Annotated in this window: 60 protein-coding genes (2 of these 60 running past the window's edge); 20 read left to right on the top strand and 40 right to left on the bottom strand. The window is 68.2% G+C overall.

Annotated elements, in window-relative coordinates:
* The 6 genes from KK131_RS17175 to KK131_RS17150 form a co-directional block, all read right to left on the bottom strand.
* A protein-coding gene (locus tag KK131_RS17175) for a hypothetical protein (protein ID WP_214558065.1) crosses the window boundary here: on the bottom strand, positions 1 to 709 show its 5' portion. The gene continues 38 nt to the left of window position 1, outside the view; 709 of the gene's 747 nt are visible here — the first part of the coding sequence; the start codon lies at positions 707 to 709; its stop codon lies beyond the left edge, outside the window.
* The gene (locus KK131_RS17170) at positions 706 to 1,440 is read right to left on the bottom strand and encodes a hypothetical protein (protein ID WP_214558061.1); all 735 of its coding nucleotides are present in this window, start codon (positions 1,438 to 1,440) and stop codon (positions 706 to 708) included. Before KK131_RS17170 ends, KK131_RS17175 begins: the two co-directional genes overlap by 4 nt.
* A gap of 5 nt (positions 1,441 to 1,445) precedes the next feature.
* Positions 1,446 to 1,973, bottom strand: a complete 528-nt coding sequence (locus tag KK131_RS17165; RefSeq protein WP_214558060.1) for a phage tail protein — start codon at positions 1,971 to 1,973, stop codon at positions 1,446 to 1,448.
* A gap of 10 nt (positions 1,974 to 1,983) precedes the next feature.
* Complete coding sequence (locus KK131_RS17160) at positions 1,984 to 3,585, bottom strand: phage tail sheath C-terminal domain-containing protein (protein WP_214558059.1); 1,602 nt, start codon at positions 3,583 to 3,585, stop codon at positions 1,984 to 1,986.
* 36 nt (positions 3,586 to 3,621) lie between these two features.
* A complete protein-coding gene (locus KK131_RS17155) occupies positions 3,622 to 3,900 on the bottom strand; it encodes a hypothetical protein (protein WP_250887377.1) in 279 nt (92 codons plus the stop codon).
* A gap of 186 nt (positions 3,901 to 4,086) precedes the next feature.
* Entirely contained in the window at positions 4,087 to 5,064 is a 978-nt protein-coding gene (locus KK131_RS17150) for a sigma-54 dependent transcriptional regulator (RefSeq protein WP_250887378.1), read from the bottom strand.
* A 528-nt stretch (positions 5,065 to 5,592) separates the two neighbouring features.
* Here KK131_RS17150 and KK131_RS17145 point away from each other — a divergent pair.
* The gene (locus KK131_RS17145) at positions 5,593 to 6,369 is read left to right on the top strand and encodes a ferredoxin--NADP reductase (RefSeq protein ID WP_214558052.1); all 777 of its coding nucleotides are present in this window, start codon (positions 5,593 to 5,595) and stop codon (positions 6,367 to 6,369) included.
* A 141-nt stretch (positions 6,370 to 6,510) separates the two neighbouring features.
* Positions 6,511 to 6,993, top strand: a complete 483-nt coding sequence (locus tag KK131_RS17140) for a DUF456 domain-containing protein (RefSeq protein WP_214558051.1) — start codon at positions 6,511 to 6,513, stop codon at positions 6,991 to 6,993.
* A 7-nt stretch (positions 6,994 to 7,000) separates the two neighbouring features.
* Here the strand turns inward: KK131_RS17140 and KK131_RS17135 are convergent, their stop codons facing one another.
* The 3 genes from KK131_RS17135 to KK131_RS17125 form a co-directional block, all read right to left on the bottom strand.
* Positions 7,001 to 7,351 (bottom strand): TfoX/Sxy family protein, encoded by a 351-nt coding sequence (locus KK131_RS17135; RefSeq protein ID WP_214558050.1) that lies wholly within the window; start codon positions 7,349 to 7,351, stop codon positions 7,001 to 7,003.
* Positions 7,348 to 8,016, bottom strand: coding sequence for a hemolysin III family protein (locus tag KK131_RS17130; RefSeq protein WP_214558049.1), 669 nt, complete (start codon positions 8,014 to 8,016; stop codon positions 7,348 to 7,350). Before KK131_RS17130 ends, KK131_RS17135 begins: the two co-directional genes overlap by 4 nt.
* Before the next feature lie 99 nt (positions 8,017 to 8,115).
* Entirely contained in the window at positions 8,116 to 8,523 is a 408-nt protein-coding gene (locus KK131_RS17125; RefSeq protein ID WP_214558146.1) for a hypothetical protein, read from the bottom strand.
* A 380-nt stretch (positions 8,524 to 8,903) separates the two neighbouring features.
* Between KK131_RS17125 and KK131_RS17120 the strand changes: the two genes are divergently transcribed.
* From KK131_RS17120 to cls, 4 genes are all read left to right on the top strand, one after another.
* Positions 8,904 to 9,569: an energy transducer TonB gene (locus KK131_RS17120; RefSeq protein WP_214558048.1), complete on the top strand. Its 666-nt coding sequence runs from the start codon at positions 8,904 to 8,906 to the stop codon at positions 9,567 to 9,569.
* Between the two features lie 150 nt (positions 9,570 to 9,719).
* Positions 9,720 to 10,298: a cysteine dioxygenase family protein gene (locus KK131_RS17115; protein ID WP_214558047.1), complete on the top strand. Its 579-nt coding sequence runs from the start codon at positions 9,720 to 9,722 to the stop codon at positions 10,296 to 10,298.
* A 27-nt stretch (positions 10,299 to 10,325) separates the two neighbouring features.
* Complete coding sequence (locus KK131_RS17110; RefSeq protein WP_214558046.1) at positions 10,326 to 11,690, top strand: FAD/NAD(P)-binding protein; 1,365 nt, start codon at positions 10,326 to 10,328, stop codon at positions 11,688 to 11,690.
* 19 nt (positions 11,691 to 11,709) lie between these two features.
* Entirely contained in the window at positions 11,710 to 13,104 is a 1,395-nt protein-coding gene (gene cls / locus KK131_RS17105) for a cardiolipin synthase (protein WP_214558044.1), read from the top strand.
* 17 nt (positions 13,105 to 13,121) lie between these two features.
* Here cls and KK131_RS17100 read toward each other — a convergent pair whose 3' ends face one another.
* Positions 13,122 to 13,508, bottom strand: a complete 387-nt coding sequence (locus tag KK131_RS17100; RefSeq protein ID WP_214558042.1) for a hypothetical protein — start codon at positions 13,506 to 13,508, stop codon at positions 13,122 to 13,124.
* Positions 13,509 to 13,614: 106 nt separating this feature from the next.
* On the opposite strand from KK131_RS17100, the gene pncA reads away from it, so the two are divergent.
* Positions 13,615 to 14,268, top strand: a complete 654-nt coding sequence (gene pncA / locus KK131_RS17095; protein WP_214558040.1) for a bifunctional nicotinamidase/pyrazinamidase — start codon at positions 13,615 to 13,617, stop codon at positions 14,266 to 14,268.
* Between the two features lie 3 nt (positions 14,269 to 14,271).
* On the opposite strand, the gene KK131_RS17090 is transcribed toward pncA, so the two are convergent.
* Positions 14,272 to 14,460, bottom strand: a complete 189-nt coding sequence (locus KK131_RS17090) for a CPXCG motif-containing cysteine-rich protein (RefSeq protein ID WP_214558038.1) — start codon at positions 14,458 to 14,460, stop codon at positions 14,272 to 14,274.
* Between the two features lie 82 nt (positions 14,461 to 14,542).
* Between KK131_RS17090 and KK131_RS17085 the strand changes: the two genes are divergently transcribed.
* The 3 genes from KK131_RS17085 to KK131_RS17075 are packed head-to-tail and all read left to right on the top strand — an operon-like array spanning position 14,543 to position 17,059.
* Positions 14,543 to 15,862, top strand: coding sequence for a histidine kinase (locus tag KK131_RS17085; RefSeq protein ID WP_214558036.1), 1,320 nt, complete (start codon positions 14,543 to 14,545; stop codon positions 15,860 to 15,862).
* On the top strand, positions 15,855 to 16,622 hold the full coding sequence (locus KK131_RS17080; protein WP_214558034.1) for a LytTR family DNA-binding domain-containing protein: 768 nt from the start codon (positions 15,855 to 15,857) through the stop codon (positions 16,620 to 16,622). Before KK131_RS17085 ends, KK131_RS17080 begins: the two co-directional genes overlap by 8 nt.
* Before the next feature lie 41 nt (positions 16,623 to 16,663).
* Positions 16,664 to 17,059: a hypothetical protein gene (locus KK131_RS17075; protein ID WP_214558032.1), complete on the top strand. Its 396-nt coding sequence runs from the start codon at positions 16,664 to 16,666 to the stop codon at positions 17,057 to 17,059.
* Positions 17,060 to 17,091: 32 nt separating this feature from the next.
* On the opposite strand, the gene KK131_RS17070 is transcribed toward KK131_RS17075, so the two are convergent.
* Positions 17,092 to 17,550, bottom strand: coding sequence for a putative toxin-antitoxin system toxin component, PIN family (locus KK131_RS17070; RefSeq protein WP_214558030.1), 459 nt, complete (start codon positions 17,548 to 17,550; stop codon positions 17,092 to 17,094).
* Positions 17,551 to 17,681: 131 nt separating this feature from the next.
* Positions 17,682 to 18,659: a PD40 domain-containing protein gene (locus tag KK131_RS17065; RefSeq protein WP_214558027.1), complete on the bottom strand. Its 978-nt coding sequence runs from the start codon at positions 18,657 to 18,659 to the stop codon at positions 17,682 to 17,684.
* Between the two features lie 302 nt (positions 18,660 to 18,961).
* On the opposite strand from KK131_RS17065, the gene KK131_RS17060 reads away from it, so the two are divergent.
* Both KK131_RS17060 and KK131_RS17055 read left to right on the top strand, forming a co-directional pair.
* Positions 18,962 to 20,899, top strand: a complete 1,938-nt coding sequence (locus KK131_RS17060; RefSeq protein ID WP_214558025.1) for a winged helix-turn-helix domain-containing protein — start codon at positions 18,962 to 18,964, stop codon at positions 20,897 to 20,899.
* A 185-nt stretch (positions 20,900 to 21,084) separates the two neighbouring features.
* On the top strand, positions 21,085 to 21,339 hold the full coding sequence (locus KK131_RS17055; RefSeq protein WP_214558023.1) for a hypothetical protein: 255 nt from the start codon (positions 21,085 to 21,087) through the stop codon (positions 21,337 to 21,339).
* Positions 21,340 to 21,489: 150 nt separating this feature from the next.
* Here KK131_RS17055 and KK131_RS17050 read toward each other — a convergent pair whose 3' ends face one another.
* Genes KK131_RS17050 through KK131_RS17040 form a run of 3 tightly spaced genes read right to left on the bottom strand, consistent with a single transcriptional unit; the run spans position 21,490 to position 23,136 of the window.
* Positions 21,490 to 22,212, bottom strand: a complete 723-nt coding sequence (locus KK131_RS17050) for an HAD family hydrolase (protein ID WP_214558021.1) — start codon at positions 22,210 to 22,212, stop codon at positions 21,490 to 21,492.
* Positions 22,213 to 22,240: 28 nt separating this feature from the next.
* Positions 22,241 to 22,759, bottom strand: coding sequence for a hypothetical protein (locus KK131_RS17045; RefSeq protein ID WP_214558145.1), 519 nt, complete (start codon positions 22,757 to 22,759; stop codon positions 22,241 to 22,243).
* 2 nt (positions 22,760 to 22,761) lie between these two features.
* On the bottom strand, positions 22,762 to 23,136 hold the full coding sequence (locus tag KK131_RS17040; protein WP_214558019.1) for a YciI family protein: 375 nt from the start codon (positions 23,134 to 23,136) through the stop codon (positions 22,762 to 22,764).
* Between the two features lie 67 nt (positions 23,137 to 23,203).
* Here KK131_RS17040 and tsaA point away from each other — a divergent pair, with 67 nt between their 5' ends.
* A complete protein-coding gene (tsaA, locus tag KK131_RS17035) occupies positions 23,204 to 23,776 on the top strand; it encodes a tRNA (N6-threonylcarbamoyladenosine(37)-N6)-methyltransferase TrmO (RefSeq protein ID WP_214558017.1) in 573 nt (190 codons plus the stop codon).
* On the opposite strand, the gene KK131_RS17030 is transcribed toward tsaA, so the two are convergent.
* Positions 23,771 to 24,016, bottom strand: a complete 246-nt coding sequence (locus KK131_RS17030) for a hypothetical protein (RefSeq protein WP_214558015.1) — start codon at positions 24,014 to 24,016, stop codon at positions 23,771 to 23,773. The genes tsaA and KK131_RS17030 overlap by 6 nt on opposite strands.
* Positions 24,017 to 24,242: 226 nt before the next feature.
* Entirely contained in the window at positions 24,243 to 25,871 is a 1,629-nt protein-coding gene (locus tag KK131_RS17025; RefSeq protein WP_250887402.1) for a L,D-transpeptidase family protein, read from the bottom strand.
* A 228-nt stretch (positions 25,872 to 26,099) separates the two neighbouring features.
* On the opposite strand from KK131_RS17025, the gene KK131_RS17020 reads away from it, so the two are divergent.
* Both KK131_RS17020 and KK131_RS17015 read left to right on the top strand, forming a co-directional pair.
* The gene (locus tag KK131_RS17020) at positions 26,100 to 26,768 is read left to right on the top strand and encodes a murein L,D-transpeptidase catalytic domain family protein (RefSeq protein ID WP_250887403.1); all 669 of its coding nucleotides are present in this window, start codon (positions 26,100 to 26,102) and stop codon (positions 26,766 to 26,768) included.
* A 67-nt stretch (positions 26,769 to 26,835) separates the two neighbouring features.
* On the top strand, positions 26,836 to 27,663 hold the full coding sequence (locus tag KK131_RS17015; protein WP_214558006.1) for an META and DUF4377 domain-containing protein: 828 nt from the start codon (positions 26,836 to 26,838) through the stop codon (positions 27,661 to 27,663).
* 6 nt (positions 27,664 to 27,669) lie between these two features.
* Here the strand turns inward: KK131_RS17015 and KK131_RS17010 are convergent, their stop codons facing one another.
* The 4 genes from KK131_RS17010 to KK131_RS16995 form a co-directional block, all read right to left on the bottom strand.
* Positions 27,670 to 28,161 (bottom strand): hypothetical protein, encoded by a 492-nt coding sequence (locus KK131_RS17010; protein WP_214558004.1) that lies wholly within the window; start codon positions 28,159 to 28,161, stop codon positions 27,670 to 27,672.
* A 37-nt stretch (positions 28,162 to 28,198) separates the two neighbouring features.
* A complete protein-coding gene (locus KK131_RS17005) occupies positions 28,199 to 28,579 on the bottom strand; it encodes a hypothetical protein (RefSeq protein ID WP_214558002.1) in 381 nt (126 codons plus the stop codon).
* Positions 28,576 to 28,911 carry a hypothetical protein gene (locus tag KK131_RS17000; protein ID WP_214558000.1) on the bottom strand — a complete coding sequence of 112 codons (336 nt, stop codon included), beginning with the start codon at positions 28,909 to 28,911 and terminating at the stop codon, positions 28,576 to 28,578. Before KK131_RS17000 ends, KK131_RS17005 begins: the two co-directional genes overlap by 4 nt.
* 116 nt (positions 28,912 to 29,027) lie before the next feature.
* Entirely contained in the window at positions 29,028 to 30,662 is a 1,635-nt protein-coding gene (locus KK131_RS16995) for a trehalase family glycosidase (RefSeq protein ID WP_214557999.1), read from the bottom strand.
* A gap of 290 nt (positions 30,663 to 30,952) precedes the next feature.
* On the opposite strand from KK131_RS16995, the gene KK131_RS16990 reads away from it, so the two are divergent.
* Entirely contained in the window at positions 30,953 to 31,525 is a 573-nt protein-coding gene (locus KK131_RS16990; protein ID WP_214557998.1) for a DUF4410 domain-containing protein, read from the top strand.
* 125 nt (positions 31,526 to 31,650) lie between these two features.
* Entirely contained in the window at positions 31,651 to 32,502 is an 852-nt protein-coding gene (locus KK131_RS16985; protein ID WP_214557997.1) for an endonuclease/exonuclease/phosphatase family protein, read from the top strand.
* Between the two features lie 9 nt (positions 32,503 to 32,511).
* On the opposite strand, the gene KK131_RS16980 is transcribed toward KK131_RS16985, so the two are convergent.
* The 13 genes from KK131_RS16980 to KK131_RS16920 form a co-directional block, all read right to left on the bottom strand.
* Positions 32,512 to 33,636: an acyltransferase gene (locus tag KK131_RS16980; RefSeq protein ID WP_214557996.1), complete on the bottom strand. Its 1,125-nt coding sequence runs from the start codon at positions 33,634 to 33,636 to the stop codon at positions 32,512 to 32,514.
* Positions 33,637 to 33,735: 99 nt separating this feature from the next.
* The gene (locus tag KK131_RS16975; protein ID WP_250887379.1) at positions 33,736 to 34,152 is read right to left on the bottom strand and encodes a YbaN family protein; all 417 of its coding nucleotides are present in this window, start codon (positions 34,150 to 34,152) and stop codon (positions 33,736 to 33,738) included.
* 182 nt (positions 34,153 to 34,334) lie between these two features.
* On the bottom strand, positions 34,335 to 35,585 hold the full coding sequence (locus KK131_RS16970; protein WP_214557995.1) for an FtsX-like permease family protein: 1,251 nt from the start codon (positions 35,583 to 35,585) through the stop codon (positions 34,335 to 34,337).
* 10 nt (positions 35,586 to 35,595) lie between these two features.
* Positions 35,596 to 36,855 carry an ABC transporter permease gene (locus KK131_RS16965; RefSeq protein WP_345777273.1) on the bottom strand — a complete coding sequence of 420 codons (1,260 nt, stop codon included), beginning with the start codon at positions 36,853 to 36,855 and terminating at the stop codon, positions 35,596 to 35,598.
* Between the two features lie 625 nt (positions 36,856 to 37,480).
* Positions 37,481 to 39,673 (bottom strand): M3 family metallopeptidase, encoded by a 2,193-nt coding sequence (locus KK131_RS16960; protein ID WP_214557987.1) that lies wholly within the window; start codon positions 39,671 to 39,673, stop codon positions 37,481 to 37,483.
* Between the two features lie 124 nt (positions 39,674 to 39,797).
* Positions 39,798 to 39,956, bottom strand: a complete 159-nt coding sequence (locus tag KK131_RS16955; RefSeq protein WP_214557986.1) for a hypothetical protein — start codon at positions 39,954 to 39,956, stop codon at positions 39,798 to 39,800.
* 208 nt (positions 39,957 to 40,164) lie between these two features.
* Entirely contained in the window at positions 40,165 to 40,866 is a 702-nt protein-coding gene (locus KK131_RS16950; RefSeq protein WP_214557984.1) for an alpha/beta fold hydrolase, read from the bottom strand.
* 103 nt (positions 40,867 to 40,969) lie between these two features.
* Entirely contained in the window at positions 40,970 to 41,191 is a 222-nt protein-coding gene (locus KK131_RS16945; RefSeq protein ID WP_214557983.1) for a TonB-dependent receptor, read from the bottom strand.
* Between the two features lie 99 nt (positions 41,192 to 41,290).
* Positions 41,291 to 41,806: a GNAT family N-acetyltransferase gene (locus KK131_RS16940; RefSeq protein ID WP_214558143.1), complete on the bottom strand. Its 516-nt coding sequence runs from the start codon at positions 41,804 to 41,806 to the stop codon at positions 41,291 to 41,293.
* A gap of 397 nt (positions 41,807 to 42,203) precedes the next feature.
* Positions 42,204 to 42,965, bottom strand: a complete 762-nt coding sequence (locus tag KK131_RS16935) for a TerC family protein (protein ID WP_214557982.1) — start codon at positions 42,963 to 42,965, stop codon at positions 42,204 to 42,206.
* Between the two features lie 100 nt (positions 42,966 to 43,065).
* Positions 43,066 to 43,347: a zf-TFIIB domain-containing protein gene (locus KK131_RS16930; RefSeq protein WP_214557976.1), complete on the bottom strand. Its 282-nt coding sequence runs from the start codon at positions 43,345 to 43,347 to the stop codon at positions 43,066 to 43,068.
* A gap of 434 nt (positions 43,348 to 43,781) precedes the next feature.
* On the bottom strand, positions 43,782 to 44,321 hold the full coding sequence (locus KK131_RS16925) for a DinB family protein (RefSeq protein WP_214557975.1): 540 nt from the start codon (positions 44,319 to 44,321) through the stop codon (positions 43,782 to 43,784).
* A 109-nt stretch (positions 44,322 to 44,430) separates the two neighbouring features.
* Entirely contained in the window at positions 44,431 to 44,961 is a 531-nt protein-coding gene (locus KK131_RS16920; RefSeq protein ID WP_214557974.1) for a PH domain-containing protein, read from the bottom strand.
* Positions 44,962 to 45,102: 141 nt separating this feature from the next.
* Between KK131_RS16920 and KK131_RS16915 the strand changes: the two genes are divergently transcribed.
* Entirely contained in the window at positions 45,103 to 45,963 is an 861-nt protein-coding gene (locus KK131_RS16915; RefSeq protein WP_214557973.1) for a CPBP family intramembrane glutamic endopeptidase, read from the top strand.
* Positions 45,964 to 45,997: 34 nt separating this feature from the next.
* On the opposite strand, the gene KK131_RS16910 is transcribed toward KK131_RS16915, so the two are convergent.
* The 3 genes from KK131_RS16910 to KK131_RS16900 form a co-directional block, all read right to left on the bottom strand.
* Positions 45,998 to 46,936, bottom strand: coding sequence for a M14 family metallocarboxypeptidase (locus KK131_RS16910; protein WP_214557972.1), 939 nt, complete (start codon positions 46,934 to 46,936; stop codon positions 45,998 to 46,000).
* Positions 46,937 to 47,128: 192 nt separating this feature from the next.
* On the bottom strand, positions 47,129 to 48,724 hold the full coding sequence (locus KK131_RS16905) for a glycoside hydrolase family 30 beta sandwich domain-containing protein (protein ID WP_214558142.1): 1,596 nt from the start codon (positions 48,722 to 48,724) through the stop codon (positions 47,129 to 47,131).
* Positions 48,725 to 48,778: 54 nt separating this feature from the next.
* Positions 48,779 to 51,550, bottom strand: coding sequence for a glycoside hydrolase family 3 N-terminal domain-containing protein (locus tag KK131_RS16900; RefSeq protein WP_345777274.1), 2,772 nt, complete (start codon positions 51,548 to 51,550; stop codon positions 48,779 to 48,781).
* 152 nt (positions 51,551 to 51,702) lie between these two features.
* Here KK131_RS16900 and KK131_RS16895 point away from each other — a divergent pair, with 152 nt between their 5' ends.
* Complete coding sequence (locus tag KK131_RS16895; protein WP_214557970.1) at positions 51,703 to 52,110, top strand: OsmC family protein; 408 nt, start codon at positions 51,703 to 51,705, stop codon at positions 52,108 to 52,110.
* A gap of 48 nt (positions 52,111 to 52,158) precedes the next feature.
* On the opposite strand, the gene KK131_RS16890 is transcribed toward KK131_RS16895, so the two are convergent.
* Positions 52,159 to 52,671 (bottom strand): DUF3016 domain-containing protein, encoded by a 513-nt coding sequence (locus KK131_RS16890; protein WP_214557968.1) that lies wholly within the window; start codon positions 52,669 to 52,671, stop codon positions 52,159 to 52,161.
* A gap of 187 nt (positions 52,672 to 52,858) precedes the next feature.
* Between KK131_RS16890 and KK131_RS16885 the strand changes: the two genes are divergently transcribed.
* Entirely contained in the window at positions 52,859 to 53,773 is a 915-nt protein-coding gene (locus KK131_RS16885) for a hypothetical protein (protein ID WP_214557966.1), read from the top strand.
* A gap of 81 nt (positions 53,774 to 53,854) precedes the next feature.
* Here the strand turns inward: KK131_RS16885 and KK131_RS16880 are convergent, their stop codons facing one another.
* Positions 53,855 to 53,982, bottom strand: the 3' portion of a protein-coding gene (locus KK131_RS16880; RefSeq protein WP_250887382.1) for a tetratricopeptide repeat protein. Its footprint extends 817 nt past the window's final position; the window shows 128 of its 945 coding nt (coding positions 818-945); its start codon lies beyond the right edge, outside the window; it ends in the stop codon at positions 53,855 to 53,857.

Raw genomic sequence — 53,982 nt, 5'->3', positions numbered from 1 at the left:
CGTCGAGGCTGCCCGGCTGCGGGCCTTCGCGACGCCGCGGTGGGGTGGCGGCCACCGGCGCGGCGCGCACCTCGAGCCGGCCGATGCTGACGTGCACCACCGGCTCACCCGCTGCGTCGGCCTTGCCTTCGGCTCGTGCAGCCGCGGCCCGCGTGGCGACGGTGCGCCCGAATCGTGCGGGCGCTACGCGTGGCGCGGCAAATACCGGCGCAGGCGCGGGCAACAAGGCGCCGTTCGACGCCGGCGTCCGCGCCGTCTCCAGCCGATCCGGCGCGACGTGCGCCTGCCGTGGCTGCACCGGTTGCGGCGGTGCGGGCATGGCCGGACGCGCCGACACGGATGGCGCTGCGGGGCGGTCGACGGCGGGCGTGAAGGCTCGTTCGCCGACGGTCGACGGTGCCGACGCGTGCGGCGCCGCGCTCGCGGCAGCGCTTGCCGACACCGCCGCCACCACGCGTTCGATGGGCGCGACGGGCGCTGCGGCCGGCTGTGCCGACGCGCTCGCGGGTGCTGCACTTGTCGGCGCCTCGACCGGCACCGCGTGCATGGCGGGCGCTGCCTGGCGCCGGTCGGACGGCGCCTCGTCCGCATCGGCCGGCGGCACGATCGGCGCGCGCTGCAGCGGTTCGAACAGCGACGGCAGCCGTGGCGCCAGCGTGGTTTCGCCGCCGATCGCGCGTGCCGCCAGCCGGTCGAGGAAATCGCTCATGGCGCGCACAGCTCCAGGTAAGCCTGGCGCCGGCGCGGGCTCAGGGCGAGGATGTCGGCCTCGGCCCAGTGATAGGCCTGCGCCAGCGTGTCCACCTCGCGCAGCATGTGCAGCGCCCACGCGTGCAGTTCCTGCCACAGGAAGCGCGCGATATCGAACAGCGGCTGCCATTCGTGATCGCAGTGCGGGCAGCGGAAGGCCAGTTGCAGGTCGGCCTGCGGATCGGCCTGCGCCATCGCCCGCGCGATCTCCGCCTGCAGCTCGTGCGGCAAGCTGCGCGGCTCGTGCGCTTCGTCGCCGGATCGCGCGTCGAGCACGCAACGCTCGAGCAGCAGCGCGCGCGCGGCTTCGGCATCGCCGCAGTTTTCCAATGCCAGCAGGTCGCGGCTGTCCGGCAATCGGAACTGCACGCGAATGCCGCGCGCGGCATGTTCCAGCATGGAGGCGGCGGCGTCCGCATGCGGCAGCCGCAAATCGTCGCAACGGAACGTCGCCTCGACCGTGGCCGCGCAATGCGGGCACGCCGCCACCGCATCGATCGCGGCGCCGAACAGGCGCTCGCGCAACTCCAGCAGCAGCGCATCGCGCCGGCCCAGCGGCAAGGCCGCCTGCGCTTCGGCGGAGTATTCGTCGCAGCTGCAGCCGAGCAGCAACAGCCCGCGTGCCGCGGCGGACGGGTCGCCCCCGCGTTCCCAGACCTGCAGCAGCTGCGCGGGCGTGGGCGTGTGCATGGCGCTCAGCCGGCGGGTACGGTGAAGCTTGGCTCGGCCGGCTCCGGCACGCCGACGTCGCGCTCCCAACCCTCGTTCTCGAGCTTCAGGTGCTGGATCGCCACCGCGTTCGCGTTCGCGTCCAGGTCCGGCATCGCCTGGTACTCCGATACCCAGCAGCGGTACAGCTTGTAGGCGAGCGCGAGCTGGCCGGCCTCGTTGTAGACCTCCAGGATCAGGTCCTTGCGGAAGTCCTTCAGCGAGACTTCCGCACCGAGCCCGGCGCCGAAGTTCCACACCTTGTTCGCCCACTTCTCGAACTCGGTGTCGTGGGTGACGCCGCGCTCGATGGTGATCGCCTCGTACTCGGTGCGCCCGGGCGACTTGCGCGTGCTGCTGGGGTCGCCGCCCTCGCGGTGCTTGACCACCTCGGTGGTGCGCTTCAGGCCCGACACCTTGCTGACGCCGGCCACGTAGCGGCCGTCCCATTTCACCCGGAACTTGAAGTTCTTGTACGGATCGAAGCGCTGCGCATTGACGCTGAACTGAGCCATGGATGTGTCCTCAGGTCTGGATCTGGCCGGCCATCTGCTGCAGCTGGATGACCACGAACTCGGCGGGCTTGAGCGGCGCGAAGCCGACCACGATGTTGACGATGCCGAGGTTGATGTCGTTCTGCGTGGTGGTTTCCTTGTCGCACTTCACGAAGTAGGCGTCGTTCGGCGTCTTGCCCTGGAACGCGCCCTGGCGGAACAGGTTCTGCATGAAGGCGCCCACGTTGAGGCGGATCTGCGACCACAGCGGCTCGTCGTTCGGCTCGAACACCACCCACTGGGTGCCGCGGAACAGGCTCTCCTCGATGAACAGCGCGAGCCGGCGCACCGGCACGTACTTGTATTCGTCGGCGAGCAGGTCGGCGCCGCGCAGCGTGCGCGAACCCCACGCCACCGGGCCGACCAGCGGGAAGCTGCGCAGGCAGTTCACGCCGAGCGGGTTGAGCATGCCGTTCTCGGCGTCGTTGAGCGTGACGGCCAGCCCCTGCACGCCGTTCAGCGCCGCGTCGATGCCGGCCGGCGCCTTCCACACGCCGCGCTGCGTATCGGTGCGCGCCATCACCCCGGCGACGATGCCGCAGGGCACGAAGGTGTCGAGCTGGCCCTGGCGCTTCGGGTCCGATTCGATCACCCGCGGGAAGTACAGCGCGGCGTTGCGCGCGGCCGTGCCGCCGAGGCCCAGCGCCGCCAGCACCGCCGGGGTGACCGCGCCGGCGCTGCCCCAGTCGTTCGGCGCATCGACGATCAGCAGCGCCCGACGTTCCACGCACAGCGCCATCGCGTTCTGGTAGACCGTCTTGGACGTGTTGCCTCCGCGCACGTCCGGCGGAATGCACAGCAGGTTGAACAGGTCGGCCTTCTTCAACGCGTAGATGCCGGTCTTGGCGTCCGCATTGCCCAGGTAAGCGTTGTCGTCCAGCGCCGCGCTGTCGGCGGCCTGGTCGGCCGCGGCGACGCCGGTGGAGGACTTGTCCTGCTCCCACACGGTCTTGCCGGCGTCCGGGTCGAGGTGCGCGGCGGGCACGGCAGTGGCGGGCAAGGTCAGCGACGACGCCACGCGCAGCAGCGAAGAGCCCGCCTTCAGCACGCGGTCCGCGCGGCGCGGGCTCTCCTTCACGCTGAGGTTGAGGAAGCTCTCCTGGGTGCCGCTGGCCATGTCGCGCACGGTCAGGTTGAACAGGTCGCCGACCGCCAGCCCGAAGCTGGCGGCGATGTCGGCCGATACATTGCTGTCGACGCGTACGCGCAACTGGTTGCCCCAGCTGCCGGCCGTGGCCGCCTCCAGCGGCAGGTTGGCGATCGCGATGGCCGCCTTCGCCGGCTTGCCGTCGGTACCCTTGTACAGCCGCACGATCGCCGCCTGCGCGCCGCCGTTGAGGTAGAAGTCGCGCACGGCATAGCCCATCGGATAGGCCGGGTCGAGGGAGCCGAAGTTGCGCTCGAAGTCGCCGTAGCTGTTGATGATGACCGGGCTTTCCGCGTCGGCGTCGATCGGTCCGCGCGCGGCGCGGCCGACGAAGGCGGTGATCGAGGTGGCCACACCGGTGATGGTGCGGACGCCGCTGGGAATCTCCTCGATGTAGACGCCCGGATAGGTGAGCGCAGATGGCATGGGATCGGTCCTCCGTCGTGAAAACCCGTGTCGCGGTCAGTTCGGCTGCGGCGGCCTGGTGTGCCTGTTCAGCGCGTACAGCACCTCGCCATCCGGCAGCTCGTCGCGGTGCAGCAGCCCCTCGGTGACCAACCGGTCCAGCACGTGCTCGATGCGCAGGCAGCCGCTCTCGTAACGCTGCCGCGGCAACCACCAGTTGACGATGCCGCGGAGGGTGTCCGCCGCCTGCGGATGGGAGTGCAGATACGCGAGTACCGAACGTTCGATCTCCATCTCGCTTTCGCCTGCCGTGCTTTGGCCTTGATGTCTGGTCATGACACCCTTCTGCACACATGCGTATGGACCGAGGCAACATGCGTGCCACGGACGGAAACCCATCGAATGGCCCAGCTGCTGGACTTGCGACGCCCGGCGTCGAGGCCGCCGGGTCAGTGATGACCCGCTTCGCCGGCGCAGTGGGAGGGATTGCACCCGGGCCAGGCGACCGGCCCGGCATGGGAGTCAGTGCGGCCGGAACTGCTTGGTCTCGATGCCGTGTTTCAGCAGCAGCTTGCCGAGCTGGCGGCGCTCGGTGCCGGACAGACGGGCGGCGGCGCTGATATTGCCGCAGGCCTGCTGCATCAGCCGGGTGAGATAGTCGTGCTCGAACTTGCGGATGGCGTGCAGCTTGGCCGCGCTGAAACCGAGGTCCGGCTCGTTGGCGCGGCGCCTGGGCATCGCGCCCGCGCCGGCCAAGGCCGGCTCGGCCGCCGCCAGTTCGGCGAGGCCGATGATCGGCCCCTCGCTGCACATGTAGGCACGCAACGCGACGTTGTCCAGCTCGCGCACGTTGCCCGGCCAGGCATACGCCAGCAGCGCCTGCAGGGCATCTTCGCCCCACTGTTTGGCCGGCCCCCGCAGCCGCGCCGCGACGGCGTCGACGAAATGGCCGGCCAGCAGGGCCACGTCGTCGCCGCGTTCGCGCAACGGCGGCAGCCGCAGGTACAAGGCGTTGAGCCGGTAGTGCAGGTCGCGACGGAAGCGTCCGGCCGCCACCTGGCGCTCCAGGCTGGCATTGGTGGCGGCGATGATGCGCGCGTCCGACACCCGCGCCGCGCCACCGCCCACCGGGCGGTATTCGTTGTCCTGCAGGAAGCGCAACAGGGTCACCTGGCCCTTGTCCGAGAGCGTGTCGACCTCGTCGAGGAACAGCGTGCCGCCGCGCGCATGGTCGATCAGGCCGGGCTGGGCGCCCTTGGCGTCGGTGAAGGCGCCGCGGTCGTGCCCAAACAGTTCGTTCTCGATCAGGCTGTCGGGAATCGCGCCGCAGTTGACCGGCACGAACGGATGGTCGCGGCGCGCGCTGGCGTAGTGGATTTCCCGCGCCGCCAGTTCCTTGCCGGTACCGGTCTCGCCTTCGATCAGCACCTGCACATCGCAGCCGGCGTAGCGCTGCAATTGCGCCCGTACCGCCTGGATCGCCTTGGATTGGCCGAGCATCACCGGCATCACGCCCCCGAAGCCACCAGCAAGAACCCCCGCACGCCAGCTATCGGCGTGCCGCGAAAATCCCCCTGGTGCCCATCGCGATCCGGCCCTGAAGCACTGGATCGTCGGCGACGATGAAGTATGCGCAGTTTCGGCGCTGCAGTCCAAGGCTGTTCTTGTCTGTCGTCCCCGGCCGCTGTCGATGTAGTACCAGAGCGCTCACCGGCGTAATACATCGCCTCGCCTGCTCCAGGAACGGTTGCTGGCCGCAAAAACGCCACTTCGCCGCGCCACCCGGCTCCCGACGATGGCCGGTGTCGCGGCACGATGCCGCAGACCGCCTTCACGACCGCGCCCGGGCACGGACTCATTCATGGCCACTCGCGTATCCTAAGCACCTGTCGCCGCGTCCATCCCGGCGCTCGCAAGGCACCGCGGCCACGTCCGCCCTCCCCGCGAGTCCCCGTCTCCGGCCTGCCGGATGGCTTGGCGTGCGACTCCCCGGCACCCCGACAACGCAACAACGCGAGACGACCGACCATGGTGGCAATGGCAACCGAGCACGTGATCGACGTGCGGCACTGGAACGACAACCTGTTCTCCTTCCGCACCACCCGCGACCCGGGTTTCCGCTTCGACAGCGGCCAGTTCGTGATGATCGGGCTGGAAACGGACGGCCGCCCGCTGATGCGCGCGTACTCGATCGCCAGCGCCAGCTGGGAGGAACACCTGGAGTTCTTCTCGATCAAGGTGCCCGACGGCCCGCTCACCTCGCGCCTGCAACACCTGCAGCCCGGCGACCCGCTGATCGTCACGCGCAAGCCCACCGGCACCCTGGTGCTGACCGACCTCAAGCCCGGCAAGCATCTCTACCTTCTCGGCACCGGCACCGGGCTGGCGCCGTTCATGAGCATCATCCGCGACCCGGACACCTACCAGCGCTTCGACAGGATCGTGCTGGCCCACGGCGTGCGCCGGGTCGACGACCTGGCCTACGCCGACTACCTGGAAAACCAGCTGCCGCAGCACGAATACCTGGGCGAGCTGGTGCGCGGGAAACTGATCTATTACCCCACCGTGACGCGCGAGCCGTTCCGCCACCACGGCCGCATCACCGACGCGATCGCCGACGGCGCGATGAGCACGGCAACCGGCCTGCCGCCGCTGAACCCGGCAACCGACCGCGTGATGCTGTGCGGCAGCCCGGCGATGCTGGACGACCTGAGCGCCCTGCTCGACGGCCGCGGCTTCCAGGCCTCGCCGCGCACGCGCGAGCCGGGCGACTACGTGATCGAGCGGGCGTTCGTGGAGAAGTAGTCGCAGAGCAATCGCAATGAGGAGTGAGAAAAGCGGAGTGAGAAGCGAGAGAAAAGCCGCGCGCTGGGCCCTCTCTCACTTCTCACTCCTCTCCACTCTCTTCTGCTCCAATGCACTGGTCGCCACCACGGAACCCGCCTGATGGATATCGCGTTGTATGTGCTGGCCGCGCTGCTGATCGTCGGCGGCCTGGCCGGCGCCGTGCTGCCGGCGCTGCCGGGCATCCCGATGCTGTTCGGCGGGATCTGGCTGGCCGCCGCGGTGGACGGCTACCGGCACCTGGGCCTGTGGTGGCTGCTGATCATCGGCGCGCTCGGCACGCTCGGGGTGGTCGTCGACTTCGTCGCCAGCACGCTCGGCGCCAAACGGGTGGGCGCCAGCAAGCTGGCCCTGTGGGGCGCGGCGCTGGGCACCCTGGTGGGCATGTTCTTCGGCATCCCGGGCCTGCTGCTCGGGCCGTTCCTCGGCGCGCTCGCCGGCGAGCTGGCTTCCGGCACCAGCGTGCTGCGCTCGACCCATGTCGGCATCGGCACCTGGCTGGGCCTGCTGTTCGGCACCCTGGTCAAGCTGGTGCTCTCGTTCGTGATGGTCGGCCTGTTCGGACTGGCGATGCTGTTCGGCTGAACACGTTTCAGCGCGCGTTCCGCACCGCCCCGGCCGCGCTCCTCGCCAGCCAGCCGGCGAGCTGCACGGTATCGCGGCTGAGCGCGGCGGGCAGCACGATGTAGTGCCGGCTCGGCGCCGCACCGGGTTTGGCGATCAGCCGCGCCGTGCCCTCGATCCGCAGCAGCGCCGGCTGGTCGGCCGGCGCCACCTTCAGCGCCAGTCCGCCCGGGGTCAGCCACGCGCACGGCTGCTCGTCGAGCCAGGCCATCAGCCCGCCGAACATCGGCTTGAAGCGCAGCTCGTGCGGCCGGCCCAGGTGGGTGGCCGCATCTTCCAGTTCGCGGCGCAGGGCCGCGAGGCTCGCCGGCACGTTCATGCCGGCGCGTCGGGAATCACGTACAGCAACACGGCCAGGAAATGCAGCACGCTGCCGGCCAGCACGAACACGTGCCACAACGCGTGGTGATACGGCAACCGCCGCCACAGGTAGAACGGCACGCCCAGCGTGTAGGCCAGGCCGCCGGCGAGCAGCAGTACGGTGCCACCGGCCTGCAGGTGCCGGCTGAGCGGCTCGAACGCGACCATGCCGATCCAGCCCATGCCCACGTACAGCAGCACCGCCAGCTTGCGATAACGCTTGAGCAGACCCAGCTCCAGCGCGGTACCGGCCAGCGCCAGCGCCCACACGGCCACGAACAGGCTCCAGCCCCACGCCCCGGGCAGGGCGACCAGGGTGAACGGCGTGTAGGTGCCGGCGATCAGCACGTAGATCGCGATGTGGTCGAGCATGCGCAACGCCGGCTTGGCGGCCGCCACGGAGATCGAGTGGTACAGCGTGGAAGCGGTGTACAGCAGCACCAGCGAGGTGCCGAACACCGCGCAGGCCACCACGGTCAGCGCATTGCCATGCAGGGCCGCGAATGCCACCAGCGTCGCCAGCCCGGCAATGCTGAGCGCGACGCCGAGGCCGTGGATGATGCTGCTGGCAAGCTCGTCGCCGAAGCTGTAGCGCGGGATCACCGCGCCGGAGGTGGCGGACATGCAGGACTCCTGGGGAACGCGAGGCGCGTGGGCATACCTTAACCGGGTGTGCCCGCGCCCGCCTATCGTGGCGCATGGCCGCGCCGGTACCCGGTCACGTTATTCGATGATGAACGCGCCGAACGCCACGCCCAGGTTCCAGCCCTCGCCCTTGCCGCTGAGCGCCAGCGAGACGTTGCCCTTGGTCAGTACCTGCGCCGCGGCCGACTTCTCCGCGCCGGCATGCGCCTCGGCGTTGGCATAGTGGCCCAGCACGTCGCGCACGTTGCCGACGCCGCTGAACTTGCCCACGCCATCGGTGATCTTCGTCTTGCCGAAGGTTAGCCCACCGCCCTTGGCGCGCAACTTCACGTGCAGGCTCTGCCCGTTGCTGCAGCGGACCGTGCCGCTGCCGCTGGCGGTCTTGTAGAACACCGACCAGCCGGACAGCTGGAAACTCATCTTGCAGGAAATGCCGTCGGCCCGCGCCGGCGTGCCCAGCAGCAGGCCGCCGCATGCCAGGCCCATCACGCCTGCCCATTTGATCAGGCTCATCGTCGTTCCCCAGCGCATGCCGGCCCGTTGCCAGGGACCGATTATCGCAGGACGGCGGCGAGCGCCGGCGTGAAAACCGCCTTCACGAAGAATCCACGCCCGATCATGGCAGCTGTCATGCAAGCTGCTGCTGCGGGTGTGCGCATCCCCCGACCATCCGCCCTTACCGCCCCGCCTCCCCGCGGAGTTTTTTTTGCCTGCCGCCCCGCCGCGCCGCCATCCGGCATTTGGCCATCCAGCCGTCTGCTTGCGCAACCGCCCGCCCGGGGCATACGCTGCAGTCGCGACGGCACGATCCCCCTGCTCGCGCAGCGTGACCGCCGCAACATCCCCACCGAAGTCAGGAGGTCGCCATGTCGTCCGCAAGCCTGGCCGTAGCTCACCGTACCCACCCCGACCGTGCACGCATCGCCGCCATCAGCGCCGCGATCGCACTCAACCTCGCCGTGATCGTGATCGCCTCGCGACCGACCGGCCCGGCGCTCTTCCACGCGATCGAACAGGTCAACCCGATACCCACGATCCACTTCATCGAGCCGAAACCGCTGCTGCCTCCGCCGCCACCGGTCGAGATGACGCCCTTGCCGCATCCGCCCGCCGCGCCTGTCGCGCACACACGGCCGTTGCCGGCCAACCCGCCGGCCGTCGTGCCGGGTACCGAAGGCAACGTCGCCGCGCCGCCGGCCGCCATTCCGACCCTGCTGCCGAGCGCCACTGCGCCCGGGCCGGCACTGACGGCGCCGGTCGAGGCCAGCCTGGCCTACCGCTCGGCCCCGTTGCGCTTCCCCACCCGCGCCCTGCAGCAGCGCATGCAGGGCACAGTGCTGCTGCGCGTGCTGGTGGACGAGACCGGCAAACCGGTGCAGGTATCGGTGGAGCACGGCAGCGGCTACCTGCTGCTCGACCGCAGCGCCGCCGAGCAGGTGCTGGCCGGATGGCGTTTCCAGCCGGCAGTGGTGAGCGGACAGGCGGTGCGCGCGTGGGCGCGGGTGCCGGTGACGTTCAGCCTGCGCGAATAGCGGTCCGGCGCGGGTATCCGGTCGGCAACCACGCCGGCCGGATGCCCGTCCGCACGCCGGCGCAAGTGTCCGCAGCGATGCCGTCGGCTTACGCGTCTTTAACGATACGCATGCTCCACTGGCGCCCATTCACCCTGCCAGGTTCCACGCATGGGCAAGCACCAGCACACCTTGAAGACCCTGCGCGCGATCGCGCTCGAACATGCCACCGCCGAACATCCCGACCTCGCCACGATGGCGCGCGAACTGGGCCGCGTGGTGCATCAGGATGCGTCGGCGCTGGCCACCCGGCTGGCCTCGCTGCGCCAGCGCCGGCACGGTTTCGAACGCTGGCTGCTGGCTGAGCGCAGCAAGCCGCCGATCAGCGTGCTGGTACTGGCATGGCCGCCGAACCACGCCACTCCCGTACACGACCACGCCGGCCTGTGGGGCCTGGAAATGACCCTGGTGGGCGCGCTGGAAGTGCAGTCGTACCGCCGCGACGCCGACTCCGGCGAGCTGAGCCTGCACGGCCGCAACTGGCTCGGCCCGGGCGACGGCGTCTGGTTCGAAGGCGACCGCGGGCAGGCGCACCGCTGCCGCAACCTGTCGCGGCACGACACGGCACTCTCGCTGCACGTCTACGGCGGCGACCTGGCAGAATATTTCGCCTACGAACAGGCCGAGCCCACCGGGCGGTGGGTCGCGCAGCCACAGCGCAGCGTCATCGCTGGCCGCCTGCCCGGCTGACCTGCACGACACCACACAGGGAATTTCATGTTTCGACGGGTCGCCATCATCGGCGGCGGTGCCGCGGCCGCCACGTTGCTCAGCGAGCTGCTGGAGCGCGAGTCGCTGCAGCCGCTGCAACTGGACTGGTTCACCGGCGGCGACACGCCGGCGCGCGGGGTCGCCTATGGCACCACCTCGGAGCGCCACCTGCTGAACGTGCGCGCGGCCTCGATGAGCATGTTCGCCGGCAAGCCGCGTGGCTTCCTGGACTTCGTGCAGCGCGACGACCCCGCCATCGCCGGCACCGACTTCCTGCCGCGCCGCCGCTACGGCGACTACCTCGAAGCGGAAGTGGCGCGCGCGCTGCTGCAGGGCAAGGCGCACGGGCACCACGTCAACATCATCCCGTTCGCGGTCGACGCGCTGGTGCCCGAGCGCGATGGCGTCACCGTGATCCATGGCGAGGAAAGCCATCCGGCCGACGCCGCCGTGCTGGCGCTGGGCGCGCTGCCGCCGCAGCCGCTGGCCGGGGTCAGCGCCGCCGCCCTCGCCAGCGGCCGTTACGTGGTCGATCCCTGGCGCCTGCTGGCCAACACCGGCGCGCTGCAACCGCCGCCGCGCAAGGTGGTGCTGATCGGGCTGGGGCTGACCGCGGTCGACGTGCTGCTGGAATTGTCCGCGCAATGGCCGCAGGCCGAATTCGTCGCGATCTCCCGCCACGGCCGCTTTCCCGAGGCGCACCTGCACGCCGCCGCCGCACCGGCCGATGACGGCGTCGCGCTGGTCGAGGCGATGCGCGACGCGCCGGAGATCCGCCGCTGGATGCGCCTGCTGCGCGAGGCGATCGCCCTGGAAGGCACCGAATGGCGCGCCATCGTCGACAGCCTGCGCCCGCACCTGCCCAGCCTGTGGGCCGAACTGTCGCCAGAACAGCGTGCGCGCTTCATGCGCCACGCGCGCTGGGCGTGGGAGCGCGTGCGCCACCGCATGCCGCCGCAAATACATGAAGCGATCACCGCGCTGGAACGCGACGGCCGGCTGCAACGCCAGCGCGGCCGCGTGCACGCGGTGGACGTCGCCGGCACCACGCTGCAATTGACCGTGGGCCACGCCGGCGCGACCCACCTGCTGGATGCCGACCTGGTAATCCAGACCGTTGGCCTAGATACCGACCTGCGCCGCAGCAACCATCGGCTGGTCAGCCAGCTGCTCACCAATGCGCACATCGCCCCCGATCCGCTCGGCCTCGGCGTGCAGGCCGACAGCGACGGCCACCTGCGGCACGGGGAGCAGTACTGGCCGAACCTGTTCGCCATCGGCAGCCTGCTGCGCGGCACGCTGTGGGAATCCACCGCGATGCCGGAAATCCGCCAGCAGGCGCGCCACCTGGCCGACCAGCTGTTGAGCTGAGCGGCCCGCCGCGCCTGCGATGAACGCCAGCGCACTCACCGCCTGCATCGCCCTGCTGCACCTGCTGGGCATGTTCGCGGCGATGCACGCGGTGATGCACACGCGCACGCCGCAAGGGGCGATCGGCTGGACGCTCGGCCTGCTGCTGCTGCCGTACGTGACCTTGCTGCCGTACCTGTACCTGGGCTCCAGCCGCTTCCTCGGCTATCGCGCCGGACACCATGCGCCGCTCGCGTGCGCGCTGCCCGCGACCGTGGGCGCCGTGCCGCCGGTCGACCCGGGCTGCGCCCGCTACGCCGCCATCTGCGCGTTGCAGGGGCGGCCGTTCCGCGGCGGCCATCGGCTGCGCCTGCTGATCGACGGCGAGGCCGCCTTCGACGCGATGCTGACAGCGATGGCCGAAGCCAGGCATTGCCTGCTGGTGCAGTTCTTCATCATCCACGACGACGCGCTGGGCCAGCGCCTGCAGCAGGTGCTGCTTGAACGCGCCGCCGCCGGCGTGCGCGTCTGCGTGCTGTTCGACGGCATCGGCAGCCATGCGCTGCCGCGGCGCTACGTCGAGACCTTGCGCGCGGGCGGCGTGGCGATCCATCGCTTCGCCACCCACCGCTGGCGCAACCGCTTCCAGCTGAACTTCCGCAACCACCGCAAGATCCTGGTGGTGGACGGGGCACGCGCCTTCGTCGGCGGGCTCAACGTCGGCGACGAATACCTCGGCCTGAAGCCGCCGCTGGCGCCATGGCGCGACACCCAGCTGGAACTGCGCGGGCCGGCGGTGGCCGACCTGCAGCAACTGTTCGCCGAGGATTGGCAATGGATCACCGGCGCGCCGCCGCCGCTGCTGCCGACACCGCCCGGCGACGGCGACGCCAGCGCACTGGTCGTGGCCAGCGGCCCGGCCGATCCGCAGGAAACCGGCTCGCTGTTCTTCGCCGCCGCGATCAACGCGGCGCGCCAGCGCGTGTGGCTGAGCACGCCGTACTTCGTGCCCGACCACGCGGTGCGCGCGGCACTGCAGCTGGCGGTGCTGCGCGGGGTCGACGTACGCGTGCTGATCCCGTCGCGGCCGGACCACCGCACCGTGTTCCTCGCTTCCACGCTGCATGCCTGGCACGCCGTGCGCACCGGCATCCGCGTGTTCCGCTACCAGCCCGGCTTCCTGCACCAGAAGGCGCTGCTGATCGACCGCGACACCGCCGCGATCGGCAGCCTGAACCTGGACAGCCGCTCGTTCCGGCTCAACTTCGAAGTCGCCGCCATGGCCGTCGACCCCGCCTTCGCCGTCGATGTGGCCGCGATGCTGACCGAGGACTTCAGCCGCGCCCGCGCCATCGACGAACGCGAATACCGCGAGGCGCCCTACCTGCGCCGGGTGGCGATGCACGTGGCACGGTTGTTCGACCCGCTGCTTTAGGCGGGAGCGGAACAACGCTACCTGCGCCCACCGAAGCGCCGGCGCCAGTCGCCGCTGCACAACGCCCAGCCCACGTAGATGCCGGCAGCCACGCCCAGCAACTCGCACAGCGCGCGCAGGCCGATGCTGTCCGGGTCGTGCACTTCGGCCAGCTTCACCCTCAGCAGCTGCAGTGACTGCAACTGGCCGTAGTTGAAATAGAACAGGTTCCACAGGTCGCCGCTGGCGGTCAGCGCGGTCGCCAGCAGGAACGACCAGCCGATCTGCGGGCCGTAGCTCCAGCCGTTGCGCCGGCCCAGCCAGTGGAAAACGAAAAACAGCAGCAGCCCTGCCGCCGCGGCGATCAAGCCGGCCTGGAGCCCGCCGACGATCCCGTAACCCATCCATGACTGGTCGTACTGCATCGCGCCCCCCTGAACCGTGTTGCCACTGCATCGCGCATTATGGGGTATCGCCGTGGACGGCGCGCCGCGCGCTAGACTTCGCCGGAGCCTCCGCGCAAGCCTGTCCATGAACCAGCCACTCTCATCGCGCATCGCACTGATCCTGGTCGACGTGCAGCCGGACTTCATGCCCGGCGGCGCGCTGGCCTGCCACGAAGGCGACGCGATCGTGCCGGGCATCGACGCGCTGCTGCGTGCACGCCGTTTCCGCCACGTGGCGGCCACGCAGGACTGGCATCCGCGCGGGCACGTCTCGTTCGCCAGCTCGCATCCCGGCCGCGCACCGTTCGAGCAGATCGCGCTGTACGGCCAGCCGCAGACGCTGTGGCCGGAGCATTGCGTGCAGGGCACGCCGGGCGCCGAACTGCACCCGGGCATCGACTGGTCGGCGCTGAATGCGGTGATCCGCAAGGGCAGCGAACCCGGCGTGGATTCCTACAGCGGCTTCCGCGAAAACCACGGCCCGCGCGGCAGCCGCCCCAGCACCGGCCTGGCCGGCTGGCTGCGCGAGCGCGGCGTGGACGAGGTGGTCGTATGCGGACTGGCGCGCGACGTGTGCGTGCTGTGGACCGTGCAGGACGCGCTCGACCTCGGCTTCCGCGCCAGCGTGCTGTGGGATCTCAGCCGCCCGGTCACGCCGGCCAGCGACGACGCCGCCCGCGCCACCTTGCAGGCACAAGGCATCGGCATCGTCACGTCGGCGGAGCTGGCGGCCGCCTGACCTTCAGGCGTCGTTCTCGCCGGATGCACGCACCTGCGGCTCGCCGTCCGCGTCGATCTCCACGCTGAGCGTGATCGGCCGGCAACACACCTGGCAGTCCTCGATGTACTGCTGGCTGGGGATCGAGGCGTCGATCAGTATCTCGATCGGCTCGCCGCAATACGGGCAGTCGATGATGCATGGCGTGAGCATGGACGTGTTCCACTGGGCGGGTGGGCGAACCAGTCTACGCCGCCGTCGGCCGCCTTCGTCGGCGTGACGCCGGTTTCGTCGCATGTCGGGGGATTTCCGCTACCGCGCCGACTATTCTCGGCAGCACTTCCCGAACAGCGTGACCCGCACCGTGATCAAGCGCCTCTTCTCCGTGGCCCGGCTCGTGCTCGCCTGGTACCTGCTGTTTCTTGCGTTGTACGCGGTGGCCGACTGGTTCTGGTCGCCGCTGGGTGACGCGGTCACCCTGGTGGGCCTGGTGACGATCGTGTTCGTCGTCATCCGCGCGTACTCGCACCTGGGGCGGGTGCAGTTGATCGATGGCAAGCTGAGCGCCGCCGCCGCGCTGGCCAACCGGCAGATCCGGCAGATCGAGGTGCCGTTCGAGGCGGACGAGGCGTTCGACCTGCTCGACGCCGCCATCCGCGAGCTGCCCGGCGTCGACGCGATCGACAGCGTGCGCAGCCACCTGCAGATCCGCGCCAGCACCCGCTATCTCGACCCCTACGGCATCAAGCTGCTGGGCCGCTACAACCCGCTGAGCTGGGTCGTGAGCCAGCACAACCGCATCCTCGCCAGCGTGGTCCGCGGCGACGGCACCAGCCGGCTCGTCCTGATCTGCGAGCCGGCATTCGCGCCCTGGAGCAACTGGCTGCAGGTGGACGACGGCATCAACCTGCAGAACGCCGAGGCGATCACCCGCACCATCGCCCTGCAGCTGTCCCAGCGCCGGCGCAGCGAGCAGACCGCCGCCACCCAGACCGTCACCGAGAAAGAGCTGGCCATCGCCAGGCTCAGCCTGCTGCAGGCGCAGGTCGAACCGCACTTCCTGTACAACACGCTGGCCAGCGCGCAATACCTCACCCGCACCGACCCGGCCAGCGCCGATGCCATGCTCGGCCATCTCATCGAGTACCTGCGCCATTCGCTGCCGCGCACCGACCGCGCCCTGTCCACGCTGGGCGAGGAACTGGAGCGCTCGCGCGCCTACCTGGAAATCCTGAAGATCCGCATGGGCTCGCGCCTGAACCTGCAGCTCGACGTGCCCGACGAATTGCTGCCCACGCCGTTGCCGCCGATGATGCTGCAGACATTGGTGGAGAACGCCATCAAGCACGGGCTGGAACCGCGCCCCGGCGACGGCACCATCTGGATCTTCGGCCGCCGCAACGACCGCCAGGTGGCGGTGACCGTGGCCGACGACGGCCTGGGTTTCAGCGGCGAAGCCGACGGCAGCGGCATCGGCCTGAAGAATGTGCGCGAACGCCTGCGCCTGGTCTACGGCACCGCCGCCACGCTCACCCTCGCCGCCAATTTTCCCAGCGGGGCCGCCGCCACGATCAGCGTTCCCGCCACCTTCGCCCAGGACGCGCCACATGTTTGAAGCCATCGTCGCCGAGGATGAAACCCTGCTGCGCAAGGCCCTGCTGGAACAGCTCGGCAAGGCTTGGCCGGAACTGCGCATCGTCGCCGAATGCGAGGACGGCGCCAGCGCGCTGGAGGCGATCGCCGAACACCGGCCCGACGTCGCCTTCCTCGACATCCGCATGCCCGGCCTGACCGGCCTGGACGTGGCCGCCGCCATCCCCGAGATCAGCCCCGCCACCCAGGTCGTGTTCGTCACCGCCTACGACCAGTACGCCATCGACGCCTTCGAACGCGGCGCGATCGACTACCTGCTCAAGCCGATCGTCGCCGACCGGCTGGCCGCCACCGTGCAGCGCCTGCAGGCGCGCGCGGCCGCCGGACCTGCCGACAGTGCCACACTCGCCGCGCTGGTCCGGCAGCTCGGCAGCAGCCTGTCGCCGCGCGCGCAGCCGCCGCTGAACTGGGTCACCGCCAGCGCCGGCCGCGAAACCCGGCTCATCCTGCTCGACGACGTGGCCTACTTCCGCGCCGACAACAAGTACACCACGGTGATGACCGGCGACGGCGAGGCGCTGCTGCGCACGCCGATCCGCGAACTGCTCGAGGTGCTCGACCCGGCCGTGTTCAAGCAGATCCACCGCTCCACCATCGTCAACATCAAGGCAATTGCCTCGATCGTGCGCGACGACACCGGCAAGGGCGTCGTGCGGCTGCGGCAACGGCCGGAAACGCTGACCGTCAGCCAGCCGTTCATGGCGCTGTTCCGCAACATGTAGCCGGGCCGCCACGCGGCCCCACCGACCAGGGCAGGTTACCTATGCACTACCTCATCGCCGCGCTTTATTTTCTTCTCGCGCTGATCGGCAGCGACGGCTGGGGCGACCGCACCGTCGTCACGCGCACATCCGCCGACGGCACCGAGGTGCTCTACAGCCAGACCCGCATCGTCGCCGGCATCGCCCACTTCGCCTGCATTGCCAGCGTCAGCGGCAGCTGCCACTACGAACTGTTTCCGCGCGACTGCACGATGGCGCCGCCGGCCGCGCCGTGCCCCGCCGACCTCGTCAGGCAGTTCGCGCTGGCGAGCGGAACGAGCCGGGACATCACCGGCCTGCCGACGGGCTTCCGCTTCTGCGTCAGCCACGACGCCCGGCCCGAGACGCCGGACTGCATGCCGGCGCGAAATCCGCAGGCATCGGCGCCATCACGCTGACCGGCACCGGCGCCTGCACGGACCACGCCGCATCAGCACCCGCCCGGCAACCAGTCCTGCGGCAACAGGATTGCAAACAGCCCGGCGCGGCGTGTCCGGCGATCGAGCTTGAGCAACTCCTTGTCCTTGCTGAGCAGCCAGCTGGCCCGTGCAGCCAGTGCCAGCTGCAGGAATTTCTGGTCGTCCGGATCGGCGCAACGCGGCAGGCACGCCTCGTCGGGCGCGCCGGTCGCCGCGGGCGGCAGCGACTGCAGCAGCGCGTCGTACGCGGCGCGCAACCCCGACCGCATGGGTTCCTCGATCGGCAGCTGCGGATAGTGCAGCACGCGCTGCCATTCCTCGCGGCAATCGTCGCGGGTCACCGCCTGCACCGTGCCGGCCTGCAGCGCCGCCAGCAGCCGCGCGCACGAGGGATCGCGGAACAGGAACAGGTCCAGGCACACATTGGTGTCCAGCACGATGCGCGGCGGCGGCGACGGGTCGGCAGTCATCGCGCCATGATGAGGCAAGCGGGCCACGCGATGCACTGCACGCTTTCCGACCGCAGCGCGGACGTGGCTGCGGCCGCGGCGGCGACCACCGCCGCCGCGACCGCATTCTTCCGACCTCCCTGGCGGAGGATTCAGCGCCCGCTGCCCCAGAACAATTTGACGCGCGTGCTGACATAGACGTCACCCGGGTCGGCCGGCACCTGGGCAAAGTGCTTGCGCCCGAAATACAGGCGGGTGCCGTCGGCAGACAGCGTGGCGCGGGTTTCCGCTCCGTCCATCGTGTTGACGGCGGTGTTCTCGATCCGACCGCGTATCGTCCACGGCGAGGCGGTATTCGGCCGCGTCGCATACCAGATGTCCTGGTTGCGCGGATCGGCGCTGGCGCGGTTGCTGCTGAACACGATTTCCAGACCGTCCCTGCGCACGTTGGGCATCAGGTCGGCGGCATCGGTACTCAGCTCGGCCACGCGCACGCCGGGCCCGAAGGTGCCGTCGGCGCGCAGGCGACTCATGTAGATGTCATGGCTCTTGCTGTCCGGATAGCCGTCGCTGGAGAAGTACAGGAAGGTACCTTCGGCGGTTTCCACGACCGACGGGCTGTATTCCGAACCCTTGGTGTTCGGGCCGCCGTCCGCATAGCCGCCCAGATCCACCGGCGTCGCCCAGCCGTGCGCGGGGTTTTCCCGAGTCAGGAAGATGTCGCCGGCCGGCGGGCTGCCGGGCGGCGGCGGCGGCATCGCCTTGCACCCGACGCAATCTTCGGAGTTCTGCCGCGAGCTGACGAACAGCAGCCACTTGCCGGGCAACGGCGTGGGGCAGTAGTCGGCGGCGGTGGCGGAATTCACCGGCGCACCGAGGTTGGTGACGTTGTCCCAGCTGCGCATCGCGACATTCCAGGTTGCGCGCCAGTTGTCCAGGCCGCCATTGCGGGTGGACATGAAATACAGGTTCTGCCCGTCCGGCGATTCGATCGGGCAGCCTTCGGCGGCCGCGGTGTTGATCCCGGGTGCGGGCACCGCGTTGCCCCACGCGCCGTAGTTCTCGGCATAGGTATTGGCGGACAGGATGACGGCAATGGCCAATGCGCATTGTTGGTATTTGCGGTTCATGCGTATCTCCCTACACATGTGGTGTGGATGACAGCGGAGAAGAACCCTTCTCAGCGGGCTTGCTGCGCAATGGCGACGATGCGTGGCTCGCCTTGCGGAAGCGGGTGCGGCGGTTCACGGCGACCTCCTCGACTGCGCGCCGGCGAATGCCGGTGCGCTCAGGTTCGGGGATACGGCGCCGCGGGTCTTGAGGCCGCCGCTGGGAAAGCACTGGACTTTGCTTGGATTCCTTGGGAAAACATTGGGGCCGCCCGCAGCGCCGGTTTTCGTCCACCCAAGTGCGCCGCCCGCCACAGGACGCCATGGACCCGTCAACGCCCGCCCCGCTCGCCTTCGACGCATCCGCGATCGACTTCGCGGGTCGGCGACTGCTGCGCGACGGAATCGAACAGCCGCTGGAGCCCAAGGCCTTCGCCGTGCTGGCGCTGCTCGCCGGTACGCCCGGCCGGGTCTTCACCCGCGACGAGATCCTCGATGCCGTCTGGGGCCATCGCAACATCACCCCGGGGGTGCTGAACCGGGTGATGACCCTGCTGCGGCATGCGCTCGGGGAGGACGCGCAAGCTGCGCGCTACCTGCACACCGTGCATGGCGTGGGTTACCGCTTCGACCTTCCCGGACCCGCGCCCGGCACGCCGCCGCAAGCCATGCAGGCATCCGGGCCGGAAGCGCCGACGGTGCCGGCGCCGCCACCCACGCGGCGGCGCGCCATTTCGCGCGCCATGCTGTGGCTGCTGCCGCTGCTGGCGGTGCTCGCCTTCGCCGGCTGGAAGTGGTGGCCGCGCACGCTGCCCGCGCCGAAGCCGGCAATGGAGCGCAGCATCGCCGTGCTGCCACTGGTCAATGCCAGCAACGATGCGCAGCAGCTGTACTTCTCCGACGGCCTGTCGGAAAACCTGATCGACGCGTTGTCCCGGTTCGAAGGACTGAAGGTGATCGGTCGCACCTCGGCCTTCCAGTTCCGCGGCAGCAAGGACGACAGCGCGACCATTGGCCGCAAGCTGGGCGTGTCCTACCTGCTCGCCGGCAGCGTGCAGCGCGCCGGCGATGTCGTGCGCATCAGCACCACGCTGACCCGGGCCGCCGATGGCAGCACGTTGTGGGCCGAGCACTACGATCGCCCGTACAAGGACCTGTTCGCGCTGCAGGACGAGATCACCTCGGCCGTCGCCAGCGCCCTGCACGCGAGACTGCTTCCGACGAACGCCATCGCGCCGGACGACCGGCCGCCCAGCGGCAACATCGAGGCCTACAACGCCTATCTGCAGGGCTTGAAGCACGGGCACGACCAGGATTTCCCCAAGGCCGCCGAGTACATGACCCAGGCCGTGCAACTCGACCCGGGCTATGCGGTGGCATGGGCGTACCTGTCGGGATCGTGGAGTACCGTCGCCGCGTTCTGGAACGAAGCTCCCGCGGTTGCCCGCGAACACGTGCGCTTGTCACGTCTCGCGGCGGACAAGGCGCTGCAACTGGCGCCCGGGCTGGGCCCGGCCCACGCAGCCCGCGCCTACCTGCAGTTCTACGGATTCGATCACCGGGGCGCCTTGGCCGAGTGCCGCCGTGCCGTGCAGCTGGCGCCGGACGATGGCACGGTCCTCAATGGCTGCGGCTACGTGCTGGGCGGCATTGGAAAACTGGGCGAGGCGATCCGGCTGCGGGAGCACCTCCTTTCGATCGAGCCGCTGTACACCGTCAACTATTACCAATACGCGAAGTTGCTGGTGGCGACCGGTCGGCTGGACAAGGCGACGAAGTACCTCCGCATCGCCGAAGGCCTGTCGCAGCCGGCATCACGCCCACGGAACCAGCTCATGTACATCGCCATCGTGCGCGGCGACGTGAAGACCGCGCAGGATGTCGCCCGAAACCAGCCTTCGCCGTGGCGGGAAATGAATTTGGCGATTGCGACGCAGATTTCCCCAGACCACGCGGCGGCGGATGCCGCGCTGGCGAACGTCCTCGCAAGAAAGGCCTGGGCGAACGACAACAGCCCTTACCCATACCTGATCGCGCAGGCCTATGCGCTGCGCGGCGACGCGGACAAGACCGTGGAATGGCTGGAGCGCGCTCCGGCCCACGACATCTTTTTCATGCTGACCGACCCGCTCATCCTGCGCTTCCGTGACGATCCGCGCCTGATCGCGTTCTGCAAAAAGACCGGCCTGCCGCCGCCGAGCGAAAGCGAAGCGTTGAGCATCGACCAGATCCGCGCCGCCAGCAGCGCCCGGAGCCGTTGAGACGAGTCCGCCCGTTCTCGCCTTCGACTGCAGGCCGTTTTGCGGATCTGCGCCTGACTCGCCGCCCCGCACTCCGGCAACGATCGCCCCAGCAGCGCTCTGCGCCGGTCGGCCCGCCCGGCCAGGTACGCGAGGCAAGCGCGGCGCGCTATACACTGCACGCTTTCAGAGCGGAACCGACGACCATGGCCGAGCGCGAGTTCGACAACTACCTTGCCCGCTCCGGCGCCACCCTGGAAGGCTCGCGCTACGCCGCCTGGCTCGCGGTCACGCCGCGCCGCCACGGCTTCCCGGTGTACTACGCGATCTGCGAGAACCGCAGCTTCCGCGACAAGGGCCTCGCCGAAGCCGCCGCCGCCAAGGCGCTGGCCGACATGACGGGGTTGGAGGCGGACGGCACGCCGATCTTCCCCGAGGGCTACACCGGCTTCGACGACTAGGGAAAGTCAGAACAAGCCGTCATCCCAGCGAAAGCTGGGATCCAGTGCCTCGGCAATTCCTTGAAGACACTGGATTCCAGCTTTCGCTGGAACGACGAGCAAAGGCTTGTCCAGACTTCCCCCCAGGTGCGACGGCGAAGGATGTCCGCCCTACGGCGTAGCGCCGGCCAGCTCGCGCAAGCGTTCCACCGCCGCCGGGATCGCGGCCGGCGCGTCCACCGTGAGCACGTGCGGCTCGTCGGCGCCGAGGCCGTTCTCCAGTTCGTGCGCCCAGGTCACGTGGTACGGCAGGTGCACGCCCCAGCCGCCCAGGCGCACCACCGGCTCGATGTCCGAGCGCAGCGAGTTGCCGACCATCGCGAACTGCGCCGGCTGCAGCGCGAACTCGCCGAGCACGCGCTGGTAGGTGGTGGCGTTCTTCTCCGACACGATCTCGATGCGGCGGAACAGGTCGGCCAGCCCGGACTCGGCCACCTTCTTCTCCTGGTGGAACAGGTCGCCCTTGGTGATCAGCACCACCTCGTACCGCTGCGCCACCGCCTCGACCGCTGCGCGAATGCCCGGCAGCAATTCCACTGGATGCTGCAGCACGGTCTTGCCCAGCTCGACCAGGCGATGGATGTCGGCGGCGCTGATGCGGCCGTCGCTGACCGCGATCGCCGTCTCCACCATCGACAGCGCCATGCCCTTGGCGCCGTAGCCGAACAGCTTGAGGTTGCGCTGCTCGGTGGCCAGCATGCTGTCGTGCACGTGCTGGTCGCCCAGGTCCACGTAGTGCCCCATGATCGCGGCGAACGCCTCGCTGGCCGCGCGGTAGTAGCCCTCGCTGTGCCACAGCGTGTCGTCGCCGTCGAAACCGATCAATTGCAGCATGCTTGTTCCGTTCTCCGTGTTTCGCCGCTCAGCCCACGTCGCTGCCCAGGCGCAGGTTGACGTGCAGCGCCGTCGCCAGTTCGCGCATCGGCTCGTTGTCGCGGGTCAGGGTGATCCAGCCGGCATGGGAATCGTCGTCGGTCTCCCATACCCACACCGTGTAACCAAACTCGGCGAGGCGGTCGTAGGCGACGCCGAGCAGGGTGCCCGCGTCGGTGTCGTCGAAAAAGTCGTCGTCGTCCGGGTCGCCGTTCCAGTCGATCGACAGGTTCCAGCGCGCGCTCAGTTCGTCCAGCGCCTGCACCAGCGAACGCAGGTCGCCCGCGCCGACCATGAAGCCGGAGTGCCAGTCGATCACCCGCGCGACCAGTTCGAGCGGCTCGTCGCCGTCGTCCTCCGCGGCCTCGCGGTAATCCGCGAACTGCTGCAGCGCGGTTTCCTCGTCGCCGGGATTGATCAGCAGCAGCAACTGCCAGACCTTCGCCTCGACCGAGTCGTCCTCCTCGTCGAAGTCCGGGCCGGCGTCGAAATCGTCGTCGTCGCGCATGCTCACGCGCCCACCCGCCGCCTGACCGCATCCATGTCGCGCACCGGGCGGATCTCGATCGCGCCGGTGCGCACCCACGGAAACTCCGCGGCGATCCGCACCGCCTCGTCCATGTCGGCGGCCTCGATCAGGTTGAAGCCGCCCAGGTATTCCTTGGTCTCGGCGAACGGCCCGTCGACGACGCTGCTGCGCTGGCCGCGCACGCGCAGGGTGCGCGCCGTGGCCGGGTGTTCCAGCTGCTGCGAGCCGAGCAGGCGGCCATCGGCCTGCAATTCGTCGGCGTGACCGAGGCAGCCGCGCATCAGGGTGTCGAACTCGCCTTCCGGCAGCGCGTCCAGCAAGGCGTCGTCGCAGTAGATCATCACGAGAAATTTCATGGCGTCCTCGGCGGGGGAAGGTTCACGGAACCATGGGGGAGGCGGGCGAACGTGGATAATGCCGCACATGACCACCGTGCACGATACCCCCGGCGCATTCTCCTGCCATCCGATCGCGTTCGTGCGTTCGCCGTACGCGCGGCGCATCGACGCGCCGCACCAGTCCACCGTGGTCGCCGGCACCGAGACGCAGGCGGCGGCCGAGGCGGTGATCGAGTTCGTGGCGGACTTTCCCGCGGCAGCCTGGCGCGATCTCGCCGGTTTCGAGCGGATCTGGCTGCTGTTCGCCTTTCACCGCAGCGAAGGCTGGAAGGCCGAGGTGCGCCCGCCGCGCGGCGGCGGCAAACGCAGCGTGCTGGCGACCCGCTCGCCGCACCGGCCGAACGCGATCGGCCTGTCCGCGGTGGAGCTGGTCGCGGTCGAAGACGGTTCGCTGCGCGTGCGCGGAGTGGACCTGCTCGACGGCACGCCGATCCTCGACATCAAGCCGTACGTGCCGTACGCGGACGCGTTCCCCGCCGCGCGCGCCGGCTGGATCGACGCGATCGACGCGGCGCAGGGCCGGCATTCCGCGCCGGGGCCGCGCAAGCCGCGCCCGGCGCGGCCACGCGGCACGGACGACGACGTCAACGCATCATGAGCAGCTGCCGCAGCACGTGCTGCCGCCGCTGACGTGGATCTGCCGCGGCTCGGATACGCGGACGGCCTCGTAACCCGCGTCGTGCAAAGCCGTGATGACCTGGCTGGAGGTCAACTGCGCCGCCACGTCGATCTGTCCCGCGACGGGATCGCCGGTGACCTGCGCGTTGGCGTCATGGGCACGCAGGATGGCGGCGATGGCGCCGGTGTCACCGGCAAGATCCTTCACTTGAAACAGCATCGGTACGGTCTCCAGGGCGGGACATCCGCCGACGGCGATGATGGCGGCCGGCCCGGCCGGGCGCCCTGACCGGGATCAGGGCAATCCCAGCCCGTGAGACCTACGCTCGGCAAACTGCCCGGGCCGGTGCGGATCACTCCGTCGCCGGCACCCGATGCATTGGCAGTGGATCGGTTCAAACCTTGGCCGCGCCCGGCCCTCCCGCCGGCGCGGCTTTTTTTTCGCTTCAGGGCGGCGTCGCGGCCGCCGGCAGCCATGGCGATACGCGCGGGCGCCCCAGCGCGGCGAGCAGCGGCGGGTCGCGCTGGTAGATGTCGGGGCGGAAACCGACCCGGCCGTCCTCGCGCAGGTCCACCGTCCAGTACGCCAGCAGCAGCGGCACCGGCTTGCGCAGCATCACGGTCTGCGTCTTCAGTGTGTCGATCGTGCGGTCGATGCCCGTGCGATTCCAGCGCGCGGGGTCGTCCAGCAGCAGCTCGGCCAGTTCGCGCGGGCGCTCCACCCGGATGCAGCCGGAGCTATTCGCGCGCTGCTCGTTCGCGAACAGTTCCTGGTGCGGCGTGTCGTGCAGGTAGACCGCGTAGTCGTTGGGGAAGCGGATCACCAGCCGGCCCAGCGAATTGCCCGGCCCAGCGTCCTGACGCAGCACGATGCCGCGCGGGTTGGCCCAGTTCACGCTGGCCGGCGACAGCTCGCGGCCCTGGCCGTCCAGCACGCGGATGCGGTTGGCGGCGAGGTAGCCCGGGTTCTTGCGTACCTTCGGCAGGATGTCGTTCTTCAGGATGGTCGGCGGCACCGTCCAGGTCGGGTTGAGCGTGAGGTAGGTGATCTTCGACTTGAACACCGGCGTGCTGCGGTACGGCTTGCCCACCTGCACGCGCGAACGCCACACCGGCTTGCCGTCCTTGTAGTAGGCGACCTGGTAGCCGGCGATGTCGACCACCACGAACTCGCCCTGCAGCTGGTGCATCAGCCAGCGCGCGCGCTCCAGGTTCGCGCGCAGCTGCTCGATGCGCGCCGCGACCGGCACGTTCAATGCGGCCAGGGTCGCCTTGCCCAGGTGGCCGCCCGCGGCCAGGTATTGTTCGCGCTGGAATAGTTTCAGCGCGGCCTCCAGCGCCGGGTCATACAGGTCGTCCGCACCGTCGCCCACCGCATGGCCGACCAGCTGCAACCGCTGGCGCAACACCGGCACGCGCGGATCGTGGCTGCCCGGTCTCAATGTGGGGCCGTCCGCGAGCAGCGGCCAGCCACCCTGCGCCGCCACCTCGCGCAATTTCGCCAGCGCCGTGCGCAGCTGGCCATACAGCGGGTTCTGCGGGCGCGCACGCGCGAACAGCGGGCCGATCGTGCCCTGTGCCAGCGCGTCGCGCACCGCCTTGAGGCCCTGCGCCTGGTCGATCTGGCGCGGGTCGAAGTTCCAGTGCGTGTCCAGCGTGGCCGGATCGACCTTGCCGCGATACAGGTGCATCAGCGCAGCCAGGCAGGCATCGGTGGCCAGCACGTCGAACTGCGCGCGCTGCGGCGGCGTGGCCTGCGGGTCGCTGAGCACGGCGCGCCGGCGCTGCAGTTCGCTCAGCCCATAGTCTCCCGGATCGAGGCCGTCGCCGGCCACATCGCGCAGCGCGGCCAGCAGCTGGTCGAGGTCGCCCGGGCGCGCCCATGCCGGCGCGAACCGGTTCTGTTCGTAGAACACCGCCACCGCGTCGCCGGGCACCCTGGCAGCATCGGCGTCGGCATGCGCGCCGCGCCACTGCTCGACCCGCTCGCGGATCTGTTCGGCCACCGGACCCAGCGGTTGCTCGGCCGCAGGCTGCTGGGCATGCACGACGGTTCCCAGCAGCAACCCCAGCAGGGCGATGACGTGGACGACACGGGAAGGTTTGAGTGGCACGGCACGATCCTGCGCAGGGTTCCGGCCTGTCATAACACAGCCGCATGTCGGCGCAAACGCGCGCGCAGCGCCGCCCCGCCGTGCTGGACGCGTTCTTAACAGGGGGCTGCTAGGATCGACGGCCGCATGCCTGATCCGACACGCCAAGCCATTCCGATGAGCCGATTCCTGCGCCACGCCGCCCTCCTGATGCTGCTTTTCGCCGGCTGCTTCGCTGCGGCGCATGCCGCGGAACCGTCGCTGCAGGACGCGCTCAGCAAGCTCGCGCCGCACGCGGACCCCAAGGTGATCGGCCTGGCGCTCGCCGCCACCGAGTGCGCCGCCGCCCAGGGCCAGCCGCCGTCCGATCGGCTGGCGGTGATCGACTATTCGAAGCCCTCGACCGAGCCGCGGTTGTGGGTGTTCGACCTGGCCAAGCGCAAGCTGCTGTACCACGAGCTGGTGGCGCACGGTCGCAACACCGGCGAGAACCTGGCCACGGCATTCTCGAACACGCCGGAGAGCCTGCAATCCAGCCTGGGCCTGTTCCGCACGCTGGACACCTACGCCGGCCGCAACGGCTACTCGCTGCGCATGGAAGGACTCGAACCGGGCATCAACGACCACGCGCTGGCACGCGCGCTGGTGATCCACGGCGCGTCCTACGTCAACTCCGCCCTCGCCCGCCAGCAGGGCCGCATCGGCCGCAGTTACGGTTGCCCCGCCGTGCGCAACGCGATCGCGCGCCCGCTGATCGACACGCTCAAGGGCGGCCAGTACGTGTTTTCCTATTATCCCGATGCGCGCTGGCTGCACGCCTCGCCGTACCTCAAGTGCAGCCGCAGACGCGCCATGACCGCGAGCCTCAACGCGCACTGAACCGCGCGTGCCACGGCCGGCCGCGCCTGCACTACCCTCACGGCATACGTCCTTCCGGAGGCATCGCATGAAAAACTTCCTGTGGCTGCTCCCGCTCGTGCTGGCCGCCTGCATGGCGGCACCGGAGTCGGACACGCAAGCGGCCGTGCCCACGCCGGCCGGCGATGACCTGCCGACATCGACCCACACCCTCACGCGCTACCACTGGCAGCTGCACGACGCCGTCGACGCCGGCAACCAGCGCCTCGACGCGCTGTTCGGCAAGACGGACAAGCCGCCGCTGCAGCTCGACTTCACCACCGACCAGCTCAGCGTGCACAACGCCTGCAACGCGATCGGCGGCAGTTACAAGATCGTCGACGGCCACCTGGTCATCGGCTCGTTGCGGCAAACCATGATGGCCTGCACCGACGCCACCCTGATGCAGCGCGAAACCACCATCAAGGCCGTGCTGCGGGAGCGGCCCTCGCTGATCGTGTCGACGCCCGGCGGCACGCCGCTGCTCACCCTGGCGGCCGCCAGCGGCCAGACCTTGACGTTCGCCGGCCAACCCACCGCCGAGACGCGCTACGGCGGGCCCGGCGAGACGGTGTTCCTGGAAGTGGCGCCGCAGACGGTGCCCTGCCGGCATCCGCTGATGCCGGACAAGACTTGCCTGCAGGTGCGCGAACGCCACTACGACGCGAACGGCCTGCGCGCGGGCGAGCCCGGCCCGTGGCAGCCGCTGCAGCAGGACATCGAGGGCTACGTGCACGAGCCCGGCGTACGCAACGTGCTGCGCGTGAAGCGCTATCCGCTGAAGCGGCCGCCGGCCGACGCGCCGTCCAGCGCGTACGTGCTGGATCTGGTGGTCGAGAGCGAGACCGTCAAAACGCCGGGCGCGAAGCAGCGCTGATCCGCGTCAGGGGCACTGCCCGCCGTTGAGCGCATTGTCGCTGTCGCAGCGCAGGTTCCTGCCGAGCGGCGCCAGCTGCCCCTGGACCGGACCGGTACAGCGCACCTCCGACTCCCTGCCGTCTGCGGTGGTGACATGCACGCCGGCGCTGCGCCGGTCGTTCTCGGTGTAGTCGAACACGGCGTAGTCGGCGTCCACGTGACTGAAGGTGACCTCGGTGCGCTCGACCTGGAAGCGCGAGTAGTGCGCGTAGCCGAGTTGCCGAGCGCCCGTCGCCGGGTCATCGGGAAACTGCAACTCCACCTGCGCGCCCTTGCCGTAGCGGTACTGCAGGTTCGACGGCAGCGTGCCGCACAGGCTGACCGTCGTATGGCGTGTGGTCCGACAGCTGAAATACGTGGTTTCCGGTGCATGGCACAGCGAGCCGCTGGCGGGCTGGACGGAATAGGCACATGAGGAAACGAGCGACAGTAGCAGGAAGCCAACGATGGATCTCATGGCTTCACTGCCCCGAATGCATGTGCCGCAAGCTGCTTCAGCGCGTCGCCCCCAGCAACCCCACGTGATAACCGGCCGCCCGCAGCTTGGCGGTCGCCTTCGCGTTCAGCACCAGCAGCACGATCAGGCTGACCAGCGGCACGAACATCAGCACGATCAGGATCACCCGGGTCACCATCGAATAGCCCAGGCCCGAGCACAGGCGAAAGGTGCCGACCAGGCCCATGAGCACCGCGCACAGCACCACCAGCAGGCCGATCGGGCCCAGGAACGTCCTTGCGGCCGCGCCGGCGAAATAGGCAAGGATCGAATAGATGATCAGTTTCTGCGCGCTGGCCACCTGCTCGATGCCGGCCTCGTTCGCCACCGGCGCCGCGATGTCGGCTTTCGGTGCCTCGTACGGATTGTAGGTATTCATTTCCCATCCCCTGTTGAGTTGCGTGAACCGGTTTCCTTCTCGCGGAGCGCCTCGATCCGCTTCCCCAGGCTGATCGCGTAGGCGAAATACATGGCAGCCGCTGCCAGCGGCACGGCGTGCCACCACCATGACGACGGGCCGCCACCGCTTCGGTAAAGATGGATGAGCATGCCGGCGCTCACGACGCAGGTGGCCGGCAGCCCGAAGAGCGACAGCGCGAGGATCCTCGAATGCACTCGGGCAAGCTTGCCGACACCGTCCATGCTGGATGCGGAAAACACCACCAGCATGAACAGGAACAGGCCCAGCATCAGCTGGGCGAGCGTGCCCACGACGACCCACCCCCATGTCATGCCTGCCCTTCCCCCGTACGGCGTCCCTCGCCGCGGGAAGTATGCCGCAACGGCGGCGTCCGCGGCGCGCGCAAGCGGGACGCCGCGGCGCCTGATTACTTCTCCTGCAGCAGGGACTGCATCTTCAGGTACACGCCGTTGCTCCAGCCGAAGCCGATCACGTTGTCCTTGTAGCCGGCGCTGATCTTCACGTCGGCATTGCCGCTGGCCATGTTGTATTTCTCGCGGATGGTGCCGTCGTCGGCGAGGCTGCGGTCGATGGTGCCGGTGAACTCGCGCGCGATGCGGCGGGCGTCGTCGTGGAAGCCGTAGGCATCCAGGCCGGCCGCCGCCAGCCAGTTGGTCGGCGCCCAGCCGAACGGCGCATCCCATTGCGCGCCGCTGGCGTGGTCGCTCATCTGCAGACCGCCCTTGCGCTCGAAGATGCCGAGCTTGCCGCGCAGTGTCTTGGCCTGCTGTTTCGACGCGGCACCGGCCCACAGCGGATAGTAGGTGGAGACGAAGTCGTAGCCCGATGGCTTGCCGGTGACGAAGTCGTAGTCCATGTACATGCCCCTGTCGGCGCGCCACAGGTATTTGTCGATCGCCGCGCGCCGCGCGTCGGCGGCGCCGGCCCAGCGTTTGGCGTCCGCATCGTTGCCGAGCTGCACGGCGAAATCGTGCAGGTCGCGCTCGTAGCGGTACAGCAGGCTGTTCAGATCGACCGGCGCGTACTGATGGGTGGAACCGCCGAACGGGCCCATGCGGAAGGTGGTGTCGAAACCCGATTCGCGCATCGCGCGATCGCCGAGGTAGTAGTCGGCGCTCAGGCGATAGCCTTTCGACCAGGCGCCGGCGCAGACCTTCGAGGCCTCGACGTCGCAGCTGGCGGTCTTGAGCCGCGCGACTTCCGCCGCGTCCGGATGTTCGGAGGCCTTGACCAGGTAGCCGGGATCCTCCGACGGGTGCGCGATCAGCCAGTCGATCACGCCGCGCAGGTAGCTGCTGTCGCGCATCTCCAGCACCGGTGCCGCGCCGCCATAGTCGTAGTAGCGCGCCAGGCCGGTATCGCCGGCCTGGTGTTCCTTGCGCGTCCAGGTGGAGTAGTCGCGCACGGCGAGCGGATACGCCTGCTCGAGCCACGCATGCGCCTCGGCCTTGCTCTTGAAACTGTCCGGGTCGTCCAGCACGGCACGGATCATCGAGCTCAGGAACGGCGGCTGCGAACGGGTCAGGTAATAGGTGCGGTTCGCGTTGAGCACCGCCCCGTAGTACTGCACCTCGAACAGCGCGTTCTCGACCATGTCGCGCGCCAGCGCCTCGCGATGGTCGGCGACCAGGCCGAGCACGATGAAATAGCTGTCCCAGCCGTACATCTCGTTGAAGAAGCCGCCCGGCACCACGTACGGATGCGGCAGATAGAGCAGGCCCTGCCGCGGCAGCGAGGTCGGCGCGATGTCGCCAAGCTGGCCGACCGCCCGGGGCAGCACGTGCACGTCGACGTTGCAGCGTTTCTTCACCGCGGCCAGGTCCGGCGGCGTCGGCAGGTTCGCCGGCAGGTACAGCACCGGCTGCGTGCCCACCTTGGGATCACGCAGGGCCGAGCAGTCGTCCATCGAACGCGTCAGCGTGGTCCACGCGTGGTCGATATAGGCCCGCGTCTTCAGCGGATCGGGCGCCTGCTTCGCCGACACCGCGGTGACGAAGACAAACGACAGGGCAATCAGGATATTTCGCAACAGTGATTTCATCGGCGTGGTCCTGCGCTTGGGGATGGAACACGAAAGGGGTGTCCACAGATTACCCGACACGACGGTTATGGCCCGGTGATAGCAGACCCCGGACGGCAACGACCACGGCCGAGCTACGCTGGACGCCACGCCACGCCGATCCTCTACGCGAGCCGCACGCCGGGACGCTGCGCATCCACCACGCGGCGCGATGCCCGCTATCCATCCGGTCGCTTCGTGGCCGAAATTCGCTGGGTTATGCTGCCGGCGTCGCGATGCAATGGAGCCGCGACATTCGACAGGGGAATCCAATGAAGTCTCGTCTGATGCTGCCGGCGCTGCTGGCCATGTCGTGCTGCGCCTGCGTCACCCATATCCGGCCAACCGCCACCGACAACCCGCCGCCGCAGGAAGCACTGTCGGCGTTCCAGCACTTCCAGCTGCAACCCGTGCTGGCCACGACCGCCGAGGTACGCGAACAGGATGCGGCGATGGCGAAGATCGCGGCCAACGTGCAGCAGAAGCTCGGCGACACCGTCACCCGCTGGGAGCACAAGGGCCAGGGAGGCCGCACACTGAAGATCGAACCGCGCGTCACCGAGTTGAAGTTCGTCGGCGGCGGCAAGCGTTTCTTCGCCGGCGCCATGGCCGGCAGCTCGGCCGTGGTCATGCACGTGCGCCTGACCGACGCGGACACCGGCAAGGTCATCGCCGACCCGGAGTTCTACCAGCGTGCCGCCGCCATGGGCGGCGCATGGAGCATCGGCGGCACCGACAACGGCATGCTGGTGCGCATCTCCACCGTGGCGCAGCAGTACATGCAGCGCAACTACGCCAGCGCGGTCGGCGGCCCGACCGGCCTGGACGGCAGCGAGGAGGAGTGACGCCGCGGACGGCCGCGCACGCGGCCGTCCTTCCGCGCTGCGCGGCCCGCCCGTGCCATCACGCCGGCGGCACCGCTATGCTACGGTCGGTCTGTTCCGTTTCGACGTGTTCGAGGAAGCCGCCCATGCGCCTCATCCACCTGCTGCTTGCCGTGGCCATGCTGTCCATCCCGTTCCAACCGGTCGCGGCGCAGACGCTGCGCGTGATGACCTTCAACGTGCGCCTGCCCAGCCCCGACGACGGCGTGAACCGCTGGGAGCAGCGACGCGACCTGATGGTGCGCACGATCCGCGAGCAGCAGCCCGACGTGATCGGCACGCAGGAGCTGTACAAGCTGCAGGGCGACTATCTCGTCGGCAAGCTGACGCACTACGCCTGGTTCGGGCGCGGCCGCCGCGGCGACGACGGCGACGAGCACATGGGCGTGTTCTACCGCACCGACCGGCTCAAGCTGGTGGAGTCCGGCGACTACTGGCTGTCCGACACGCCGGACAAGCCCGGCAGCATCAGCTGGGGGCATCCGTTCCCGCGCATGGTGACCTGGGCGATGTTCGAGCTGAAGTCCAGCGGCCAGCGCTTCTACTACGCCAACACGCACTTTCCCTACCGCGACCAGGACGAGCCGGCGCGCACCCGCGCGGCGCAGGAAATCCTTCATCGCCTCGAAGCCGTGCCGGCGAACCTGCCGATCGTGCTGACCGGCGACTTCAACACCGCGCCGGCCAGCCCCGCCCACGCGCTGCTCACCGGACTGCTCCAGGACGCCTGGCTGGACGGCACCAGCCACAGCGGGCCCGAAGCCACGTTCCACAACTTCACCGGCACGCCGGACCGGCGCATCGACTGGATCCTCTACCGCGGCCTGCACGCCGACACGGTGCGCACGGTCACCACGCAACAGGACGGCCGCTATCCGTCCGACCACTTCCCGGTGGTCGCCGAGCTGCGCTGGCCGCAGCACGATCGGGCGCACTGAGCCATCGCCTCAGTCAGTAGCTGCAGTCGCAGGCTGGCCCAGGTTGTCGACGTGCGGCGCCCTGCCGCGTTCGCGCAGGCGCAGGAACGGGCGTTCGACCAGGTAATGCAGCGCCGCACCCAGCAGCAAGACGGCCAGCGCGTAGGTGGCGAAGGCGAGCGCGCGCTGCCCCTGCAACGCGGCGCCGAACGTCACCTGCACCAGGTGGAAGGCGATCTTGTGGCTGAGATAGAGGCTGTAGGAAACCCCGGCCAGCCAGCCCGCGCCCGGCACGCGCCAGCGGCCGATCAGGCTGTGCCGGTCCGCGCCGGCAAACACCAGCAGGCCGAAGCCGAACGACAGCAGCGGCCAGCCCAGCGCGTTGGCGAGCAGGCCGGTACGCTCGCGGAACAGCCAGAACGCGAGGCACGACACCGCCAGGCCGCCGAGCAGCACGGCGTTCGAGCGCATCTGCCACCGCGCCCAGGCCTGCGCCCGGAAGACCCGCAACGCGGCCAGCATCACACCCGCCAGCAAGCCGTCCAGACGCATCCAGGTCGGGTAGTAGATGTCCTCGATGAACCAGTTGCGCGGCGGCTCGATCGCCGCGTCGTGCAGCCACACCGCACTGCGCAGGACGATGCCGAGCACCACCACGCCCGCGCACACGCCCACGCATTTCCACGCCGAGGGACGCCGCGTCAGCCACCACGCCAGCAACGGAAAGACCAGGTAGAAGTGCTCTTCCACGCACAGCGACCACGCGTGCGAGAACGCCTGGTTGTGCGTGTAGTCGATCAGCAGGTTCAGCGTGAACGTGGCGAACTGCCACCACGGCTGCAGCCCTGGCGCTTCGCGCAGCGCCGGGAAAAACACGTAAAGCGCCAGCACCACCGCGAATGCCGGCAGGATGCGCCAGGCCCGGCGCGCGTAGAACCCGCCGAACGATAGCCGCTCGCCACGCTGCAGCGGCCGCAGCACCTGGGTGCCGATCAGGAAGCCGCTGAGCACGAAGAAGATGTCCACCCCGGCCCAGCCATAGCGCGACAGCCAGGCGAAGTCGGGGCCGAGCCCGCCGACGATGTACGAGTGGAACAGCATCACCCACACGATGGCGATGGCACGCAGCAGGTCGAGGCCCGGGAGACGGTGCATGGACGTCCTTGTCGCGATGTAATGAAGGTGGCCGGGATTATTCTGTCTGGCCTTCCCTCATGCAATGCAACCAGACACCTGGCTCCGCCTGTTCGATCGTCACGCGCCGTCGCGCGTTTCCCGCAGGCACAGGATGAACACGATCACCGGCACGGCCACGCCCGCCAGCGCCCACGGCAGCCACGCGTGATCGCGCACCAGCCAGATCGACGCGGTCATCGACGGCACGATCAGCGCGACCGCACTCCACTTGGCCCGCCGCGGAATCGTGCGCTCGCGCTCCCAGCGCGCGATCGCCGGCCCCAGCCGCGGCCGCGACAACAACCAGCGATGCCAGCGCGGCGACGCCCGCGACCAGCAGGCCGCCGTCAGCAGCAGGAACGGCACCGTGGGCAGCACCGGTAGCACCATGCCGAGCACGGCCAGCGCCAGCGACAGCGCGCCAAACGCGAACAGCAGCCAGCGCACGAGGCGAGCGCGGCGTGGTTCGGGGGCGGCGGGGCGCGGTGTGGACAAGAAGCGGACTCGCGACAAAAAGGCTGGTCGACTCTAGCGCATGCCACTGAGATGGATCACCAAGCTCAAGAGGTCCTGATCGGCATGCTGCCATGCGGGTTATTCGAATTCAGCGGCTGCTGCCGACCCACTCCGCCTTTCACGGAGCCGATGAATCGACGACACGACTTGGGCGATTCAATTCACTCTGTGCGAATCGCGACCACGGGCGGCACCTTGGCGGCATAGCGTGCCGGTCCCCATACGGCCAGTTGGCCGAGCAGCCACAACAGCAGCGCACCCAGCGCTGGCACGTAAAGTGGCATGCGTGGCAATTCGTAGACATGCATAAGGCCAAGATTCGCAAGGAACGCAAGCAACGCTCCGAGCACGATGCCACCGCTGACGATCAGGAAATTCTCGGTATGGAAGTAACCAAGGATATCGCCCGCTGTTGCACCGAGCGAACGGCGGATGCCGATCTGTCTGCGGCGCTGGCCAACCCAGAAGCTGCTCAGCCCAACGATGCCGCCCGCCGTGGCCAGCAGCAGCAAGCCGCAGACGATGCTCATCAGCATCGCCACGCTACGATCGTCCGCATACGCGCGCTCACGTACCTGAGCCATGGTCACGGCCCCTCCTTTCGGGGCGATGATGCGAATGCCTCCGCGCATCTGGAGTGCTTTCAGCGAGGCCGCGATCACCGGCTTCATGTCCGTGGAGTCGGTGCGCACCATGTAGACAACGCCCACAGGATCGACAAAGTGCATCGGGACCAGCACAGTAAATCCATCCATGGTTCTCGAATTTTTTAGCGGCCCCTGCAGGCTGGCGACGATACCGATGATGGCGGCAGGCCCACCCGGCAGATAAACCGTCTTGCCCAAGGCCGAACCATCGGGAAACAGCTTGTCGGCAAGACTGCGGGTGATGATGATGCCTGAAGGAGACATCTTGTCGTTGGGGCCGATAGCGGTGATTTCATCGGGACGAAAATTGCGCCCAGCCACCAGCGATATGCCCAGCGTATCGATCGCGTGCTCGTCGGAAGCAAAGAACGTAACCAATTGCGCGTTTGTCTTCTGGTCCGGGTCGAGCTTTAGGTGTGTAACGATATCGACGTTGTATCCCTCCAGCGGAAACCCCTGGCTGGAAAACACGTCATGCACGCCTGCGACATTACGCAGGGTATCCAGATCGGCGCGAATATTCGCATTGATCTGGGCCGCCGTCTGACCCATCTTCCACCCGTTACGGATAACGAAGAGATGAGCTTCGTCCGTACTGGTAGGGCGAGATAGATGGACGATGCGCGTTGCCACGATAAACATGGCGTTGGATGCCACCGCCAGCGTCAGGGCCACCTGTAGCACGATGAGCGCGGTGGCCACCTTGTGTCGACCCAGTGCAGCAACGATCGGGCGCAGCTGCATGAATGTTCTGGTGAGTGCCATGACGGGAACCTCAATTGATCTTGATTTGCCAGGCGGGCTGGGTTTGCGCCGCGCGCCACGTCGGGTACAGGGCGGAAATCACCGTGGCAGCGATGGCGACCAGCACAGTCAACGAGATCAGTGAGGTATCCACATGTACGAGGCGTGCAACGTTTGGCTCGAAAAGCCCCCCGGCGCCCCATACACCCAGTAGTGTCAGTGCCGCGCCGAGCAGGCCGCCGACGCACCCCATGGTGGCCGCCTCGATCAGGAACTGCCGGTAGATGGCCGCTCGCGAAGCACCCAAGGCTCGGCGAATGCCGATTTCCGATGCTCGCCGCATGAATCGGGCAAGCATGAGCCCGACGACGTTGACCAGAACGATCAGCAGAAAGCTGGCAGAGACCAGCATGGACAAGGTGGATGCCCTGGGCGTGACCTGCCAGTACTCAATCGTGTCCGTCAGATTGCGCAGGCGTATGTTGGGCGGCCACGAGAAGCGCCCGAGGCGTTGCTGCTCAGCGGCATAGTTGCGTAGGTATTCGCGGTAGCGATCCGCGTCGGCGGGTGTCGCCAGCTCCACCCAGGCATCGATCCGGTCACATTCGCTGTGCAGGTAGGCATCCCAGTGGGACGTATCCGATTGCCATGACGCCGTCGGGCAAAAGACGACTTTGCTGTCCTTCTTCATGTCGGTCGCGCGGGTGAACGGGATGTAGATATCCCCCGCGTCATCGAAATTGTAGACAGTTCCATGACTGCCGGCGTCAAAAAAGCGGGGCCTCGGATTCCAGTCCTCCAGCACACCGCCGATCCGGAAGATTTGGCCATCCAGCCGGATCTCCTGCCCAACACTGTTTTGTCCGTCAAACAGCATTTCGTTCAAGTGCCGACTGATGACAGCCACAGTGGCGTGCCGTGCATCGTCATCCGCCACCCACCCGCCGCCAAAGCGAAATGGCACATCGAACATCGAGAAGAAATCGGCGGTCACCGCATCGCCACTCAACGACATGGCTGGAATCGATGGATTATCCGATTCCACTTGCCATGTTGCGGCGTAGACCAGCGTTTGCCGGCTCGCCTTGCGTGCCTGCCACAGCGCGATCGCATCGGTGTAGCTCAGCGACCAATGCGGTTCGCCCTGATCGTTGTAGGACGGACCAACATTGTCGATCAGCGGCCAGTAAAGCCGGGAAGACTTGGCGGGGAGTGGGTCGCTCGTGGTCGCACGGAACACGGCATAGGACACCATGCAGGCCGACACGCCAAAAGCCAGCAGCGTGATCACCAGCGCTGTCAAAGCCTTGCTTCGTCCACTGCTTCGCAACGCCAACGCAACGTAATACCCCCACATAACGCCCCCTGTGACGTCATCGGATTATCGGCAAATGCCTAGTCTGCCGATCCAGAGAGTATCTGATTGGCGAGTTCACTCGGTCATGAAAAATCGCGTCAGGTTCACTTAATCCATGTCAATCACATGATGGCGAGAAGGCAGGGGCTCGCTGAGCGATGGATTCGCGCACTCGGCCGGCCCCACTTCTGATGACCGGCAGCTCCTGGCCGGCAACAATCCCTTGCCACAGTATCAGCAGATCCGCCGGCGGATTATTCCAAACCGGTGGCGGTGGTCAGTCCGTTCCGGTTCCATGATCAATCTATCCCGACGCTCGCGCTCCAGCGCATGCCGACACGCCGGGACGTGCCGCCCCTGCCGCGGCCTACTGCTGCATCAGCCGATCGACGCACTCGCGCATGACCTGACCCAGGCATTCGGCATTCGCGCCGCAGGCACCGCGCCCCGGAGCAGTCGACCGGCGTTTGTTTCATCGCGCCGGCGCTGCTGCAGCTATCGCACAAAAAAACCGCCCGGATCGCTCCGGGCGGCTTCGTTTCCAGCGGATGGTTCCGGATCAGTCGACCGCGCCGTCCAGTCCGCGCCGCTTGAGCAGCGGTTCGATCTTCGGTTCCTGGCCGGTGAAGTCGCGGAACAGCTGCAGTGCGTCCTTGCTGCCACCCTGCGAGAGCAGGGTGGCGCGGAAGCGGTCGCCGTTGGCGCGGGTGAGGCCGCCGTTGGCCTTGATCCACTCCACCGTGTTGGCGTCCAGCACTTCCGACCAGATGTAGGCGTAGTAGCCGGCCGCGTAGCCGCCCATGATGTGGCTGAAGTACGGCGTGCGGTAGCGCGGCGGCACCGGCGCGTAGTCGGTGCCGTTCGCCTTCAGCGCGGCGGCCTCGAACGCCGTCACGCCGGCGGCGGCGGGGATCTTGTCCGCTCCGGCCTGGTGCAGGCTCTGGTCGAGCATCGCCGAACCGAGGTACTCGGTGGTGGCGAAGCCCTGGTTGAACTTCGAGGCGGCCAGCACCTTGTCCAGCAGCTCCTTCGGCATCGGCGCGCCGGTCTGGTAGTGCCTGGCGTAGTTCGCCAGCACGCTGGGCCAGTCGGACCACATCTCGTTGACCTGCGACGGGAACTCCACGAAGTCGCGCGGCACGCTGGTGCCGCTGAAGTACGGGTACTTCACGTTCGAGAACATGCCGTGCAGCGCGTGGCCGAACTCGTGGAACGTCGTGGTCACCTCGTCCCAGGTCAGCAGGGTCGGGCCGCTGGCCGGCTTGGTGATGTTGAGGTGGTTGGCCACCACCGGCAGGTTGCCGGTCAACGCGGACTGCTCGACGTAGGAGTTCATCCACGCGCCGCCGCGCTTGGACGGGCGCGCGTACATGTCGGCGAGGAAGATCGCCAGCTGGCTGCCGTCGGCGTTGTACACGTCGTACACCAGCACGTCCGGATCGTAGACCGGCAGGTCGGTGCGCTGCTTGAAGCTGAGCCCGTAGAGCTGGCCGGCGGCGTAGAACACGCCGTTCTCCAACACGTTCTTCATCTCCAGGTAGGGCTTCAGCTGGCTCTCGTCGAAGTCGTACTTCTCGGCGCGCACCTTCTCGGTGTAGTACGCCCAGTCCCACGGCTGCAGCGCGAACGTCGGCTCGCCCCTGGCCGCCTGCTCCTTGTCGATCATCGCCTGGATCGCCGCGCCCTCGTGCTTCGCATTCGCCACCGCCGGCGGCGCCAGCTTGGTCAGCATGGCGTTGACCGCTTCGGGCGTCTTCGCCGTCTCGTCGGCCAGCACGTAGGCGGCGTAGGTGGGATAGCCGAGCATGGTCGCCTTCTCGGCGCGCAGCTTCAGCACCTGCGCCACGATCGCGGTGTTGTCGTAGGCGTTGCCGCGGCTGCCGCGGGCGATCGACGCCTCATGCAGGCGCTGACGCAGCGCGCGGTTGTGCAACTGGGCTTGCGGCGGTTGCCCGGTGGTGTTGAGCAGGGCGATCACGTACTTGCCGTCCGGGCCCTTCGCCTTCGCGGCGGCAGCGGCAGCGCCGATCTGCTCGTCGGTGAGGCCGGCGAGTTCTTCCTTCGTGTCGACCACCACGGCGGAATCGTTCACCTCGGCCAGCACGTTCTGGCTGAACGTCGTGCCCAGCTTCGCCAGCTCGCCGTTGATCTCCTTCAGGTGCGCCTTGTCGGCGTCGGACAGCTTGGCGCCGGCGCGCACGAAGTCGGTGTGGTAGCGCTCGACCAGGCGCACGCCCTCGGCGTCCAGGCCCAGGCTGTCGCGCGTGTCGTACAGCTGCCGGATGCGCGCGAACAGCTTCGGGTCCAGCGAGATCGCGTCGCGATGCGCGGCCAGCTTCGGCGCGTACTCGGCCTGCAGCGCCTTGCGCGCGTCGTTGGTGTCCACGCCGACCAGGCTGAAAAACACGGTCGAGGTGCGGCTGAGGATCTGCCCGGATTTCTCCAGCGCGACGATGGTGTTGTCGAACGTCGGCGCCTCGGCGTTGCCGGCGATCGCCTGGACTTCCTTCAGGTGCTCGGCCATGCCGCGGTCGAAGCCGGGCGCGAAATCGCTGTCCTTGATCTTGTCGAACTGCGGGTAGTGCAGCGGCAGCGGGCTTTCGCTGAAGAACGGATTGCCGGCGTCGGCGGCGACCTTATCGGTCTGCGCCTGCGACGTGGCGGATTCGCTCTTGCCGCTGCCGGCATCGGTGCAGGCGGCCATGGAGCCGGACAGGGCAATGGCCAGGGCCAGCGCGATGGGATGCTTCATCGGTGAGGATCTCGTCGTGGGGTAAACCCCGATCCTACCCAATGCCCGGCGTTCTCATCCATGACTAAAGCCATGGTCCGAGGCGATTCGCCGCGGCCTTCCAGGCGCGCACGCGTCCGACGCTTCAGCTCACCTGCGCGACCGGAACGATCACCGCTGCCTTGTTCGCGTGGGCCAGCTGCACCGAGCCCGGCGTGGTCGTCAGCATCGCGCCCATGACCAGCGCGCAAACGGCGAAGCAGACGGCGAACAGGCTGGCCAGGATCAGCGATTCGAATTTCATGACGTGTCTCCAGTGATGGGTGATGTTCCCTGTAATGCATGGAGAGCAATCGCCGTGCCAACCCATCACGAGCACACAAATCACTGTTCCTACTGCGTCTTTCCAAACATTCCTGAAGCAACCCGTCCGTCCGCGGACAGCCGGCGAGGCGGTGCCGGACACAGCCGGACATGCGGATGCAGGCCCGCGCAGAGCGACTACCGCCCCGCTACGCCGACAACCACTGCCGCATCGCCCGGGTGACCGCGGCGGGCTGCTCCATCGGACTCATGTGGCCGCTGTCTTCGACCACCGCCAACTCGGCCTGCGGCATCAGCGCCGCCATCTCACGGTGCAGCGCCGGCGGCGTGAGCACGTCGTGCCGGCCGCACAGCACCAGCACTGGGCAGGTCAGGCTGCGCAGCACCGCTTCGCCGTCCTCGCGACGCATCGCGTTCTGCCGGATGAACACCTCGCGGCCCTGGCGCAACGTCATCGCGTTGATCCGCTGCACCAGCACGGTGTCGTGCAGGCGCTCGGCCGCGATGAAGCTCGGCAGCAGCTGCTCGGTCATGCCGCGGAACTCGCCGGGCAGACTGACCGACTTGCTGGCCGCCCGCCGCTGCGCGATGCGTTCGGGCGTATCGGCGTGGAACGAGGTGTCGAGCAGCGCCAGCCGCCCGATGCGCTGCGGCGCCTGCCGCGCGATTTCCTGGGCGACGTAGCCGCCGAACGAAAAGCCGGCCAGCGCGAAGCGCGGCGGCGCCGTCGCCAGCACCTGCCGGGCCAGCGCGGCGATGCTGTCGCCGTGGCCCAGGTCGGCGACACGGCCATCGGCGACATCGGCAAGACCCGTCAACTGGTCGCGCCAGAGGTCTTCGTCGCACAGGAATCCGGGAAGCAGCAGCAACGGCGGCCGAGGGTCGGTCACGGGCATGCCAGGCAATCAAAGGGGGGAGCATTATCGGCGAGCGCGCCGGTTACGGCACGACGACAACGCCGCTCTGCAAACCCCGCGCCTGGAGCCGGACGGATCAGGTCGCGTCCGTCCACGTCGCCTCGATGTCGGCCTTCACCAGATCATCCAGCGCCGCCGGCGCCACACTTTGCATGTCGAACATGCATCCGTGCCGCATGCCGGCGTAATCGCCATCGCGGCGGAACGTCGCCGTCCAGACGATGCGGCCGGCGCTCGCCTGCTCGTAATCGCCCTCGTAGGTAAATCCGTTCTTCGTCTTGCCGGAGACCGTGGTCATGGCGGGAGCCTCCTGGCGTGATTGCTCCGCCAGCATAGCTCTTTACCCGCGCAACAAGGCGGCGGACTCCCGGCAGCGGCCGACCACATACTCCCGGCATCAGCCGGCGGCGGCCAGTGGCGTGTCGCCCGCGGCGACATCGAGCGCCTGCAGCGAGACGGTCTTGCGTCCGCCATGCAGTTGCTGCCGACCCACTTCGCGAAAACCCAGCCTGGCGTGGAAACGTTCGGATGCCGGGTTGGGCGGTTCGACGTCGAACTCGCAGGTGATCAGCGGCACCGCATCGTGCACCGCCAGCGCGTAGAGCTCGCGGTAGAGCCGGCTGCCGGCACCACGTGCCTGCGCGCTGCCGGCCACCACGATGCGATCCACGTAGAGGAAGCGCGGATAGCGCTGCGCGAACCAGCGGTAGTTCGGGCTGTCGTAGTCCGCCCCTTCGCGGAACGCGAGCAGGAATGCCTCGACCCGCCCGTCCCGCTCGGTCACCCGATGCAGCGCCGCCTGCGCATGCAGCCGCGCCAGCCGCGCCTCGTCGAGCGGACTCAGCACCGCCACGAACGCCTCGTTGAGGGCGAGGATGGCAGGGAAGTCGGCGGGAGTGGCGTCGCGCAGCATGGTCATGCAGGGTTCTGAGCCGCAGGAGAATCATGGTATCCGGAATGAATGGCACTTACTTGGGGGCCGCCCCACTCCCAACCGTTCGCGCTGAGCGTAGCCCGCGCAGCGGGCGGAGTCGAAGCGCCGCCCGACATGGCCAATCCATCGTCGGTATGCCCTTCGACTTCCTCGCTCCTCGAAGCCGTGGCCATCCATTGGCCACTCCCCGCGTGCGGCCTTCGGCCTACGCTCAGGACGAACGGGCTCAAGTAAGTGCCATTCGTATCCGGAACGATGGCGGCCGCGTGAACCCTGCGCGAAACCGGACAGCTTCAAGCCACGGCGGAACTTCCGATGAGAGCCGCCAGCGGCGGCGCGCCATCACGCCGGCGCGCCGCGCGGCACTCCCGCAAACCTATTCGGCGCCGCCCTGCGCGTACTTCTCGTGCAATGCCACCGGCGCCACCTGCCTGCTCGCGCGCCGGCGGATCCACAGGTTGATCAGCTCCACGAACACCGAGAAAGCCATCGCGGCATAGATGTAGCCCTTGGGAATGTGCTGGCCGAAGCCGTCCGCCATGAGCACCAGGCCGATCATGATCAGGAAGCTCAGCGCGAGCACCTTGACCGTGGGGTGGCGCTCGACGAACTCGCCGATGGGCCGGGCGAACATCAGCATGAAACCGATCGAGGCGAGGATCGCGGTGACCATCACCCAGCGCTCGTCGACCATGCCGACCGCGGTGATGATGGAGTCGAGCGAGAACACGATGTCGAGCAGCATGATCTGCGCGATCACGCCGCCGAACGTCGCCGCCGCGCCCACCGTCACCTGCTCGGTGGCGCCCTCCAGCTTCTGGTGGATCTCGTGCGTGGCCTTGCCGATCAGAAACAGGCCGCCGCCGATCAGGATCAGGTCGCGCCACGAGAACGCATGCCCGAGCAGCGAGAACAGCGGCGCGGTCAGCCCGACGATCCAGGCGATCGCCAGCAGCAGCCCCAGCCGGGTCACCGCCGCCAGGATGATGCCGACGCGGCGCGCCTTGTCGCGTCGTTCCGCCGGCAGCTTGCCGGCCAGGATCGAGATGAAAATGATGTTGTCGATGCCGAGCACCAACTCGAGCGCGGTCAGCGTGGCGAGGGCGATCCAAGTTTCGGGATTGGCCAGCAATTCCATGGGAAGTCTCTTCGATGGACGAGGGGTGGCGCGCCATCACGCCATGGGCGGCGTGACGGCGCGGTGGTGGATGGCGCGGAAAAACGGAACCGTCGCCCGATCAGAAATCGAACAGCTCCCCCAGCAGCGACTTGCGCCGCCGGGGCCGATGCTCATGATGCGGGTGATCGCCACGGCGGTCGCCGCGATGCGGCGGCGGATAGTCGCGATTGAACGGGGCTGTCTGCGCAGGCGCCGGAGCGGTCCGTTCAGAGCGCTCGATGAGCCGGTCGAGCTCGCCGCGGTCGAGCCAGATGCCGCGGCAGCCGGGGCAGTAATCGATTTCGATGCCCTGACGATCGGTCATCGAGAGGTGCACGTCTTTGCAGGCAGGACACAGCATGGGGTATTCCTCGGGTGTTGCATGAAGGGTTGGCGCCAGCCACGCGGATGCGCGGGCCAGCCTGCCGGGGCAAGTCCCGGCAAACGGAAACGATGAACGCGCGCAAGCGCGCTTCACGACTTCGTATGGACGTCCAGTGGCATGCGGATGCTCCAGCAAGGCTCAAAAGGCCACGGCCGGAAAGGCATCTGTGATGGACGCACCTTCGCCGTGGAACGGCGAAGGTCTTGCTCGCAAACCATCGGGTGGCTTGCTGCTGCACCGGAGCCAAAGCCCGTAATGACGGCGACAGCGATCGGGAGCTACTCCCCTTCAGCGCCCGATGCTAGCACAGCCATTCCGCGCAGCGCAGCCAGGTGCCGTCGGGCAAGGCGAGCACGATTCATGGAAGCCGAAGGCGCCCACGAGCGGCGTGTCATGCCGCGCCGCTGGACTCAGTCGAGGCGCTCCGGAATCAGTGCGGACAGATCCGTCACGCCGACGTCGATGCCGAGCTGGCTGAACAAGGTGGTGACCTGGCCGCGGTGATGGGTCTGGTGGTTGAAGACGTGGCGCAGCACCAGCCCGGACAGTTTGGTGTGCGATTCGCCGGCGCTGTTGACGTAGCTCAGCGGACGGGCATACAGGTCGTCGCTGGCCTCGCAGGTGAAGTCCACGATCGCCGCGTCCATCGCCTCGCGTTCGCTGCGCAGCCGCGCGAAGTCGGGAAACGTGATGCCGCGGACCGGCTCGGGCAGCGGCAGCGCGCGCACGTAGTCGAGCGAGGCCAGACCGGGCATGGCCTCCGCGAAGCGCTTCAGCCAGTGCGTGTCGGCAACGAGGATGTGATCCAGCGTGGCGGCGATCGAGCCGAAGAACGCGCCCCGGTCCGCATGCAGTTCCGTCTCGTCCAGCTGCGCGGCGGCCGCATAGAGCCGCGCATTCATCCACTGGTTGTAGCGGGCCATCAGTTCGAAATCGGGCTTGAGCGACATGGGATGCCTCGTGCGTTGGACCCGGGCAAGAGTGCGGTTTTCTCCGCTATCGCCCTGCGGAAATGCACGCCGCGCCGGATTGGTTTTCGCGGAACGATGCAAACGGTGGTTACATATGCTCCACCGGCAGCACGCGGCGACGGGCGCGCTCGCGCAGGGAGCAATCGCGGAGCGTTTCGGCCATCGGCTCCAGTCCGGGGATGCCGTACAGCGAGACCGACGACATGTCCTGGTCGGACGAGTGCAGATGCACCCGGCACTGACCCAGCAGGCGCATGCCGAACGGCTTCAACACGTCGAAGTGGTCGACCCGGAACAGTTCGAGGTTGTCCTTGGCCTTGGAGAACAGGCCGCGCTCAACCTGCACGCGCTGCGTGGTGATGGTGAACGTGGTGCCCAGGCTGCGGATCCAGTAGACCAGCAGGGCGACGCCGAGCGTGCACACCGCCAGCACATATTGGCTGAAGGTGTAGATGACTTTCGGGTGCCCCGAAAACAGCTCCTTCTCCACCGTCGCTTCGTGTGCCGCCACGTAGCTGTCGATGTCCGTCCCGCAGAACCGGCATTTGTGCGCAGCCGCCTGGATCTCTTCCGCGCACGCCGGGCATCGCTTGGTTGCTGACTCCATCGCCGTCTCCACCCGTATCTCTGGACCAGGCCCGTAGATTAGCCGCGTTGGCGGCCGCTGCATCATGCCGGACGACACGGACGCGGGTGCGGCGCTTGCGGCCGGCACCGCTTTGGCGTTATCTACGCCGACGCATCCCCAGGGGCCGGCATCATGGCGATCGATCGTCCGCAGTCGAGAATCGGCATCTTCCTGTTGCTCACCTTCGCCCTCAGCGCGGTGTTCTACGCACTGATCATCGGCGGCGGCCATGTCGGCGGCGGCATGGGCTTGTACGTGACCGGCCTGATGTGGAGCCCGGGCACGGCCGCGCTGCTGGCCTGCCGGCTGACCGGCAAGCCGCTGGCCGAGCTGGGCTGGAGCTGGGGCCGCTGGCGCTGGATCTGGATGGCCTACCTGCTGCCGGTTGCCTACGCGGGCACGGCCTACGTCGTCATCTGGCTTGGCGGCATGGGCGAGTTCGGCAACCCCGCGTTTTTCGAACGCATGGCCAAAAGCCTCGGTTGGCCGGCCGCGCCGGCCTGGCTGATCGCCGGCGGCTCGCTGCTCCTGCTGGGAACGGTGGGCATGGTGCGCAGCGTGTCCTCCGGACTGGGCGAGGAGATCGGCTGGCGGGGCTTCCTGACCGAGGAGGCGACGCGTGCCTTTGGCTTCACGCGCGGCACGCTTTTCACCGGGGCGATATGGGCGGTCTGGCATCTGCCGATCCTGCTGTTCGCCGACTACAACGCCGGTACCCCGTGGTGGTTCTCGATCCCGTGCTTCGCGGTCATGGTGATGGCGTTGAGCTTCGCCTTTGCCTGGTTGCGCCTGCGCTCCGGCAGCCTGTGGCCGGCTGCGATCCTGCACGCCAGCCACAACCTGTTCATCCAGACCTGGCTCACGCCGATCACCGGCCCGCACGGCCGCATCACCCCTTACGCGATCGACGAGTTCGGCTTCATGCTGCCGCTGGTGGGCATCGTGGTGGCGGTGGTGTTCTGGCGTCGCCGCGGCGAGTTGCGGCCAGCCTGAGACCAGGCTGCTGACGCCGGCATGTGCTGCCGAATCAGCGCCCGGCCGCCACCCCCGCAGGGTGCGCCAGCGCGAAGTCGATCGCCGCGCAGACCGCCGCCGCCTGCGCAGCGTTGCATTGCTCCGGCGTCGCCCGCGGGCTGTCCGGATAGACCTCGGTGGTGGTCCTGTACGGCGCGCTGGTGATGCCGGCGCAAAGGCCGAGCCGCTTCAGCGCGTACTCGATGACGCCCGGCGCGACCGTCGGCGAACCGATGATCTCGCCCTTCGCATCGGCCGGCGCGATGTGGGTGACCTTCGCCACCGCCGCGATGATCGCGCGCTGGAACGCCGGCTGCGGATGCTCGCTGTCGTCGACCAGGTAGAAGCCGTCGGGAATCTCCCCCGGCTCATACGCCTTGCCGTCGCGGGCGGCCAGCGCCGGGCGGAATTCGGACTCGTCGGTATCGGTGGTTTCGTGCAGGTCGATGTGCGCCAGCACGCGGTCGCGCAGCGGCGCGACCAGGCGCATCAGCGCCGCCGATTCCGGCGCCGGGCTGTCGTCGCGGAACGAGCGGTTCGGATCGAGCGCGTCCGGGTTCCAGCGGTGGATGCGCTCGTAGCCCCACGGGCTGACGCACGGCGCCACGAGCAGGTTGACCCGCCCCGCATAGTCCGCCGCATGCCGGTCGGCGAACTGCAGCGCCCCGTGCACGCCACTGGTCTCGTAGCCATGCACGCCGCCGGTCACCAGCACACAGGGAAGCTCGTCGCGCCAGTCGCGGCTCTTGATCGCAAACAGCGGGTAGCTGTCGGGCGCGTAATCGAGCCGGCCGTACTCCGAGACGTCGAAGCGCGAGCGCAGGGTCTCGATCACGCCCAGCACTTCCGTTTCGTAGCTGCGCCGCACGGCCTGTCGTGACCGCCAGGCAGCGATTTCCCCCGTCCCCCAGGGACGTCCGGGCGTGCCGATCGGATAGGGGGCGTCAGTCATCACGTCACTCGCTCTGCATGGACATCGATGCCTGCGACTTTAACACCGGACTGAAACGCCAACCGCCACGGCGCGCCGAAGCGAGACGCTGCCGCAAAGAACATCGCCATGGCCACGACGTTGCGGGGCCAACGGAAAGTCGGGCGCATCGTGCGCTCCGTCGATGGACAAGGTGCGTGCCGAAACACGGCATCACTCCACCAGCTTGCGCTCGCCGATGGTGCCGCTCGTGGCCGGGGCGCCGGGCGTCTTCCCGACCGGCGGCAAGCCTGTCGCATCCGCGGGTTCGCCGGCCTGATCCGGGTCCCACACGAAAGTCGCCACGCTCTGCGGCGGCAACGTGTACTGGAAACGGGTCTGCTCCTGCGTCACGGTGACACGGCGCGCATCAACATGGCTGTTTACCATCACCAGGACGACCGATCCGCCGGAAGCGTTCTGGAAGGCCACATTGTTGATCTCCTTGTCGGTTTCGCCGGACCCCACGCGGACCGCACCGGGCAGGACAAACCGGCTGAAATGCGCGAACGCGTAATACTCGTCGTTGCGGCTCACCTCGCCCGTGCGCGAGTCGATCGTGACCACGCCCTTGCAGAGGTCGCACCCGCCGAGATGCGGGCCGTGCTGCTCGTCGAGCACCAGGTTCCAGTACACGACACCGCGCGCCCAATGCCTGAGCCCGGCAAGCAGCAGGTCGCGCGCGAACCACATCAGCTCGCCGTTTCGCGCGGACTCCCAGTCGCCGCCCGAGCACTCGGTGATGTAGGCATCCTTCCCGGGATACGCGCGATGCACATCGCTCTGCGCAGACGGGGTGCCGCTGTAGCAGTGCCAGGCAATGCCGTCGACATAGCGCGCCGCATCGGGATCGGCCAGCACGCCCAGGGGTTGTTCCGGCGCATCCCAGTTGTGGTCCCAGCCGAGAATGCGTGTTCTCGGCTTGCGGCTTGCCAGCGCCGGGCCGAGATACTGCGCGATGATGCGCGCCCGCGTGGCCGCGGGCACTTCCATGCCCGGGTAGGTCACCGGCACGAAGCCCGGCTCGTTCTGCAAGGTCAGGGCGAAGATGGGGATGCCGTACCCGCGGTAGGTGTCGAGGTACTTGACGAGATAGTCCGCGTACGCGCTTTCGAACTGCGGCAGCAGCTCCCCGCCGATCAGGTTCGCGCTGGTCTTCATCCACGCCGGGGCGCTCCATGGCGACGCGATGATGCGCAGCTGCGGGTTGACGGACAGGACCTCGCGCACGGTCGGTATCACGTCGCGCAGATTGGAGGCGACGTTGAAATGCAGCAACTGCGGATCGACCTCGCCGGCGGGAAGATCGTCCAGGGTGTAGTGCTGCAGCGAAAAATCCGAGGCGCCGATGGTCAGGCGCGCCATGTTCAGATTGAGGCCGGGCGGTGGACCGAACAGTTCGCGCAACAATGCATCGCGCTGCCCCTCGTTCAGCTTGTTCTGAAGCAACCACGCCGACGAGTCCGTCAACGCTGCCCCGAAGCCGACGATGGATTGGTATTTCTTGCCGATGTCGATGACCACGTCGGTGGGCAGCGACTCGCCGGCACTCTTCTCGATGTCGGGCTGCCGCGCCAGGCGCAGCCGGCGATCCGCCGTGCTCAACCACAGCCTGATCGGGGCCGCTGCCGGATGCGGCGTCACGGTAACTTCGGCCCTTACCGTGGAAGGCTCGCGGCGCGACGCATAAAGGGCCACCAGCGCGAGCAGGCTGATCAGGGCGATGCAAGCAATGGCCATCCAGCCGGGAACGCCTTTGTGCTCATCCATGGTGCGCACTAAGCCCATCGCCCACGGTGCGGTTCAGTTGCGACAACCCCACGCTCACGGAGCATCCAGGCTTGCGCATGGCAAGTCGGTACGTCCATCCCTCGTGCCCGCGACGATTTTCACGTCGGCAAACGCGGCGGAAAACGGCGGCGCTGCCAGCACGCCGAACGGCACGTCGACGCGCGATAGGTCGGCGCCGCTCTTGACGAAGCACTCCAGCGGAATCGATACGGTGTGGCGGGCGCCGTTCGCGTAGGTGGCGAAGGTGTGCGCAAGATCGACACTCCCCGTGCAGCGGTCGCCACACCCCATGTACACCTTCACCGGCCCTTTGGCGGGCGTGGCGATCACCACGTCGAACTGCAAGGCGGCGTGGGCGGACACCAGCGGCATCAGGCTCCTTGGCTGGGCGCTCCGCGCGAAGAACCGGCCGGCGCCGAGCCAGGTGACGGACTTGGCGTCCTGCTGGGTGTTGACCTGGACCGTGCGCAGGCGCAGCACCGGATGGCCGGCCGGCCACTCGGTGACGGCGTTCAGATCGGAACCGATGTCGTGCGCGGGATGCTCCGGGTTCTCATCGGCCAGGTAGAGCGAGAACGGCGGCACGGCAAGCGTGTGAAACACCGACAGCACCGACGCTCCGGCGCACGCGTCGACGGCGGGATAGGTGGGCAGCGTGGCCATCTCATGCTTGCCGGAATAATGCAGCCCGTAGCCGGGCGCGAACAGCCAGCGGGTCGCCTTGATCCCGCTGTCGCCCGCGTCGGGACAAGGTACGCCCGGCCACGGCATGGCGAGTGTTCCGCTGAAGTCGTAGGCACCCGCGCCGGAATGGCCTGAGAACAGCACGTCCGCCACGCCCTCGCCTTCGGTCCCGGGCAGCCAGGCGGCCACGAACGCGTCGGAGAGATTGAGCAGATTGTTGACGTAGAGCGGGCGCCCCGCCACCAACACGGTAACGACGGGCTTGTGGCCCTTGGCCACGGTTTGCAAGACGGCCAGGTCCTCCGGGTAGCGGTCGCTGTGCCGCAGCGTGGCCGACGGCATGATGTCGCCCATGGTCTCCGCGTACGGCGTCTCGCCGATCACCGCAATGATGGCGTCGAAGGGCGTGAGATCCACGCCCTGTGCCGTTTCGCTGTAGGTGACGTTCGCCGGACCGGCCGCCTGGCGCAGCCCGGCCAGGATCGTTTCGCCGTGGGGGAAGTCGGCATTGCCGTTGCCCGTGCCCTGCCAGGTCAGCGACCAGCCGCCGGTCTGGTTGGACAGGCTGTCGGCGCTCTTTCCCACGACCAGGATCTTCGACCCCGGCTTCAAGGGCAGCACGCCGTGATTGTTCTTCAACAGGACCAGCGATTCGCGAACGGCACGCCGCGCCAGCTCGCGGCTCTGCAATGATCCGGCGTCGCCGGCGCCTGCCCGTTGCGACGGCCGCTTGCCGAACAGGCCCATGCGCAACTTGGCGCGAACGATCCGGCTGACGGCGTCGTCGATGCGCGCCATCGGGATCTCGCCGTTCTCGACCTGGCGGGTGGTGTTCGCGATGAAGGCCTGCCAGTCATCGGGCACCATCACCATGTCGATGCCGGCATTGATCGCCTGCGGGCAACTGGCATTGGTGCATCCCGGCAACTGGCCGATGGCATTCCAGTCGGAAACGACAAAGCCCTGGAAGCCCATCTTGTCCTTCAGCGCACCCGTCAACAAGGCGCGCGCACCCGACATTTTTCCGTAGTCGACGCCGGCGGCCACATCGTTCCAGCTGCTGTAGGACGCCATCACGCTCTGCACGCCGGCCTCGAGCGCGCCGAAGTAACCCGCGCCGTGCACGTTGATCATGTCGTTCTGGCTGACCCTGGCGTCGCCCTGGTCCGTGCCGTTGTGCGTCGCGCCGTCGCCGATGAAATGCTTGGCGGTCGCCATCACGTTGTGGTCGCCGAAGCCGCCCTGCAGCCCGGTCACGTAGGCGCGCGCATACGCGCGCACCAGCGGACCCTCGGTGGAAAAACTTTCGTAGGTGCGGCCCCAGCGGGCGTTCTGCGCAACGGCGAGGGTCGGCGCGAACACCCATTCGACGCCGGTGGCGCGTACCGCCCTGGCGGTCGCCGCGCCGATGGCTTCGATCAAGGCCGGGTCGTGCGCCGCACCCAGGCCGATGTTGTGCGGGAACATCGTGGCCCCGAACACATTGTTGTCCCCATGCACGGCGTCGATGCCCCAGATGATCGGCACCTTGATCGCCGCGTCGGTCGCCATCGACGCATCGTAGTAGCGGTCGGACAGCGCCAGCCAATCCCCGATCCCGGCGTGCTTGTTCCCACCGGGCCAGGAGCCGCCGCCATTGAGCACCGAGCCGATGTGGTATTTCGTCACCTGGGCCGGCGTGATCGACTTGATCTCGGCCTGCGTCATCTGACCGATTTTCTGGGCGAGACTCATGCTCGCCACAATCTTTCGCACGCGTGCTTCGAGCGCGGGATCGGCCGGCAATCGGCTCTCGATCGCCGGCCAGTCCGCATAGTGCGTCGGTTCCGGCACGCGCTCGCTGAAGGATGGCGCCGCCGAAGACCGGGCGTCTTTCGCCGCTTGCGCGTCGGCTGCCTGCGCGGCGCCGCCGCCGTCGACCGTGGCCAGCACGACGCACATCAACCACAACCATCCGCTACGGACCATGGGGAGCCTCGACTGTCTGGAGCATTCGCCTGACACTTTACACGCGCGTGATTTCCGCCGAGGCACGCGGACTGCGCCGATGTCCACTCCCCCGGCACACATGCTACTGCGGCACAGGCCCGCCGATGGGTGAAGCAGCGCGAACGGCGTCACATCAGGCGAGACAAGGCGCCGCGATGTGGCACCTTGCGGGCTGCAACTTGCAGTTGAAGCCGGGCAGCACGACGCGCCCCAGGGGCCGTAGTATTCCAGCGGACGAGCAGGGGGCTCTGACCCGGTTCGCACCCTGACATGGAGGAATCCTTATGCACCCGAAACCAATTTCCAGCGCAAGCGCGAAGTCCACTTCCACGCATTATCGAACGGTCATCACCACCGGCAGGCACGACCTGGTTGCCGACGAACCCGCATTGCACGGCGGCCAGGATGCCGGCCCCGCGCCCTACGACTACCTGCTGGCGAGCCTGGGGGCGTGCACGGCGATGACCCTGCAGATGTACGCCGAAAAGAAGGGCTGGGACGTGGGAGAGATCCACGTCGACCTGGAGCTTTCAAAAAGCGAGGACACGGGAACAAGCATCCGGCGCGTGCTTGCGACGTCGAACCCCCTCAGCGACGAGCAATGGGCCCGCCTGCTCGACGTGGCAGGCAAGACACCGGTCACGAAATCCCTGCTGGCGGGGGTGGCGATCACTTCCCGCCGTGAGCCGTGATCACTCGACGATCAACGGCGGCAACAGTTGCCGCCCAGCGATGCCCCCTCAAAGCTCCCCGGCACCCTTGCGCAGCCAGAGATCGATCAGGGATTTCTCGTAGCGCAGCGAATCCTGATCCACCGGCGAACCGCGGCTGAGAAACGCCGCGTCACGCAATTTGCGGCTGCCCTGGCGCAGCACCTTGCCGTCGGCGCCGTACAAGGTGAAGTTCAGGTCGATGCGCGGCGGATAGACGTCCTTGATGATGCGCACGTCGTCGAAGTCGGGCCCCCGCCAGCGCTCGTATTCGCCGGCGCGATCCACGTCGGTCACCTCGATGTCCAGCCGCTGGCCGGGCGCCAGCACGCGCGAGGCGCGCTGGGCGATGTAGGTCCTGAGCGGCTCCAGGTAGGCGTCGGGTTGGGTCAGGTGCAAGCCGAAACTGCGCTTGGCCTCGGTGAAGTGCTGGGGATCCTTGTAGCGAACGCTGACGTTGTCCGGTGGCGTCACCGCCCATGCGCTCACCGAAACAAGGGTCAGGCAGGCGAGGCACAGCAGGCGGAACAGGGAAGATTTCATGGCGGATCTCCCGTAGCGGAACAGGCCGCCTGTCGCGGCGGCGGAGCAGCGGGGATCAGTATACGTCCGGCCCGCAAGGCAGGTCGGCGGCTTTCCCGTTGCGGGGACTCCACGTGACCGACGGCATATCGACCGTGCGGGCATGCACCGACAGAATGTCCCCTGGCATTTCGGGAGACCGCGGATCATGACTGCCGGACCGATACTGATCCTCGCCGCCTCGGCGCTGACGATCGTTGCGGCTCCACTGGCGTTGGGGATGGCCGGCGTCGTATCCGCTCGCCGCGCACATGGCGACCATGCCGCCACCGCCGGAAGCTGGCGGCTCACGGCGGCGTCGACGCTGCTCTATGTGCTCGCGTTCAACCTGACGTTCTTCATCCAGGAACTGCTCCTGGTGCTCCCCAAGGCACTCACGCCGGGCCTGCGCCCCACCCTGTACCACAACAACCACAGCTGGGAAGGCACGAATCCGCTTGCCGGCCTGTTCCAGGGCACCGGCGCGCTGGCGACCCTGTCCGTCGGCCTGTTCTGCCTGTGGCTGCTCGGCCGGCCGCGGGAACGATCGGACGGCATCCGGTTGTTCCTGTACTGGATGGCGTACTGCGGCTGCTTCATGGCGCTGCCGCAGGTCGTCATCGGGTCGCTGAGCCCGGGCAGCGACGTCGGCATGGCGATGAGCTACCTGCACTTCGGCGAAACCGCGCGCATCGGCGCGGGCCTGCTCGTCCTGGGCCTGATGCCGGTCATCGCGTTGCAACTGCGGCGTCCGGCGATCGAACTCGCCCCTGTACGCGAGCACATCGAGGGCCCCGGCTCCCGCACGCGTTTCGTGTTCCGCGTCATCACGCTGCCGGCGCTGCTCGCAACGGCGCTGGTCATCCCGTTCCGCATTCCGCGCGAACTGCTCGAGGTCCTCGTCGTGCCCTTGCTGGTGCTGCTTGCCGGCGTCCCCTGGATCCAGGCGGGAGCCTGGCGCGTGCGCGAAGCGAGGGCCAACGGAACCTCGGCCGCCCCGTCGCTCGCCTACCTGTGCGCCGCGGCCCTGGGGTTGCTGCTGATCTTCCAGTTCGTTCTCAGGCCGGGCATCCGCTTCTACTGAAGACGAACGGGGCGCCGATCCGGCCAGCTTCTCCAACCCGCCTGGCCCGCCCGAAAGGCACACTCCGACTTTGGCTCGACCCTAGTTCCTGCCCGCGGCGCTGCTGCGGCTGAGCGCGGCGGCACGGTTCATGGCTCGCCGTGCGTGGCGCTCCTCGCCCAGTTGCCGGTAAGCGCGGGCCAGTCCGACGTAGAAACGCGAGTCGCCGT

Origin of the sequence: Rhodanobacter sp. LX-99 (assembly GCF_018599185.1) — a bacterium.
Classification (GTDB): Bacteria; Pseudomonadota; Gammaproteobacteria; order Xanthomonadales; family Rhodanobacteraceae; genus Rhodanobacter.
This window is presented reverse-complemented; position numbering and strand designations above follow the sequence as displayed.

What these genes read in the sequence shown, in the direction of transcription:
- KK131_RS17170 (WP_214558061.1), bottom strand. Translation starts at nt 1,440, where the DNA reads ATGCACACGCCCACGCCCGCGCAGCTGCTGCAGGTCTGGGAACGCGGG.
- KK131_RS17165 (WP_214558060.1), bottom strand. Translation starts at nt 1,973, where the DNA reads ATGGCTCAGTTCAGCGTCAATGCGCAGCGCTTCGATCCGTACAAGAAC.
- KK131_RS17160 (WP_214558059.1), bottom strand. Translation starts at nt 3,585, where the DNA reads ATGCCATCTGCGCTCACCTATCCGGGCGTCTACATCGAGGAGATTCCC.
- KK131_RS17155 (WP_250887377.1), bottom strand. Translation starts at nt 3,900, where the DNA reads ATGACCAGACATCAAGGCCAAAGCACGGCAGGCGAAAGCGAGATGGAG.
- KK131_RS17150 (WP_250887378.1), bottom strand. Translation starts at nt 5,064, where the DNA reads ATGCTCGGCCAATCCAAGGCGATCCAGGCGGTACGGGCGCAATTGCAG.
- KK131_RS17145 (WP_214558052.1), top strand. Translation starts at nt 5,593, where the DNA reads ATGGTGGCAATGGCAACCGAGCACGTGATCGACGTGCGGCACTGGAAC.
- KK131_RS17140 (WP_214558051.1), top strand. Translation starts at nt 6,511, where the DNA reads ATGGATATCGCGTTGTATGTGCTGGCCGCGCTGCTGATCGTCGGCGGC.
- KK131_RS17135 (WP_214558050.1), bottom strand. Translation starts at nt 7,351, where the DNA reads ATGAACGTGCCGGCGAGCCTCGCGGCCCTGCGCCGCGAACTGGAAGAT.
- KK131_RS17130 (WP_214558049.1), bottom strand. Translation starts at nt 8,016, where the DNA reads ATGTCCGCCACCTCCGGCGCGGTGATCCCGCGCTACAGCTTCGGCGAC.
- KK131_RS17125 (WP_214558146.1), bottom strand. Translation starts at nt 8,523, where the DNA reads ATGGGCCTGGCATGCGGCGGCCTGCTGCTGGGCACGCCGGCGCGGGCC.
- KK131_RS17120 (WP_214558048.1), top strand. Translation starts at nt 8,904, where the DNA reads ATGTCGTCCGCAAGCCTGGCCGTAGCTCACCGTACCCACCCCGACCGT.
- KK131_RS17115 (WP_214558047.1), top strand. Translation starts at nt 9,720, where the DNA reads ATGGGCAAGCACCAGCACACCTTGAAGACCCTGCGCGCGATCGCGCTC.
- KK131_RS17110 (WP_214558046.1), top strand. Translation starts at nt 10,326, where the DNA reads ATGTTTCGACGGGTCGCCATCATCGGCGGCGGTGCCGCGGCCGCCACG.
- cls (WP_214558044.1), top strand. Translation starts at nt 11,710, where the DNA reads ATGAACGCCAGCGCACTCACCGCCTGCATCGCCCTGCTGCACCTGCTG.
- KK131_RS17100 (WP_214558042.1), bottom strand. Translation starts at nt 13,508, where the DNA reads ATGCAGTACGACCAGTCATGGATGGGTTACGGGATCGTCGGCGGGCTC.
- pncA (WP_214558040.1), top strand. Translation starts at nt 13,615, where the DNA reads ATGAACCAGCCACTCTCATCGCGCATCGCACTGATCCTGGTCGACGTG.
- KK131_RS17090 (WP_214558038.1), bottom strand. Translation starts at nt 14,460, where the DNA reads ATGCTCACGCCATGCATCATCGACTGCCCGTATTGCGGCGAGCCGATC.
- KK131_RS17085 (WP_214558036.1), top strand. Translation starts at nt 14,543, where the DNA reads ATGTCGGGGGATTTCCGCTACCGCGCCGACTATTCTCGGCAGCACTTC.
- KK131_RS17080 (WP_214558034.1), top strand. Translation starts at nt 15,855, where the DNA reads ATGTTTGAAGCCATCGTCGCCGAGGATGAAACCCTGCTGCGCAAGGCC.
- KK131_RS17075 (WP_214558032.1), top strand. Translation starts at nt 16,664, where the DNA reads ATGCACTACCTCATCGCCGCGCTTTATTTTCTTCTCGCGCTGATCGGC.
- KK131_RS17070 (WP_214558030.1), bottom strand. Translation starts at nt 17,550, where the DNA reads ATGACTGCCGACCCGTCGCCGCCGCCGCGCATCGTGCTGGACACCAAT.
- KK131_RS17065 (WP_214558027.1), bottom strand. Translation starts at nt 18,659, where the DNA reads ATGAACCGCAAATACCAACAATGCGCATTGGCCATTGCCGTCATCCTG.
- KK131_RS17060 (WP_214558025.1), top strand. Translation starts at nt 18,962, where the DNA reads ATGGACCCGTCAACGCCCGCCCCGCTCGCCTTCGACGCATCCGCGATC.
- KK131_RS17055 (WP_214558023.1), top strand. Translation starts at nt 21,085, where the DNA reads ATGGCCGAGCGCGAGTTCGACAACTACCTTGCCCGCTCCGGCGCCACC.
- KK131_RS17050 (WP_214558021.1), bottom strand. Translation starts at nt 22,212, where the DNA reads ATGCTGCAATTGATCGGTTTCGACGGCGACGACACGCTGTGGCACAGC.
- KK131_RS17045 (WP_214558145.1), bottom strand. Translation starts at nt 22,759, where the DNA reads ATGCGCGACGACGACGATTTCGACGCCGGCCCGGACTTCGACGAGGAG.
- KK131_RS17040 (WP_214558019.1), bottom strand. Translation starts at nt 23,136, where the DNA reads ATGAAATTTCTCGTGATGATCTACTGCGACGACGCCTTGCTGGACGCG.
- tsaA (WP_214558017.1), top strand. Translation starts at nt 23,204, where the DNA reads ATGACCACCGTGCACGATACCCCCGGCGCATTCTCCTGCCATCCGATC.
- KK131_RS17030 (WP_214558015.1), bottom strand. Translation starts at nt 24,016, where the DNA reads ATGCTGTTTCAAGTGAAGGATCTTGCCGGTGACACCGGCGCCATCGCC.
- KK131_RS17020 (WP_250887403.1), top strand. Translation starts at nt 26,100, where the DNA reads ATGCTGCTTTTCGCCGGCTGCTTCGCTGCGGCGCATGCCGCGGAACCG.
- KK131_RS17015 (WP_214558006.1), top strand. Translation starts at nt 26,836, where the DNA reads ATGAAAAACTTCCTGTGGCTGCTCCCGCTCGTGCTGGCCGCCTGCATG.
- KK131_RS17010 (WP_214558004.1), bottom strand. Translation starts at nt 28,161, where the DNA reads ATGAGATCCATCGTTGGCTTCCTGCTACTGTCGCTCGTTTCCTCATGT.
- KK131_RS17005 (WP_214558002.1), bottom strand. Translation starts at nt 28,579, where the DNA reads ATGAATACCTACAATCCGTACGAGGCACCGAAAGCCGACATCGCGGCG.
- KK131_RS16995 (WP_214557999.1), bottom strand. Translation starts at nt 30,662, where the DNA reads ATGAAATCACTGTTGCGAAATATCCTGATTGCCCTGTCGTTTGTCTTC.
- KK131_RS16990 (WP_214557998.1), top strand. Translation starts at nt 30,953, where the DNA reads ATGAAGTCTCGTCTGATGCTGCCGGCGCTGCTGGCCATGTCGTGCTGC.
- KK131_RS16985 (WP_214557997.1), top strand. Translation starts at nt 31,651, where the DNA reads ATGCGCCTCATCCACCTGCTGCTTGCCGTGGCCATGCTGTCCATCCCG.
- KK131_RS16980 (WP_214557996.1), bottom strand. Translation starts at nt 33,636, where the DNA reads ATGCACCGTCTCCCGGGCCTCGACCTGCTGCGTGCCATCGCCATCGTG.
- KK131_RS16970 (WP_214557995.1), bottom strand. Translation starts at nt 35,585, where the DNA reads ATGGCACTCACCAGAACATTCATGCAGCTGCGCCCGATCGTTGCTGCA.
- KK131_RS16960 (WP_214557987.1), bottom strand. Translation starts at nt 39,673, where the DNA reads ATGAAGCATCCCATCGCGCTGGCCCTGGCCATTGCCCTGTCCGGCTCC.
- KK131_RS16955 (WP_214557986.1), bottom strand. Translation starts at nt 39,956, where the DNA reads ATGAAATTCGAATCGCTGATCCTGGCCAGCCTGTTCGCCGTCTGCTTC.
- KK131_RS16945 (WP_214557983.1), bottom strand. Translation starts at nt 41,191, where the DNA reads ATGACCACGGTCTCCGGCAAGACGAAGAACGGATTTACCTACGAGGGC.
- KK131_RS16940 (WP_214558143.1), bottom strand. Translation starts at nt 41,806, where the DNA reads ATGCTGCGCGACGCCACTCCCGCCGACTTCCCTGCCATCCTCGCCCTC.
- KK131_RS16935 (WP_214557982.1), bottom strand. Translation starts at nt 42,965, where the DNA reads ATGGAATTGCTGGCCAATCCCGAAACTTGGATCGCCCTCGCCACGCTG.
- KK131_RS16930 (WP_214557976.1), bottom strand. Translation starts at nt 43,347, where the DNA reads ATGCTGTGTCCTGCCTGCAAAGACGTGCACCTCTCGATGACCGATCGT.
- KK131_RS16925 (WP_214557975.1), bottom strand. Translation starts at nt 44,321, where the DNA reads ATGTCGCTCAAGCCCGATTTCGAACTGATGGCCCGCTACAACCAGTGG.
- KK131_RS16915 (WP_214557973.1), top strand. Translation starts at nt 45,103, where the DNA reads ATGGCGATCGATCGTCCGCAGTCGAGAATCGGCATCTTCCTGTTGCTC.
- KK131_RS16910 (WP_214557972.1), bottom strand. Translation starts at nt 46,936, where the DNA reads ATGACTGACGCCCCCTATCCGATCGGCACGCCCGGACGTCCCTGGGGG.
- KK131_RS16905 (WP_214558142.1), bottom strand. Translation starts at nt 48,724, where the DNA reads ATGGATGAGCACAAAGGCGTTCCCGGCTGGATGGCCATTGCTTGCATC.
- KK131_RS16895 (WP_214557970.1), top strand. Translation starts at nt 51,703, where the DNA reads ATGCACCCGAAACCAATTTCCAGCGCAAGCGCGAAGTCCACTTCCACG.
- KK131_RS16890 (WP_214557968.1), bottom strand. Translation starts at nt 52,671, where the DNA reads ATGAAATCTTCCCTGTTCCGCCTGCTGTGCCTCGCCTGCCTGACCCTT.
- KK131_RS16885 (WP_214557966.1), top strand. Translation starts at nt 52,859, where the DNA reads ATGACTGCCGGACCGATACTGATCCTCGCCGCCTCGGCGCTGACGATC.